The following is a 57,671-nucleotide window of genomic DNA, read 5'->3' on the forward strand; positions in this document are numbered from 1 at the left end:
CCTCAAGGCCCCTTGAACGCCTTGCAGCACAAAAAAGCGACCTTCGGGTCGCTTTTTTCGTTTCTGCGGGCAAGAATTCCCGGCCTTTACCCACATTTACACCAACCTGACAGGTTCTTCACCGACCAGTGGTTCCTGTGCCTGCCTGCTGTGTTGCACAATAGGCACCTTCTCGACATACCCGGAATTCGCAATGACCAGATCTTCCGTCTTTGGTGCGCTCGGGCTGGCCCTGGTGCTGGCGGGCGTGACCGGTTGTTCCTCGAAAAAGGCCGCCATCTACGAGCACGAGAACTTCGACGACTCGGGCACTTTCTCGCGCAGCTTCCCTGTGAGCGATGCCGGCTCTTGCGAGGCCGCGCGGCGTGCCTTGCTTAGCCAGGGGTATATCATCACCAGCAGTGGCGCCAACCAGGTGGTGGGTAACAAGAGCTTCCAGCAGAACAGTGAGAACCACCTGCAAATCAGTTTCAACGTTACCTGTGCACCGGATGTGAGCGACGAGCAGCGTTCGACCATGTTCGCCAACGCCCTGCAGGACCGTTATGCGCTCAAAAAATCCAACACCTCTGCCAGCCTGGGGGTGGGCGTGCTGGGTTCGGTGTCGATGCCGATTGGCTCCAGTGACGACTCAATGGTCAAAGTGGCCAGCGAGACGGTGACGGCAGCGCAGTTCTATGACCGCTATTTCGCGCTGGTGGAGAGTTACCTGCCCAAGCCGAAGAAAGTGAGCAAGGCCAAGGCCGAAGCGCCCAAGGTTGAAAAGCCGGCGGTTGACCTGGGGTTGCCGGAGCAGGCAGCGGCTAACCCTGTGGCCCCGACACCCGCACCGGCGGCTGAAGTTGCGCCCGCACCTGCGGCCGTTGCCCCGGCCAATGAGGCGGTGGCAGCACCCGTGGTGAATGACAGCCAGGGCTCGCAGCCGGTGGCACCGCCGGTGGAGGCTGCGCCGATTCAGGTGCAGCAGGATGCACAGCCTGCCGAGGCTGCGTCACCTTCCCTTTGAATGGTCGCCTGTACCGGCCCTTTCGCAGGTACAGGCCGTGCACATCCCCTGTTACAGACGCACCGCGATAACTTCCTGAACACCTGCTACGTTTACCACTCATAAGCTTGTCATGATTCCTTCATCCAACCTGCTTAGGTTGAAGGTGACACCGACGAATACAAAATGAGTAAAGAGGACGCAGGGCTATGGATGAATATCAGGAAGAACTACTCGAAACCCAGGCTTACGAACTGGACACCCCGGAACCGGCTGACGACGCCACCGAGCTTTAGCCCGCCCGCCGCTGGCTGCGGCGGAACTCCCCCGGTGTTAGGCCCGTCCAGCGCTTGAACGCGCGCTGGAAGGCCTCTGCCGATGCAAACCCCAACAGATAGGCAATCTCGCCAAAGGCCAGCTCCGTATCGCGGATGTAGGTCTCGGCCAGGTCGCGCCGTGTTTCATTGAGCAAGTCGCGAAAGCGTGTGCCTTCCTCGGCCAGCTTGCGGCGCAGTGTCCAGGTTGGCAACTGCAGGTGCAGCGCCACTTCTTCCAGGTCGGGTTCGCGGCCGCCATTGAGCAGTGGTCCCAGCAGATGGGTGATGCGCTCACCCAGGCTGCGCACCCGCGTGCGCTGCTGCATCTCTGCCTCACACAGCTGCAGCAGGTGCTGCCAGGTGCTCGGGCAATGCCTGGGGTTGGCCAGTTGCAGGGTGGCGCGGCTCAGGCGCAGGCGGTTGCCGTCGGCGGCGAACTGCACGGGTGTGCTGCAAAGTGGTTGGTAGCGCGCGGCATACGCGGGTGCGGCAAATTCGATGTCCAGGCGTTCGGCCTGCACCGGGGTGCCTGCAAGGTCGGCTAGCTGGGCTAGCCAACCCGCGAGCAGCGAGTCGACCACAAAGCGGTTGTAGGCGTTATAGGGGCTGATGGAGTAGAAGCGCAGCCAGGCGCCTTGGGCGTCTTCGTGAAAGCTGGAGTGGCCACGGTAGTTGGCCGCGTAAAGCGGTTCGAAATGCAGCAGGGTGCGCGCTGCCTCGCCCAGGGTAGGGGCCTGGGCGGCTGTGACCCCGGCCAGGCCGGCATGAGCCAGGCGGCTCAGGCGCCCCATGTGCAGGCCCAGGGCGGGTTCGCCGCACAGTTCGATGGCGGCGTGGCCAAGGTGCATGTAGCGGGGGATCGACAAGCGCGCGCCGGCTTCAGCCAGGCGCGGCCCATCCAGGCCATAGCGCAGCAGCAGCGGTTCGGGGGCGTGGCCAAGCTCGCGCAGGGCCTCGCTCAGCGGTTGAACAAAGCCAACCGACAGGTCACCCAGGCGCACGCGGGGGCGGGCCATGGTGTTACAGCCACAGGTTCAGCAGGCGGGCACCTGGGCTTGGGGTGCCCACCAGCAACTCACCCGCCTGGTGGGCGAAGCCTTGGCCATCACTGCCTTGCTCCCAGAACTGCCCACGCATGAACACGCTCATGCTGCTGACACTGGCCCCGGCCGCCTCGGTCAGGCGTTGCCAGGCGGTCTGTTCGCTGACTTCGCCACGCTTCAAGGGCAGACCGGCGGCGGCGTGCTGGTGGCGGTTGCCACGCCATGGCGCTTCCCAGCTGCTCTTGCCGCTGAGAAACGCCGGGTTGGCGACCAGTTGTACCGCTTGTTGCGCCAATTGCCGATGGTTTTCCGGGTACCAGCTGTCACTGCCTATCAGCACCCCCAGCCGCCCGGCAGGTGTTTGCACGACCTGCAACGGGTGCTTGCGCCCATTGTGCACATAGCGGCGCATTTCGCTGTCAGGGAACTGCTGGTGTTGGGGCTCGCTCAGTAGCGAGCCGTCGCCAGCAAACACCATGCTGCTATTGAACAGCGGGCCACTACCGGCGTGCAGCACGCCCTGTTTCACGTAAGGTGCAGGCAGCACGATGGAGCCGGCCACCAGGGTAACGCCGAATTCCTTGGCCAGGCCGCCGAACAACTGCTGATAGTCTGCGGCCATTTGCTCAGCCTTCATGCGCAGGTGCGCATCGGCGCGCCAGTCATCGCCGTCGGCGCCGAGCATGGCCAGGCCATAGCGTAGCGGGTTGCTCAGCTCCAGCCATTGCAGGGCCTCGCGGCTCTGGGTCACCTGATACAGTTCGTTTTTCTCACCGCGCGCCCACAGCCAGGTGCCGATGTGCTCCGGCAGCACCACTACCGTGCGCGGGTTTATCAGTCCTTGTGCGCGGGCCTGTTCGAGGTAAGCGGCGAGCTTGCGGTGCAGGCGCTGCAGGTTCTGGTAGTCACCGGGGTACAGCAGCGGCTCGACGCCCAGCAGGTTGCCGTGTTCGCCTGGCACGCCATGGTTCAGTGCCAGCTCGATGCGCAGGTCGGACAGGTAATGGCCTTCCGGGCGCTGTTGGGTCCAGAAGCCATAACCACAGAGGGCGGCGAGGAAGACCAGCGCCAGGGCGCCAGCAAGCAGTTTTCGCATGAAGCAGGGCTGCGCCTTGGTTACGAGGGTTCCTTAGGGTAGTCCCGCTGTATGCCAGGATCAATAACTTGTCAGTTTCGATCATTGAGCCAATTCAAACGGCTGTTTAATGTCGCTGACAGACAAACGACAGGCCCCGCTGACCGGTGAGGTGCCTGCATACCGTGATCACGCCACCAGGGGACCTTTCCATGGCCGCCGACCGCTACCCGCACCTGCTTGCCCCGCTGGACCTGGGCTTCACCACCTTGCGCAACCGCACCCTGATGGGCTCGATGCACACCGGCCTCGAAGAGCGCCCCGGCGGTTTCGAGCGAATGGCTGCGTACTTTGCCGAGCGCGCCCGTGGTGGCGTTGGCCTGATGGTAACGGGCGGCATCGCGCCCAACGATGAAGGCGGGGTGTATTCCGGTGCGGCCAAGCTCAGCACCGAGGAGGAGGCCGACAAGCACCGTATCGTCACCGAAGCGGTACATGCCGCAGGTGGCAAGATCTGCCTGCAGATCCTGCATGCCGGGCGCTATGCCTACAGCCCGCGGCAAGTGGCACCCAGTGCGATCCAGGCGCCGATCAACCCGTTCAAGCCCAAAGAGCTGGACGAGGCGGGCATCGAGAAGCAGATCGCCGACTTCGTCAACTGCGCGGTACTGGCCCAGCGTGCCGGTTACGACGGTGTCGAAATCATGGGTTCAGAAGGCTACTTCATCAACCAGTTCCTCGCGGCCCATACCAACCACCGTACCGACCGTTGGGGCGGTAGTTATGAAAACCGTATGCGCCTGGCGGTGGACATCGTCAGCCGGGTGCGTGGTGCGGTAGGGCCGAACTTCATCATCATCTTCCGCCTTTCGATGCTCGACCTGGTGGAAGGTGGCAGCACCTGGGACGAGATCGAACTATTGGCCAAAGCCATCGAGCAGGCTGGCGCGACCCTGATCAACACCGGCATCGGCTGGCACGAAGCGCGTATCCCGACCATCGCCACCAAGGTGCCGCGTGCAGCCTTCAGCAAGGTCACCGCCAAGCTGCGTGGTGCGGTGAGCATTCCGCTGATCACCACCAACCGTATCAATACCCCGGAGGTGGCCGAGGCCGTATTGGCCGAGGGCGATGCCGACATGGTCTCGATGGCCCGGCCATTCCTCGCCGACCCGGATTTCGTCAACAAGGCGGCAGCCGGGCGTGCCGACGAGATCAACACCTGCATCGGTTGCAACCAGGCCTGCCTGGACCACACCTTTGGTGGCAAGCTGACCAGCTGCCTGGTCAACCCCCGTGCCTGCCACGAAACCGAGCTCAATTACCTGCCTGTACGGGCCGTGAAGCGCATTGCCGTGGTGGGGGCCGGCCCGGCGGGTCTGGCAGCGGCCACCGTGGCGGCTGAGCGTGGCCATTCGGTCACCCTGTTCGACGCTGCCAGCGAGATTGGCGGGCAGTTCAACGTCGCCAAGCGGGTGCCGGGCAAGGAGGAGTTCCATGAAACCCTGCGCTACTTCCGCAACAAGGTGAAAAGCACAGGCGTGGACCTGCGCCTGAATACCCGTGTCGATGTGCAGGCATTGGTGGACGGTGGCTACGACGACATCATCCTGGCCACCGGTATTGCCCCACGCACCCCGGCCATTCCCGGTGTCGAACATGCCAAGGTGCTCAGCTATCTCGACGTACTGCTTGAGCGCAAGCCGGTGGGCCAATCGGTTGCGGTGATTGGCGCGGGTGGCATCGGCTTCGATGTGTCCGAGTACCTGGTGCATCAGGGGGTGGCCACCAGCCAGGACCGTGAGGCGTTCTGGAGGGAATGGGGCATCGATACCCACCTGGAAGCACGCGGTGGTGTGGCCGGGGTCAAGGCCGAGCCGCATGCCCCGGCGCGGCAGGTGTACCTGTTGCAGCGCAAGAAGTCCAAGGTGGGTGATGGCCTGGGCAAGACTACCGGCTGGATTCACCGCACCGGGCTGAAGAACAAGCGGGTGCAGATGCTCAATAGCGTTGAGTACCTGGGTATCGACGATGCCGGCCTGCACATTCGTGTGGCGGATGGCGAGCCGCAGGTGTTGCCGGTGGATAACGTGGTGATCTGCGCCGGACAGGATCCGCTGCGTGAATTGCAGGACGGGTTGGTGGCGGCAGGGCAGTCGGTGCACCTGATTGGCGGCGCCGATGTGGCCGCCGAGCTGGATGCCAAGCGGGCGATCAACCAAGGCTCAAGGTTGGCGGCTGAGCTCTGAAAATCTCCGGGGCCGCACAGCGGCCCCGGGGTTTCACTGGTAAACTCGCAGCATGTTCTTCGACCTCCCCCAAGCCCCTCTGCAACCCCTGAACCTCCCTTGGCTGCAACAAGCTCAGGTCAAAGCCGCCATCCTGCGCCTGGACCTGATCGACCCACTGATCAGCGGTAACAAGTGGTTCAAGCTGCGCCATCACCTGCAGCAAGCCAGAACCAGCAAAGCCCCAGGCCTTATCAGCCTAGGTGGCAACCATTCCAACCACCTGCATGCCCTGGCCGCCGCCGGCAAGCGCTTCGGCTTCGCCACCGCCGGCCTGCTACGGGGTCACGCCCAAGACACACCCACTGTGCGTGACGTGAAGGCATTGGGCATGGAACTGCACTGGTTGGGCTATGGTGGCTACCGCGCGCGCAACGAACCAGACTTCTGGACCCCGTGGCAGGCACGCTACCCCGGCTGGCACTGCATCCCCGAAGGTGGCGGCGGGCTGGCCGGCGCACAAGGTTGTGCCCTGATCATGGAGCAGGCGCGCTCACAAATCACGGTATTGGGCTGGTCGGATTATGACGCCTGGTGGCTGGCTGCTGGCACCGGTACCACGTTGGCCGGCCTGGTGCTGGCGGAGGCGGGCGCACATGCCGTGCATGGCGCGTTGGCCGTACCCCGGGACCACGGTGTACCCGAGACGGTGGCAGCCTTGGCTGGCGGCCACGGCTACCAGCTTCACGATGCCTGCCGTGGCGGCTTCGGCAAGTTCGACGATGACCTGCTGGCCTTTATCGCCGAGTGCGAGCAACACAGCGGCGTACCGTTCGAAGCCCTGTACACCGGCAAGGCCCTGCTGGCCTTGCGTGAGCAGGCGGGTGCCGGGCTGTTCGCGCCCGGCACCCGCCTGATCGTCGTGCACACCGGTGGCCTGCAGGGCCGGCGCGGTTACTTGTAAGGCAGCATGCGCAGCAGCGTGTTGTCGCGCTGCACATAGTGGTGGTAGAGCCCGGCCAGCGCGTGCAGGCCGATCAGCCAGTAACCCCAGCTGCCAACCCGTTCATGCCAGCCCTTGATGAATTTGGCCTGGTCCGGGTCCGGGCCGATCAGGTGGGGCAGCTCCAGGCCGAAGAACGGTACCGGTTTGTCGGCGGCGCTGAGGATCAGCCAGCCGGCCAGCGGCAGGCCGATCATCAGCAAGTACAGCGCCAGGTGCATCAGGTGCGCAAGGCCGGTTTGCCAAGCCTGCGGCTTGGGCACGATCGGCGGGGTTGGGCGGCTCAGGCGCACGGCCAGGCGCAGCCAGACCAGCACGAACACACTGAGCCCGAGCATGAAGTGCAGGTCTTTCATCAGGTTGCGTTCAACGCTGTCTTTAGGGAACAGGCCGCGCAGTTCGATAAGGGCGTAGACAGCGGCCAGCAGCACCAGCATCAGCCAATGCAGGGCGATGGACAGGCGCGCGTAGTGGGTCGTGGGGGTGGATGAAACCATGATCGGTCCTCGTCATCAGGTCGGAATGGCGCTCTTTTTGGCGCTCAGGTATTACTTTAATGGCTACCGGGAACGAATCTTTGCGCTAGGTCTGTGAAAATTGTGTTGCCTGTGTCGGCCCTTTCGCGGGCGACTTCATGCTTCGGGGGAAAATGGCCAACTATCAGCCACCAGAAACACCCGCTCCCTTTCCTGCCAGGCGCCATCAGCATCAGGCTCCAACCTCACCAGCAACTGCGCCGGTGCCTGGCGCTCCAACACATGCAACCAGGCCGCAAACTGCTCCACCGCCCAGCATTCACCTGCCTCCACCCGCGCCGGTGCCAGCCAGGCATGCCGCTGCAATGGCTGCCAATGCTCACCCTCAGCCATGACCCAGTCCCGCCTCCGTATCCAGCGCCCACGCAAGTGCTGCGGGTTGGCGCCCGTCGGTGGCTCGGCATGCCCCGGCCATGGGTAGAACAGATAACCCCCCAGCCATACATGGGCCTGCACCTGCCCAACCCCCAACCCGGTCAACAGCTCGCGGCTGTGGGCCCCGTTCGACATGGGCAACTGATGCCCCGCCAAGTGCGCAAGCTTGCTCCCCAGCCGGTCATGGCACCCAGGCCCCAACCAGGCATGCGGGTCGTGCCCGGCGCCTTCCGGCCCCAGGTACAGCTTGATCGCCAGTTCCAGGTGGTGCACGCCGTCACGGTCGCGCAACACCATATCCAGTTCGCCCAGCGTGCGTCCGGCATCTCGGATCGGCAGGTTTGCTGCCAACAGCTCGATGCCCGGCGCCTGGCCCAGGGCGAATTGCCACAGACGTTCGTAGTAATGCCCCAGCCGCCGGCTGCCCAGCTTCGCCAGCCAGTCTTGCAATGGCCGGTCATCTTCATCCAGCGCCCGCAACCACTGCTCAAGGTGCTGCGGCTGCTGCGCCCACAGGCTACCCGCCAGCGGGTGGCGCTGGGGGCAGGGCGGGGCGCTGAGCAGGGGCGGCGACAGTAGGGCCCAGGCCAAGTCGCGTACCGCAGGGCGGCGCAGGTGCCGGGGCAGGTCATGTAGATGCATGAAAGGCGTCATGCAGCGAGCATAGCCGGTTTGCCGCTACCCGGTGGTTTCGCCCATAATCGGCCCATCGTCACCCGCCGCAGAGCCTCGCAGGAGCCCCATGGAGCAATTTCGCAATATCGGTATCATCGGTCGCCTTGGCAGCTCGCAGGTGCTCGACACCATTCGCCGACTGAAAAAATTCCTCCTCGAGCGCCACCTGCACGTGATCCTCGAGGACACCATCGCCGAAGTGCTGCCCGGCCATGGCCTGCAAACCTCCACCCGCAAGCTGCTGGGCGAAGTCTGCGACCTGGTCATCGTGGTCGGCGGCGACGGCAGCCTGCTGGGCGCTGCCCGCGCCCTGGCCCGTCACAACATTCCGGTGCTGGGCATCAACCGTGGCAACCTGGGTTTCCTCACCGACATCCGCCCCGACGAACTGGAAGAAAAAGTCGCCGAGGTGCTCGACGGCCACTACCTGGTGGAAAACCGCTTTCTGCTGCAGGCCGAAGTGCGCCGCCACCATGAAGCCATCGGCCAGGGCGATGCGCTGAACGACGTGGTGCTGCACCCGGGCAAGTCCACGCGCATGATCGAGTTCGAGATCTACATCGACGGCCAGTTTGTCTGCAGTCAGAAGGCCGACGGCCTGATCGTCGCCACCCCCACCGGCTCCACCGCCTATGCGCTCTCGGCCGGCGGCCCGATCATGCACCCCAAGCTGGACGCCATCGTCATCGTGCCGATGTATCCGCACACCCTGTCGGGCCGGCCGATCGTGGTCGATGGCAACAGCGAGCTGAAGATCGTGGTGTCGAAGGATCTGCAGATCTACCCACAAGTGTCCTGTGACGGCCAGAACCACTTCACCTGCGCCCCAGGCGACACCATCACGGTCAGCAAGAAGCCGCAGAAGCTGCGCCTGATCCACCCGCTGGACCACAACTACTACGAGGTCTGCCGCACCAAGCTCGGTTGGGGCAGCCGCCTGGGGAGCAGGGACGACTGATGTTCGATCCGGCGCGAAGTTTCGACATCATCGGTGACGTGCACGGTTGTGCGCTGACCCTTGAACGCCTGCTCGACGCCCTCGGTTACAAGCGCGTGGCCGGCGTATGGCGCCACCCGCGGCGCATGGCGCTGTTCCTGGGCGATATCGTCGACCGCGGGCCACGCATCCGCGAGGCGCTGCATATCGTCCACGACATGGTCGAGGCCGGCCAGGCGTTGTGCATCATGGGCAACCACGAGTACAACGCCCTGGGTTGGGTTACCCCGGCGCTGCCCGGCAGTGGCAAGGCCTACGTGCGCGAGCACACGCCACGCCACGCCCGGCTGATCGACGAAACCCTGACCCAGTTCGCTCACCACCCCGGCGACTGGCACGACTTCGTCAACTGGTTCTACGAGCTGCCACTGTTCGTCGATGCCGGGCGCTTCCGCCTGGTGCATGCCTGCTGGGACCCGCGACTGATCGAGCCGTTGCGCCAGCAGTACCCCGACGGGCGCATCGATGAACACTTCATCCAGGCTTCGGCGGTGAGCAACAGCTTTGCTGCTACCGTGTGCAACCGCCTGTTGCGCGGCACCGACATGCGCCTGCCGGACGGCCTGACCCTGACGGGCGGTGATGGCCTGACACGCGCCTTCTTCCGCACCAAGTTCTGGGAAGAAGACCCGCAAACCTATGGTGACATCGTGTTCCAGCCCGATGCCCTGCCCGAAGAGGTGGCCAGCACCCCGCTCAGCCACAGCCAGAAGAACGCCTTGTTGCGCTACGACGAAGACGAGCCTCTGCTGTTCGTCGGCCATTACTGGCGTAGCGGCCGCCCGGCGCCGATCCGCGCCAACCTGGCCTGCCTGGACTACAGCGCCGTGCTCTACGGCAAGCTGGTCGCCTACCGGCTGGATGATGAAACCCGCATCGACCCGCACAAGTTCGTCTGGGTCGACGTCGACCGCCCACAGGCCAACCAATGAACATTATCGAAGTGATGCGCCTGCCGCTGTCGGTCGACCTCAGCGGCTTCGTCCACCTATTGCAGCGCCTGCAGGTGCCGCATCGGGTGAGCGAGGAGGGCGATGCCCAGGTGCTCTGGGCCCCCGACACCCTCGCCGAAGACGTGCTGCAACTCTACCAGCGCTACCCTGACGGCAACGCAGACATCCAGGCAACCGACGAACCTGAGGGCGCGGGCTTGTCGGGGCGCCGAACCGCCGCGAATAGCCCCACACAACCCTCCCTGGTAGAACAAGCCAAAGCCTGCAAGGTGACCACCCTCATCCTGCTGCTGTGCTTCATCGTCGCCGGCCTTACCAGCCTGGGGGACAACTTCACCACCATCAGCTGGTTCACCTTCCTCGACTTCCGCGTCCAGGGCGATTACCTGTACTTCAGCCCGCTTGCGCAAACCCTGGACGCAGGCCAATGGTGGCGGCTGGTCTCGCCCATGCTGCTGCACTTCGGTGTGCTGCACCTGGCCATGAACAGCCTGTGGTACTGGGAGCTGGGCAAACGCATCGAATTGCGCCAAGGCCCCTGGATGCTGCTGGGCCTGACCCTGCTGTTCAGCCTGGTGTCCAACCTGGCCCAGCACTACACCAGCGGGCCGAGCCTGTTCGGCGGCCTGTCCGGCGTGCTGTATGGCCTGCTCGGGCACGTGTGGCTGTTCCAGTGGCTGGCGCCCAACCGTTACTTCAACCTGCCCAGGGGCGTGCTGGTGATGATGCTGATCTGGCTGGTGGTATGCCTCACCGGCGTGGTCGGCACCCTGGGCCTTGGCCAGATCGCCAACGCTGCCCACGTGGGCGGGCTGCTCATCGGATGCCTGACCGGGCTCTTGGGCGGGGCGCTGGCCCGGCGTAAACTGTCGGCTTGAATCAGGAGACACTATGTCCACTTTCGCGCAAATGATCGAAAACATTACCCCGGAAATCTACGAGAGCCTGAAACTGGCCGTGGAAATCGGCAAATGGTCGGATGGCCGCAAGCTCACCGCCGAGCAGAAAGAGCTGTCGCTGCAGGCCGTTATCGCCTGGGAGATCAAGAACCTGCCTGAAGACCAGCGCACCGGCTACATGGGCCCGCAGGAGTGTGCGTCGAAGTCCGCGCCGATCCCCAACATTCTGTTCAAGTCGGACTCGGTACATTGATCGAACTCGCTCGTGGCTCGTTGAGCAAAATGGCGGTAAGCCTGCAGGCACCCGTGGTGCAGTACCGCTTGCGCCTTGATGACACGCAGGTCCCGGTCAACCCGCTGATCGGCCAGCGCCTGCGCCTGGAATACCTCGGCGCCATTCATTGCAGCCATTGCGGCAAGCGCACCAAGACCAGCTTCAGCCAAGGTTACTGCTACCCGTGCATGACCAGGCTGGCCCAGTGCGACGTGTGCATCATGGCCCCGGAAAAATGCCACTACGACGCCGGCACCTGCCGTGAGCCTTCGTGGGGCGAACAGTTCTGCATGACCGACCATGTGGTCTACCTGGCCAACTCGTCGGGGATCAAGGTCGGCATCACCCGCGCCACCCAGCTGCCTACCCGTTGGCTCGACCAGGGCGCCAGCCAGGCCCTGCCGATCATGCGCGTGGCCACCCGCCAGCAGTCCGGCCTGGTCGAAGACGTGCTGCGCAGCCAGGTGCCGGACCGCACCAACTGGCGTGCGCTGCTCAAGGGCGATGCAGAAGTGCTCGACCTGCCGGCCATTCGTGAGCAGATTTTCGATGCCTGTGCCGACGGTTTGAGCGCGCTGCAAGCGCGTTTCGGCTTGCAGGCGATTCAGCCGCTGCCCGACGCCGAAGTGGTACAGATGAATTACCCGGTCGAGGCCTACCCGAAAAAGATCGTCAGCTTCAACCTCGACAAAGACCCGGTGGCCGAAGGCACGCTACTGGGTATCAAGGGCCAGTACCTGATCTTCGATACCGGTGTGATCAATATTCGCAAGTACACGGCCTACCAGCTGGCCGTGCTCCAGTAAAAGGACCTCTACATGCGTACCGAACAACCGCAAGTGATCTACCTCAAGGATTACCAGGCGCCCGAGTACCTGATCGACGAGACGCACCTGACCTTCGAGCTGTTCGAGGACCACACCCTGGTTCACGCGCAACTGGTGATGCGCCGCAACCCGGCGCGCGGTGCCGGGCTGCCGCCACTGGTGCTCGATGGCCAGCAACTGGAGTTGCTGCGCGCTTCGCTGGATGACCAGGAACTGCACGCGGCTGACTATCAGCTGGACGTCGACAGCCTGACCGTGCACCCCAAGGCCGAGCGCTTTACCCTCGACACCAGCGTGAAGATCCACCCCGAAAGCAACACTGCGCTGGAGGGCCTGTACAAGTCGGGCAAGATGTTCTGCACCCAGTGCGAGGCCGAGGGCTTCCGCAAGATCACCTACTACCTCGACCGCCCGGACGTCATGAGCACCTTCACCACCACGGTGATCGCCGAGCAGCATCGTTACCCGGTGCTGTTGTCCAACGGTAATCCGATCGGCAGCGGGCCGGCAGAAGATGGCCGCCACTGGGCGACCTGGGAAGACCCGTTCATGAAGCCGGCCTACCTGTTCGCGCTGGTGGCCGGTGACCTGTGGTGCGTCGAGGACACCTTTACCCGCCAGTCTGGCCGGGATGTGACCCTGCGTATCTACGTCGAGCCCGAGAATATCGACAAGTGCGACCACGCCATGGTCAGCCTGAAGAAGCCCATGCGCTGGGACGAAGAAGTCTATGGCCGTGAGTACGACCTGGACATCTTCATGATTGTTGCGGTCAACGACTTCAACATGGGCGCCATGGAAAACAAGGGCCTGAACATTTTCAACTCCAGCTGTGTGCTGGCCCGTGCCGAAACCGCCACCGACGCCGCGCACCAGCGTGTCGAAGGCGTGGTTGCCCACGAGTACTTCCACAACTGGTCGGGCAACCGCGTCACCTGCCGTGACTGGTTCCAGCTGTCGTTGAAGGAAGGCTTCACGGTGTTCCGCGATGCCGAGTTCAGTGCCGACATGAACTCGCGTACGGTCAAGCGTATCGAAGACGTCGCCTACCTGCGTACCCACCAGTTCGCCGAAGACGCCGGCCCCATGGCCCACCCGGTGCGCCCGGACAGCTTCATCGAAATCTCCAACTTCTACACCCTGACCGTGTACGAGAAGGGCGCCGAAGTGGTGCGCATGGTCCGCACCCTGCTGGGCGCCGAAGGCTTCCGCAAGGGCAGCGACCTGTACTTCGAACGCCATGATGGCCAGGCGGTGACCACCGACGACTTCATCAAGGCCATGGAAGACGCCAACGGTGTCGACTTCACCCAGTTCAAGCGCTGGTACAACCAGGCCGGCACCCCGCGCCTGGAGGTCAGCGAAGCCTATGATGCTGCCGCGCAGACCTACAGCCTGACCTTCCGCCAGAGCTGCCCGCAAACGCCGGACAAGGCCGAAAAACTGCCGTTCGTGATCCCGGTGGAACTGGGCCTGCTGGACGCCGAAGGCAATGACCTGCCGCTGCGCCTTGTTGGTGAAGCGGCTGCTGGCGGTACCAGCCGTGTGCTGTCGGTGATTGAGGCTGAGCAAACCTTCACCTTCCAGGGCATTCCGGCCAAGCCGCTGCCCTCGCTGCTGCGTGGCTTTAGCGCCCCGGTGAAGCTGAGCTTTCCGTACGACCGCGACCAGCTGATGTTCCTGATGCAGCACGACAGCGACGGCTTCAACCGCTGGGAAGCGGGGCAGCAATTGTCGGTGCAAGTGTTGCAGGAGCTGATTGGCCAGCACCAGCGCGGCGAGGCGCTCAAACTCGACCAGCGCCTGATCACCGCCCTGGGTACCGTGCTGGGTAACGAAGCGCTGGACCCGGCCATGGTGGCCGAAATGCTTTCGCTGCCGGGTGAGGCCTACCTCACCGAGATCAGCCAGGTGGCCGACGTAGATGCCATCCACGCCGCTCGCGAGTTCGCCCGCCAGCAGATCGCCGAACAGCTGTTCGACGCCCTGTGGGCGCGTTACCAGGCCAACCGTGAAGTGTCGCGCAGCACCGCCTATGTGGCCTCTGCCGAGCACTTCGCCCGCCGTAGCCTGCAGAACATCGCCCTGTCGTACCTGATGCAGAGCGGCAAGCCGCAAGTGCTGGAAGCGACCCTGGAGCAGTTTGACCAGTGCGACAACATGACCGAGCGCCTGACGGCGCTGGCGGTGCTGGTCAACTCGCCGTTCGAGGCTGAACGCGCCAAAGCGCTGGACACCTTTGCCGAGCACTTCAAGGACAATCCGCTGGTCATGGACCAGTGGTTCAGCGTGCAGGCGGCCAGCGCGCTGCCGGGCGGGCTGGCGCGGGTCAAGGCGCTGATGCAGCACCCGGCGTTCACCCTGAAGAACCCGAACAAGGTCCGTGCGCTGGTGGGGGCTTTTGCCGGGCAGAACCTGGTCAACTTCCACGCGGCGGATGGTTCGGGCTATCGCTTCCTGGCGGACCTGGTGATCGAGCTGAATGCGCTGAACCCGCAGATTGCCTCGCGCCAGCTGGCGCCGCTGACCCGCTGGCGCAAGTATGATGACGCGCGTCAGGCCCTGATGAAGGGTGAGCTGGAGCGGATTCTGGCCTCGGGTGAGCTGTCCAGTGATGTGTATGAAGTGGTGAGCAAGAGCCTCGCTTAAGTTTGGTAGAAACTGGGGCCGCTCAGCGGCCCCGGCTTTTTCAGACCGACAACAAAACATAACACCCCGCCCATTGTAATCCCGCAAACATCCCCGCTACGATCCCCTCAAGCTATTGCAGGCCTCTAGACAAGGCTTTTCGCAGGGCCTGCAGTGCATTGACCCACCAAGAAGAACACAACAGGGGGCAGTCATGAGGGAACAGCTACAGGCGCCAGCCAGGCGCGGTGCTTGGCCATGGGCGGCCAGCGCAGTGCTGGCACTGGCATTGGGGGTGTGGGCCGACAGCGCCCAGGCCGCCGCCGCCGACGAATACTCCACTGAATCCGCCAAGGCCAGCCAAAGCCTGTTGATCGGCGCCACCCATGCCGGCAAACGCCTGGTGGTGGTGGGCGATCGGGGTCACATCCTGTTCTCCGACGACCAGGGCAGCACCTGGACTCAGGCTCGCGTGCCCACCCGGCAACTGCTCACCGCCGTGTTCTTCCTCGACGACAAGCGCGGCTGGGCCGTCGGCCACGATTCGCAAATCCTCGCCAGCAACGACGGCGGCGCTACCTGGACCAAGCAGTTCGAAGACCTTGCCCGCGAAGCGCCCCTGCTCGATATCGCCTTCCTCGACGCCCGGCACGGCTTTGCCGTGGGGGCCTACGGCGCCTTGCTGGAAACCACCGACGGCGGCCAGCACTGGCAAGACGTGGCCGAGCGCCTGGACAACCCTGACCAGCTTCACCTGAACGGCATGACTCGAGTGCGTGACGCCGGCCTGTTCATCGTGGGCGAGCAGGGCGGCATGTTCCGCTCCGCCGACAACGGCCAGACCTGGGCCAAGGTCGAAGGCCCGTACGAGGGCTCGTTGTTCGGTGTGATCGGCACTGGCCAACCCCACACCCTGCTGGCCTACGGCCTGCGCGGCAACCTGTTCCGTTCCACCGATTTTGGTGACAGCTGGCAGCCGATCGAACTCAAGGCCGCGCGCGGCAACCTCGAATTCGGCCTGGCAAGCGCTACGCTTCTCGATGATGGCACCTTGGTGCTGGTCGGCAACGGCGGAAGCGTGCTGCGCAGTACCGATGGCGGCCAGACCTTCAGCGTGTACAACCGTGCCGACCGTATCGCCCTGGCCGGCGTCAGCGGCCTGGCCAACGGTGGCCTGCTGCTGGTAGGGCAGGGTGGTGTACACCTGGCGGATGCCCAAGGGGCCGAGGGGGCAAGCCGATGACCAGCAGGGAGAGCATTACCATGCACCCGCACCACCAGGACAAGGCCACGCTGCTCGAACGCCTGATCTTCAACAACCGCCCCGTGGTCATTGCCCTGTGTGTGCTGGTGAGCATTTTCCTGTTCTGGCAGGCCACGCAGATTCGCCCCTCCACCAGCTTCGAGAAGATGATCCCGCTGCAACACCCGTTCATCGAGCAGATGATGGAACACCGCAACGACCTGGCCAACCTCGGCAACACCGTGCGCATCTCGGTCGAGGCAGTGAACGGCGACATCTTCGACAAGGACTACATGGAGACCCTGCGCCAGATCCATGACGAGGTGTTCTACATTCCGGGTGTCGACCGTGCCGGGCTCAAATCGCTGTGGAGCCCCAGCGTGCGCTGGAGTGAGGTCACCGAAGAGGGCTTTTCCGGTGGCGAGGTAATCCCCAACACCTACAACGGTTCGCAGGACAGCCTCGACACCCTGCGCGACAACGTGCTCAAGTCGGGCCAGGTAGGGCGGCTGGTGGGCAACAACTTCAAGTCCAGCATCGTCGATGTGCCGCTGCTGGAGAGCTACCCCGACCCGCAAGACCCGGGCAAGCAGGTGAAGCTGGACTACCAGCAGTTCTCGCACCTGCTGGAAGAAAAGATCCGTGACAAGTTCCAGGCCCAGAACCCCAACGTGAAGGTACACATCGTCGGCTTCGCCAAGAAGGTTGGCGACCTGATCGACGGCCTGGTGATGGTGGCAATGTTCTTCGGTGTTGCTCTGGCGATCACCTGGGTGCTGTTGTACTGGTTCACCTGGTGCATCCGCAGCACCATCGCCGTGCTCATCACTACTCTGGTGGCAGTGGTCTGGCAGCTGGGGCTGATGCATGCGGTGGGCTTTGGCCTGGACCCGTACTCGATGCTGGTGCCGTTCCTGATCTTCGCCATCGGGATTTCCCACGGGGTGCAGAAGATCAATGGCATCGCCTTGCAGTCGAGTGACGCGGATAACGCCCTTACGGCGGCGCGTCGCACCTTCCGCCAGCTGTTCCTGCCGGGGATGATCGCCATCCTCGCCGACGCCGTAGGCTTCATCACCCTGCTGATCATCGACATTGGCGTGATCCGCGAGCTGGCCATCGGCGCCTCCATCGGCGTGGCGGTGATCGTGTTCACCAACCTGATCCTGCTGCCGGTGGCCATTTCCTACGTTGGCATCAGCAAGAAGGCCATCGAGCGCAGCAAGAAGGACGCCACCCGCGAACACCCGTTCTGGCGCCTGCTGTCGAACTTTGCCAGTGCCAAGGTGGCGCCGGTGTCGGTGGTGCTGGCGCTGGTCGCCTTTGCCGGTGGCCTGTGGTACAGCCAGAACCTGAAAATCGGCGACCTCGACCAGGGCGCGCCAGAGCTGCGCCCCGATTCGCGCTACAACCAGGACAACAGCTTCATCATCAGCAACTACTCCACCAGCTCCGACGTGCTGGTGATCATGGTCAAGACCCCACCGGAGCAGTGCTCAATCCACTCGACCATGGCACCGATCGACGAGCTGATGTGGACCATGCAGAACACCCCGGGCGTGCAGTCGGCGATTTCCCTGGTGACCGTGTCCAAGCAGGTGATCAAGGGCATGAACGAGGGCAGCCTGAAATGGGAGACCCTGTCGCGTAACCCGGACATCCTCAACAACTCCATTGCCCGTGCCGATGGCCTGTACAACGGCGACTGCTCGCTGGCGCCGGTGCTGGTGTTCCTCAACGATCACAAGGCCGAGACCCTGGAGCGGGTCACCGCTGTGGCCAAGGCGTTTGCCGACAGCCACAACAAGGAAGGCCTGCAGTTCCTGCTGGCGGCGGGTAACGCCGGGATCGAGGCGGCGACCAACGAAGTGATCAAGTCGGCCGAGCTGACCATCCTGATTCTGGTGTACATCTGCGTGGCGGTGATGTGCCTGATCACCTTCCGCTCGTTCGCCGCCACCCTGTGCATCGTGCTGCCACTGGTGCTGACCTCGGTGCTGGGCAACGCGCTGATGGCCTACATGGGCATCGGGGTGAAGGTGGCGACCTTGCCGGTGGTGGCGCTGGGCGTGGGCATTGGCGTGGACTACGGCATCTACATCTACAGCCGCCTGGAAAGCTTCTTGCGGGCCGGGCTGCCGTTGCAGGAGGCCTATTACCAGACCCTGCGTTCGACCGGTAAAGCCGTGTTGTTCACCGGGTTGTGCCTGGCCATTGGCGTGTGCACCTGGATCTTCTCGGCGATCAAGTTCCAGGCCGACATGGGGCTGATGCTGACCTTCATGTTGTTGTGGAACATGTTTGGTGCGTTGTGGTTGCTGCCGGCGCTGGCGCGGTTCCTGATCAAGCCGGAGAAGATGGTGGGCAAGGAGGGTGGGTCGATTTTCGCCCATTGAATAGTTGGGGGCCGCTTGGCGGCCCCAAGCTATAATGCCGGTTCATTTCAAATTGGTACCCCCATGTCCCCCCTCGCCACCGCCCTGCAAACCTGCGACATGCTCCTGATCGACGGCCTGCACGCCTTCGACTTCACCGCTGATGAGTCCGGCCTCACCGTCGAATGTATGGATGGTCGCCAACTGCGCCGCTGGTCCTTCACTCCCGAGCAAGTCGCCGCCGCCATCGCCACGGGTGATGAATGGCAACTCAACGATGCCGATGGCGAGCATCGTCTAGTCTGTATGAGTGCCTTTCGTGCCCCGGACGACGACCAAGATGAACCGGATCTGGACGAGCCTGCTGACCGCTAGCCTGATGAGCCTGACACTCCATGCCCACGCCGCTACCTTGCTGGTGGGCAGCTACACCGATGGTGCCAGCCAGGGCATCTACCGTTATCAGTTCGACGACAAGGCCGGCCATATCGACCCCACACCCCTGCAAGTGGTGAAAAGCGTCAGCCCTTCGTGGCTGGTGCTGTCGGCTGACCAGCGCCAGCTGTTCGCGGTAAATGAAACCCCGCAGGGGCATGCCAGCAGTTTCAGCATTAGCACCAAAGGCGAAATCAAACCACTTAACCAAGTGGCCAGCCAGGGCGACGAGCCAACCCACGCCAGCCTCAGCCGCGACCAGCGCTTCCTGTTCGTGGCCAATTACGCGGTCAACCCCGACCCCGGGGGCAGCCTGGTGGTGATCCCGGTGGCCAAGGACGGCAAGCTCAAGCCCGTGGTGCAACAGGCCTGGCACAAGCCGAGCGGGGTCAACCCCGAGCGACAGGCCGGTGCCCATGTGCATTCGCTGGTGCTGTCGCCGGACGGCCGGCACCTGTACGCCAGCGACCTGGGTGCCGACAAGGTGTTCATCTACCGCTACGACGGCGCCAGCGCGGACCACCCGCTGACCCCGGCGATACCCGCGTCGGTGGCGTTGCCGCCGGGCAGTGGGCCGCGTCACCTGCTGTTTGACGCCAAGGGCCTGCACGCCTATCTCACCCTGGAAATGAGTGCCGAGGTGGTGGTGTTCGATGTGCAGGATGGCAACCTGGTGGAACGCCAGCGCCTGCCACTGACCGAACGTCACGAGGCAGCAGCGAAGGCGGCGGGTGCTTTGCACTTGTCGGCAGACGGGCGCTTCTTATACGTGAGCAACCGTGGCACGGCCAACGAGGTCGTTGCGTTCAGCGTGGGCAAGCAGGACGGCCAGCTGGCCTTCCTGCAGCGGCGCTCGGTGGAGGGCGATCACCCGCGTGAGTTTGCCCTGGACCCGAGTGACAACTTCCTGCTGGTGGCCAACCAGAAGAGCAACCAGATCGTGGTCATACGCCGCGATCCGCGCAGCGGCAAGCTGCTGGAGACTGTGCAGACACTGAAACAGGCAGCCCCATCGGACCTGAAGTTCATCGAGTGATATCGATCGGCGTGATAATCGATACTGCCGCAATGAATTTTTGCGTTCGGTCTTGGCGGCGTAAGTTTGACCCAAGGCCCAAACGGGCCACCGTCAAACCACCGCCGTCGAGGTCAGCCCAGATGAACTTCAATCTCTTCCCGGTCATTGCCGCATCCGCCATTTCCGCTTCGGTCGTACTGCCGACCCATGCCCATGCCGACATCAGCGGCAAGGCTGCTGCCACCCACAGCTACACCGAGCAGTACCTGCGCCAGAGCGCGAACTTCCATGCGGCCCTTAGCGGCAAGCAGCATCACTGAGTCAAGCCTGACTCGATCCGATCACTTGGCCATTATCGATTTGAAGAGTTCCGAAGCCAACCACCCCTCCAGCCAGCTCCGCACCCGCGGATAAGCCGCCTCGGCGAACCACTGTGGTTCGACCCCGGCAAACTGGCGCATCAGGGGCAGTAACGCAGCATCGGCAAGGCTCGGGTGATCAGCCAGCAGGTAAGGCCGGCCTTCAAGCAGGCCTTCGAGCTCCGCCAGCCAGGCCTCGCCCTGCTGGCGGTAATGCTCGCGGGAATACTCCGGGTAACGCTCGGCATACTTGTACAGGTTCACCTGCGCCTTGAACGTGCTGTCGTTACGCGCAATCAGCCCGTCAGCCACCTGCGCCGCCGCAGGGTCTGCCTGCAAGCGCCAATCCTGCGGGTCGTTTTGCGCCAGCGCCCAGCGCATGATGTCCAGGCTCTCTTCCAGCACCCCGGCACCGGTATCCAGCACCGGCACCGTGCCCTTGGGCGACAAGGCCAGCAGCTCTGCCGGCTTGTTCTTCATCGCCACCTCGCAGATGTCTACCTCACAGCCGGCATAGCGCAGGGCCAGGCGCGCACGCATGGCCCACGGGCAGCGGCGGAACGAGTAGAGGATCACCCGCACACCTCCACGTCGCTCAGGCCATTGCCTTGGCGCCGCACCTGGATCTGTACCGGAATGCGCTCGTGCATTTCCTGCACATGGGAGATCACTGCCACCTTGCGGCCTTGGGCCTGCAGGCCGTCGAGCGCATCCATCGCCAGTTGCAGCGACTCGGGGTCCAGGCTGCCGAAGCCTTCGTCGATGAACAACGACTCGATGCGCAGGGTGCTGGAGGCCATCGATGCCAGGCCCAAGGCCAGGGCCAGCGACACCAGGAAGGTTTCCCCGCCCGACAGCGAATGCACCGAGCGCAGCTCATCGCCCATCTCGGTGTCCAGCACCAGCAGGCCGAGGGCGCTGCCGCCACGCTTGAGGCGGTAACGGCGGGCCAGTTGACGCAGTTGGGCGTTGGCGTGGTGCAGCAGCAAGTCGAGGTTGTAGCCTTGGGCGATCTTGCGGAACACATCGCCCGAGGCCGAACCGATCAACGCGTTCAGGCGGGCCCAGCGTTGCCACTGCTGGTGAGCCTGTTCGATTTCGGCCGCCAGTGCCTGATGGGCCTGCTGGCGACGTTGGTCGTCAGCCTGCTGGGCGCGCAGTTCGGCGCACTGCTGTTCGTGGTTGGCCAGGCGTTCGCGCAGCTCGGTCAGGGCTTGCTCCAGGGCTTCGGCCGAAGTGTCCACGGTCATCTGCGCGGCGTGCTGTTGCAGGCGTTGCTCACGTTCCTGCAGCAGTACGCGGCCTTGTTCGATGGCCTTTTCCGCGCCTTGCAGGCGTTGGCGCAATTCATGGACGTACGCGTCATCCATGGCCAGCAGGCGATCCAGCCCGTCATCATCCAGCTCCGGGTGCTCGCTGCGCCACTGGCTGATCTGGCCCTGTAGCTGCTGGCACTCGGTGTCCAGTGCCTGTTGCTGCTGGATGTTGGCTTTGAGTTCGCTGGCCAGCTGCACGCCCTGGGTGCGCAGCGCTTGCAGGCGTTGGGCGGTGTCGGCGTCGAGGGCGCGGGCCTGTTCCAGCGTGGTGTCCATGTGCTGCTGCCAGGCTTCGGCACTGGTGTGTTCGCCAAGCAGTTCGCCGAGGGCGGCCTTGGCCAGCTGGCGTTGCTCGTCGAGGGCGGCCAGCTTCTGCTGCAACTGCTGCTGGCCTTGTATACGTGCCTGTTGCTGGTCGCGCAGCTTGTCCAGTTGGGCCTGACGGGCTTGCTGTTCCTCCAGTTCGTCCTTGCGTTGTTCCAGGTGTTGCAGGCGCTGGGCGATCTGCTGGTCCAGGGCAAGGAAGGCATTGGCCGGGTCGTCGTTCAAGGCCTTGACGGCTTCTTCGGGCAATACGCCGGCCAGGTCGTCGAGGCCTTGCTGCAGTTGCTGCTCGTCGTTGGCCAGGGCCTGGTGCTGTTGCTCCAGGTGGCGCTGGGCTTGCTGTTGCGCTTCGTGGGCGGCCTGCAGTTGCTGATTGAGGCGGGCTGCATCTTTTTGCAGGGCGAGCAGGGCGCTCTGACGCTTCTCGTCCCGGCCGATTTCTTCGTCCAGGCGTCGCAACTGGCTGTCGAGCCAGGTGCTGCGGGCCTTGTCGTCTTGCGGGGCGAGGGCAGGCCACAGGCTATGTGCCTGCACTTCGGCCACCTGGGCGTGCAGTTGTTCGCCCAGGTGCAGTTGTTGCTGCTGATAGTCTTTGAGCTGGGCGTTGACCACACCCAACTGGGTGCGCAGCTCCACCAGTTTGCTGTTGAGGGTTTCCACCTGCTTCTGCGCGGCGTCTACCTCAGCCTGGTCGTGACGTCCCAGGCTTTGCAGCAGCGCTTCGGGTTGATGAAACGGGTGCTCGGCGCTGCCGCATACCGGGCAGGGTTCGCCATCGCGCAATTGGCCGCGCAATTCTTCAACGCTGGTATTGCGCGCCAGACGCTGGCGCTCCAGCAGCTGACGGGTGAGGTCAAGTGCCTGTTCGGCGGTTTCCAGCTCGGCCTTGGCGGCGGTGCCTTCGGTAATCAGTTGCTGGCGCTGCTGCATGGCTTGCTGTTGCCGCTCGCGCACGGCATCCAGCTGCTGGCGCAGCTCCATTTCGCGGCCATGCAGGCGCGACAGTTGTTCAATGGCGCGTTGCTGCTTGCGGTTGTCCTGCAGCATGCCGCCCAGCAGGTCGATCTGTTCCGCCAGGGCGTGCGGTTCGGCCTTGGCTTCGCGGAACAGCAGGTCGTAGGTGTCGCGTTCGGCCTGCAAGTGCGCATTGGCCTGGCTGGCCAGGGCTTGCAGGCCAGGCAGTTCCTCACGGCCCTTGGCCAGACGGCCGCCAATCAGCATCACCTGCTTCAGTTGCGGCAGGTAGGCATGCCAGGCATCGGCCAGGCCCGCCAAGTGCTGGCTGTCGGCGAGCGCGGTGTCGATCTGGGCCAGTTGCTGCACGCTGCGTTGCTGGTTGTGCTCCAACTGCTGCAACTGTTGCTGGCCGTCGGCGACGTGCTGTGCGGCCTGTTCGCTGCTGCTGCGCTGCGCGGCCAGCTCCTGGTCCAGGCGGGCCAGGTTGTCCTGTGCGGCAAAGGCCTGGCGCAGGCGCGGGGCGTTTTCACCGTGCCGTGCCTGGTTGTCGGCCAGCGCTTGGCGGGCATTGTCCAGTGCCTGTTCAAGTTCACGGGTACGCAGTTGCAACTCAGTTTGTTGCTGTTGCTGTTCAGCGATCGTCGCTGCGATTGGCGCCTGTTGAGCGGTCAGCGTTTGCTGGCGATGGAACTGGTGACGCTGCGGCGCCAAACGCTCCAAGCGAACGAGGTCCAGGCGAGGTTCGGCCAGTTGCTGCCAGTCCTGCTCGGCGGCCTGCAGCGCGGTGCCGGCTTCGGCGTACTGGGCCTGCAGCTGGCGTTGTTCATTCAGCCAGTTGCGTTGCTGTTCCAGTTGGCGCTCGTCGGCCTGGTCGGCCTTGAACTGCTGCTGGGCTTGCGCCAAGCGCTGGTCTAGCTCGGCGCGTGCTTCGGCGGCCATTGGCAGCAGGTGGCTGGCGCGGTCCTTCAGGGCGTTGTGGGCTTCACCGGCTTCACGGGCCTTGCTAAAGGCGCGTTGGCCCAAGCGGGTGTAGATGGCGGTGTTGGTGAGCTTTTCCAGCAGTTCGCTGCGCTCTCTGTCGTCAGCCTTGAGGAAGGCGCCAAACTCGCTCTGGGCCAGCATCACGGCGCGGGTGAACTGCTCGAAGTTCAGGCCGAGGCGGGCTTCGATCAGTTGCTTGTACTCGTTCTTGGCGCTTGCCAGCACTTGCTCGCTGTCGAGGTCATAGAAACTCTGGCGGCTAAGCTGAAGTTTGCCGTTGGCTTTGTCGCGGGCGCGGTTGGCTTCCCAGCGGGCGCGGTAGCGGCGGCCATCGATGCCGACGAAATCGACCTCGGCAAAGCCACTGCCGGTGCCACGGCGCAGCAGGTTGCGCGGGTCAGACGTGGGAATTTCGCCCTCAGCGTCCGGCACCTTGGCCTCGCGGCCGATGTCATTGAGCCGTGGCACGGTGCCGAACAGCGCCAGGCACAGGGCGTCGAGCAGGGTGCTTTTGCCGGCCCCGGTCGGCCCGGTGATGGCGAACAGGCCGGCACTGGCCAAGGGTTCTGCGGTGAAATCGATGTCTATCGGGCCGGCCAGCGATGCCAGGTTTTTCAGGCGGATGGCGAGAATCTTCATGGCTGCTCTTCTTCCTGCTGCACGTCCTGCAACAGCAGGGCAAAGTCGGCCAGGGCCTGTTCGTCGGCGGGGTTGCCGTAGGCCTGTTCCCAGGCTCGGCTGAACAGGTCTTGCGGGGTCATTTGGGCCAGTTCGACAAAGGCCAGGTCATCGTCTTCGGCGTTGGTGCGGCCGGCGTATTCGGCGCTGATGCGGATCAGCCGCACGGCTTTGCCTTCCAGGGCGGTTTCGATCTGCTGGCGCAAGTCGGGTTGCGGCTCGTCCAGTACCACCCGCACCTCCAGCCAGGGCTGACGGTTGGGGTCTTCGAGCAGGTCGACTACCGGCAAGTCAGCGAGTTGCTGCAGCAGTTCGCCCAACGGTGCCGGGCCAACCCGTTGCAGGGCCACGGCGCGCGGTACCGGGCGCGGCTCGACGCTGACCAGGCCGCTGCCGTCCAGCTCCACTTCCAGCACCTGGTGCGGGTAGTTGATTTCAGCGAACGACAGCGGGATCGGCGAGCCGCTGTAGCGGATACGTTCTTCGCGGTTGACCTTCTGCGGCTTGTGCAGGTGGCCCAAGGCAACGTAGCTGATGGCCTTGTCGAACAGCTTGGCCGGCAGCGCCTCGGCGTTGCCGATGATCAGGCTGCGCTCGGAGTCCTCCGACACCGCGCCACCGGCCATGTGCGCATGGCTGATGGCAATCAGCGCCTGGTCTTTCTTGCGCTTTTTTTGCGCGGCGGCGATCAGTTGCTGGTGTACCTGAGTAATGCCTTGCAGGTAGTCGTCACCCAGGTGCGGGCCAGTCACTTCGGCCGGGCGCAGGAAGGGCAGGGCCAGGCACCAGGCGGCGACCTTGCCACGGCCATTGGTCAGCGGTATCAACAGGCGCTCGGTATCCAGCTGGCCTTCGTCCAGCCAATGCACACGGCCCAGCGCATGGGTACGCAGGCGGCGCATCAACGCGGCGGGCAACTCGATGCGCGAGCCCGAGTCGTGGTTGCCGGCGATCATCACGATATCCAGCTTGGGCTGTTGCTCGTGGGCCTGGACGATGAAGTCGTAGAGGCGTTCCTGGGCTTTGACTGGCGGGTTGACCGTGTCGAAGATATCGCCGGCGATCAGCAGCGCATCGGGCTGGCGCAGGCGCAGTTGGCCGAGCAACCAGTCGAGGAAGCAGGCGTGTTCGAAGTCGCGTTCCTGGCCGTGCAGGCTTTGGCCCAGGTGCCAGTCGGAGGTATGAAACAGACGCATGGATGACCTGTTGGTGTCGAGTCGGGCAAGCGGGGAAAGGGCGGTATGGTAACCCAAGCGCGGGGCTGCTGTGGGAACGGGCTTACCCGCGAAGAGGCCGGCTCAGGCAGCCCATTACTTGGGATAAAGCGGCGGCAGCCCACCATTCTCCCCGGCCGGCAACAACACTTGCTCGGCCGGAGGGATGGTGCCGATTGCCCGCCACAATTCCTCACCCTGCCAATACTGGCCACTCTCGCTGTACAGCGCCCCGTTCAACCCGTCCAGCGCATCCGACAACGGCACGAAGCGCGCCGCCATTTCGGCCAATGTCTCCGGCTGCTGCCGGGCCCAGGCGTCCAGCGCCTGACGCGTGGCCTGGGGGTCGTTGGCCTGGCAGGCGCGCTTGAGGTCGTCCAGCAGTGTGCGTGGGCTTGGCCCGTTCTGCGCGGCGCGCAGCACCGCCGGTTGTGAGCGGGCGCGCCACCACAGGGCGAAGCCCAGCACGGTGGTGAGGGCGAACACCAAGGTGGCCAGCTGCCAGGGCCACAGCAGGGTGCTGGCGCTGCTGTTGTCACCTACCGGGGTGTCGGCGCTCAATGCCGGGTTGTCCTGCACGTTCAGGGTGCGCGCTGGCAGGCTGGTGTGCTCCAGGTGGTCTTCGCGGGTGTTCCACCAGGCCACTTCCAGCGCCGGCAGGGCCAGCGTGCCGGCGTGGGTGGGCACCAAGGCTTCGCGCTCTTCGCGGTTGGCGGTCATGCCACGGTCGCTGATTTCGTTGCGTAGCAGCGGCTGGTCGGGGTAGCGGCGCAAACCGGTGATTTCGGTGGCCGGCAGTGGCGGCAGCTGGGTGCTGGACAAACCTTCGGCACGCAAGGTGATGTTGCGGGTCAGCGAGTCGCCAATCTGTACCTGCTGGTTGCCGGGGTCGGGGTTCCAGTGCTCTTCCAGCGTCAGGCTGCGCGCCGGCAACCAAGGTACGCCGGCGGGCCAGGCGGCCGGAATGGGGCGCACGGTCAGGCGCAGCGGCAGTGAACTCACCTGCACCTGGTGGCCGGCGCGCGCCGTGGCATTGGCCTGCGCGCTTTCGTCGCTGCTGGCAGCGGCCGTGGCGGTGAAGGTCAACGGCGGGATGTCGAGGGTGCCGCTTTGCTGGGCATACACGGCATAGCGGGTTTCGATCACGCCGTGGCGTACGCCGTTGATTTCCTTTTCATAGGTGCGCGATTCGCCTAGCGGCTCGACCTTGGCGTTATCCAGTTGCAACGGGCTTAGGCTGCTGTCGTCGTACAGCGCTACCGAGTGGTAGATGCGTAGGGTCAGCATGGCCTGGGCCTGGACATAGACGTCGGTGCTGTCGAGGGTTGCCTCGATGAATACCTGAGAGGCGCTGTCGGGCCGGCTGGCATCAGCCTGCAGCACTTGCAGCTCGATGGCCTGGCTGTGCGACTGGCCCAGTTGAAGCTCAGGAATGCGCAGGCTGCCGCTGCGCCGTGGCAGCAGGGTAATGATCCAGCGGGTGCTGGCGCGGGTTTCGCCATCGAGGGTGTGCAGGCTGTTCAGCTGGCGCGTGCCGCGTACCTCGAAGTCACCTTCCAGGGCGCGCAGGTCGGGTTTGCCGAACTGGGTCACGTCCTGGCTTTCCAGGGTCAGTTCCAGGCTTTCGCCAGCTTCCAGGCGGGTACGGTCGACGCTGGCTTGCAGCAGCGGTTCGGCCTGGGCCAGCACGGCCCACAGCAGGGTGAGAAGCAAGACGCCGAAGCGACTCATCGTGGGGTTTCCTGATGCAATTGCTGTTCATACCAGAATTTGCGCCGCTGCAGCTCCGCCGGGTTGTCGGGGATCTCCCGCAGCCATTGTTCCAGGGCCTGGCGTTGCTCGGCATCGAGATTTGTCGATACCGGGCGCTGGGGCGGCTGGATCACGCTGTCGTCACTGCCCGCCTGGTTACCGGGCGTGGCCTGGCTGTTGTTGCTGCCTTCGCCGGGTTGTTCGGCGCTGGCTTGTTCGTTGTTGCCGGGCGTGCCCTGGGCCGGGCTGCTGGCCGAGCTGCTGTTGCCCTCGGTTTCGCTGCCAGGTGTGCCTTGGGCGTCGCTGCTGGCCGGTTGTTCCTCGGCTTTGGCCTCGCGCTGTTGCAACAGTTGTTGCACCAGCGCCTGGTTGTTCAGCGCCGCTTGCAGGTCGGGCTGGCGCTCCAGGGCTTGCTCGTAGGCGTCCAGGGCGGCCTCCAGTTCACCGCTGCGGGCCAGGGCATTGCCTCGATTGTAGTGGGCAGCTGCCGTGTCGCCCTGGGAAAACGCTTCGGCGGCACCGGCATAGTCGCCGGCCTGGTACAGCGCCATGCCGCGCCACTGTGGGTCCTGGAAGTGACGCGCGGCGCTGGCCGGGCGGTTTTGTTCCAGCAGGCGCTGGCCTTGCTGGTCGGGGCGCAGCCACAGGTCGTTGAACTCGAAGGCCTGGCTGGGCTGCGGCAAGGCCAGCAGCAGCGGCAGGCAGAACAGCCAGCCCCGCCGGCCGGCGCAGGCGGCCAGCACCAACAGCGGGATCAGCAGCCAGTAGCCTTGGTCTGCCCAGCTGTCCAGTTGCAGGGTCTGGCCGTCATTGCGCGCGGTACGCGGGTTGTCGAACAGGCCCAGGCCGCGCAGGTCGAGGTCGTCGATGCGGGCATGCCGGTAGCGCCCGCCGGTACCGCTGATGAAACCCTTGAGACTGGCGCTTTCCAGACGTGGCAAGAGGATGCCACCTTGGTTGTCTTTCAGGAATTCGCCGTTGGCTTGGCGCACCGGGGCACCTTCGCGGCTGCCGATGCCCAGCATCAACAGGCTGGGGCCTTGGCGGCCGAGGGCCTGGCTGATGCCCTGGCGCTCCGGCGCACTGAGCGACGAGCCGATCAGCAGCAGACGGCCTTGGCCCAAACCACTCTGGGCGAGCAGCGCCAGGCCCTTTTGCACGGCCAGGTCGGCGCGTTGGCCCGCTTGCGGCATGATCGACGGGTCGATGGCCTCCAGCAGGTTGCGGGTGGTGGCCAGGTCATCGGACAGCGGCACCAGCGTGTGTGCCGAACCGGCATACACCACCAGCGCCGTCTGGCTGTCGCGCCGGTGTTCGAGCAGGTCGAGGATTTTGCGCCGAGCCTGCTCCAGGCGGTTGGGCGGGCTGTCTTCGGCAAGCATCTGCGGGGTCAGCTCCAGCAGGATCACCAGCGGGTCGGCCGGGCGTTGGCGGTTTTCTTCGACGCGTTGCCAGCTGGGCCCGAGCAGGGCCAGGATCACCAGCGCCCAGGCCAGGCCCAGCGCCACCCATGGCAGTTTGCTGGTGCTGCCGCTACCTCCGCCCAGCAAGACGCCATGGAACGCCGGCGGCAGAATCATCTGCCAGCGCCCGGCGCGTTTGCGCCGGTGCCACAGCTTGTACAACAGCCAGCCGAGCAGGGGCACGGCCAGCAGCCAGAGCGGCCGTAGCCATTGGGGCCACAGGTCGATCATCGCCGCCTCCTTAAACGCAGGCGCTTCAGGCGCTGGCGCCATTCCGGGTGCGGTTGCAGAAAGCGCGGCTTGCGCAGCAGGCGTTGCAGCAGGTTGTCGGGCCATTGCACGGCCACCACCAGCAGCACGCTAAGCAGTAGCGCCAGCGCCAGGGGCCAGGCGTAAAGGGCCTGGGCCGTGCGTGCCTGGGTCGGTTGCTGGGCCACCGGTTCCAGCTGGTCGAGGGTGTCGCCGATGGCGACCAGTTCGGCGCCGTCATGGGCGCGGAAGTAGGCGCCGTGAGTGATGTCGGCAATCTCCTTGAGCGCGGCTTCGTCCAGGTCCAGGCTCGGGTTGAGGCCCAGCAGGCCAGGGGTGCCACTGGCTTCGGGATTGGCGCCAATGCCGATGGTGTAGATGCGCACGCCTTCCTGGGCCGCCAGGCGGGCTGCGGTCAGTGGGTGGATCTGCCCACCGTTGTTGGCGCCGTCGGTGATCAGCACCAGCACCCGGCTTTGTGCCGGGCGCTGGCGCAGGCGTTTGACCGCCAGGCCAATGGCGTCGCCGATGGCGGTGTTTTTACCAGCGATGCCGATTTGTGCTTCGTCGAGGAAGGTGCGCACGGTGCGCCGGTCGAAGGTGAGCGGCGCCTGCAGGTAGGCCTGGCTGCCGAACAGGATCAGGCCCACGCGGTCGCCTTCGCGGTCCTGCAGAAAGTCGCCCATCAGCGCCTTGACCAGGTCGAGGCGGCTGATGTCTTCGTTCTTCCACTGCATGTCGGGGAAGTCCATCGACCCGGACACGTCAACCGCCACCAGCAGGTCGCGGCCGCTGGCGGCCACCGGCACCGGATCGCCCAGCCACTGCGGGCGGGCAGCCGCGCACAGCAGCAACAGCCAGATGACCACGAACGGTGCCTGCTGGCGCCAGGTCGGCAGGTTGAGCCGCGCGCGGCGCCCGGCCAGGCCTTCCAGTTCGTTGAGGAAGCCCACCTTGAGCACCGGCTCGCCGCTGTCGGCTGCAGGCAGCAGCAGGCGTGCCAGCCATGGCAGCGGTAACAGGGCGAAGACCCACGGCCAGGCCAGTTCAAACATGCTTGCGGATCCAGGTTTCCACGGCCTGGCTGAGCCCGGCGATGGCTTTGTCGTCGAGCTTGCACTCGGGTTTGTAGGCGCCTTCGACCAGCACCATCCAGCGGGTCAGGCCGGCGGCCGGGCAGCGGTTGTCGAGAAACGCCAGCCATTGGCGGCCGTTGAGGGTGTGGCTGTTGGCACCGGGGTAGTGGTTGCGGCACAGGCGCTTGAGCAGGGCGTTGATCTGTTGCAGCCAGGCGCCGGCCGGTGCGCCATCGTAGGGGCGTGGCAGGAGGGCCAGCTCGGCCAGGGCGGCCACGCGCACCGGGTCGAGCGGTTGCTCGGCACGCACGATGCGGCGTTTGCCCGGGCGCCAGCGGCGCAGCCGCCACAGGCCCCAGCCCAGCAGCGGCAGTAGCGCCAGCAACAGCCACCAACCCGGTGCCGGTGGCCATAAACCGATGGGTGCCGGGTCGATCAGCGGGTGCAACTGGTCGAGAGGGTTCATGACGCGCTCCGTGGCCGCTGAGCGTTCAGGTACTCGCGCAGTTGCTCGATCATTTCGCTTTGCGTGCTCAGTGGCATCAGGACCACGCGCAGCTTCTGTGCCATCAGTTCCCAGCGCTCGATGCGGGCTTCGGCCTGCTGGCGGTAGGCCTGGCGGAGGTTGGCATCGAGGGTGTCGAGCTCCAGCTGGGCGCTGCGCTGGGCGAAGCGCAGCAGGCCGGCGGCCGGCAGGGCATGGTCGAGTGGATCGGACACCGGTAGCAACAGCAGGTCGCAATGGCGAGAAAGCATGGCCAGGTGCTGTTCCACCTGGGCGCTAAGCGAGCGTTCATCGCAAATCACGATGGCCAGGCTGCCGGGGCGCAGCACTTCGCGGGCGCGGCGCAGGGCCAGGCCTAGGCTGTCGGCCCCGGGCGTGGCTTCGGTGTGCAGTGCCTGGTTGACCTTGGCCAGGCGGTTGAGCAGTTGCAGCAGGCTTTGCTTGCTGCGCCGAGGTTTGATTTCGTGGTGTTCGTTGTCGCCGAACACCAAACCACCAATGCGGTCGTTGTGGCCGAGCGCGGCCCAACCGAACAGGGCAGCGGCCTGGGCTGCCAACACCGACTTGAACATCAGCCCCGAGCCGAAAAACAGCCGCTGGCTTTGCTCGACGAGGATGAAGATCGGCCGCTCGCGCTCTTCGTGGAACAGCTTGGTGTGTGGCTCCTGGGTGCGCGCGGTCACCCGCCAGTCGATATTGCGCACATCGTCGCCGGCCTGGTACACGCGCACCTGGTCGAAGTCCACCCCGCGCCCGCGCAGCTTGGAATGGTGCAGGCCCACCAGCGGGCTGCGCTGGCCGGGCTTGGAAAACAGCTGGATTTCGCGCACGCGGTGACGCATGTCGATCAGCTCGGCAAGGCCGATGCGGATGCCGGGCTCGGCCAGCTGCGCGGTGGGCATGGGCTCAGGCAACGGCGACGACGTCGAGGATGCGCTGGACCACGCGGTCCTGATCGATCCCCGCCGCCTCGGCCTCGAACGAGAGGATGATGCGGTGGCGCAGCACGTCGAACAGCACCGCCTGGATGTCTTCAGGGCTGACGAAGTCGCGCCCGGCCAGCCAGGCGTGGGCACGCGCGCAGCGGTCCAGCGAGATGGAACCGCGCGGGCTGGCGCCGTAGGCGATCCAGTCGGCCAGCTCAGCATCGAACTTGGCCGGGGTGCGGGTGGCCATGACCAGTTGCACCAGGTATTCCTCCACCGCGTCGGCCATGTACAGGCCAAGGATTTCCTTGCGCGCGGCGAAGATGGCCTGCTGGCTGACCCGGCGCTCGGGCTTGGTCTCGCCGCCCAGGGCTTCGCCACGGGCTTGCGCCAGGATGCGCCGCTCCACCGCCGCGTCGGGGAAGCCGATTTTTACATGCATCAGGAACCGGTCGAGCTGGGCTTCGGGTAGCGGGTAGGTGCCTTCCTGCTCGATGGGGTTCTGCGTGGCCATGACCAGGAACAGCGGTGACAGGTCGTAGGTGCTGCGGCCCACGCTGACCTGGCGCTCGGCCATGGCTTCGAGCAGTGCCGATTGCACCTTGGCCGGGGCGCGGTTGATTTCGTCGGCCAGCACCAGGTTGTGGAAGATCGGCCCCTGCTGGAACACGAAGCTGCCGGTTTCCGGGCGATAGATTTCGGTGCCGGTGATGTCGGCCGGGAGCAGGTCGGGGGTGAACTGGATGCGATGGAACTGCGCTTCGATGCCTTCGGCGAGTTCTTTGATGGCCTTGGTCTTGGCCAGGCCCGGTGCGCCTTCCACCAGCATGTGGCCGTCGGCCAGCAGCACGATCAACAGCCGCTCGACCAGCTTCTCCTGGCCTAGGATCTGGGAAGAAAGAAAGGTGCGCAGCGCGATCAGCGCTTCACGGTGTTCCATCGGCGACGGTTCCTGGTGTGGGGCCTGAGGCGGCTGACGGTAGCGGCCCTGGCAAGGGCTGATACTTTAATCTATCCGGGGGGGCGGCGACCAATGGCGGCGGGTAAATTTATCGTTACGGGGGGCTCGCCGGTACAGAAATGTCCCGGGTAAGGCTGGCCATTGTCTGATGGTCGGTGAAGGCGTGCTGGCGCCTGCTTGTGCTTTTCAGGCAAGCAGAAGGCACGATGATGAAAATGAGCAGCGGTAGCACGCCAATCCCCACACCCGCCACCCTGCGTTTTGGCGTGTTTTTCGATGGCACCGGTAACAACCTGCACAATGCCATGGCCGTGGATGAACCGCGCGGCAGCTATGGCAATGCCCTGAGCAATGTGGCCCTGTTGCATGCCCTGTATCCGGCGGGTGAGGCTGATGCCGATGGCACCCTGGTGTTTCTGAAACGCTACGTGGAAGGCGTGGGTACCCTGGCAGGTGAGGCGGACCATGCCTATGCCGCAGCCACCGGTCGTGGGCGCACGGGGGTTGAGGCGCGGGTTGCCGAGGCTTTGCAGGGGATGGCCGAACAACTGCGGGGCTGGTGCCGGGCGCATCCGCAGGCAGCCGTGGAGCGGGTCGAGTTCGACCTGTTCGGTTTCAGCCGCGGGGCGGCGGCGGCACGGCACCTGGCCAACCTGATACAGGATGGCGCGGGCGGGTTGTTGCCGATAGCGTGCGACACTTCCATCAACTTTATCGGCCTGTTCGACACCGTGGCAGCGATCATCGCGCCGTTGCAGGGCGACTTCGATCCCGCCGATAGCCGCCAGGGCGGTCTGCGCCTGGGCCTCAGGGCAGGCATTGCCCGGCAGGTGGTGCAGCTGGTGGCGAGGGATGAGCAGCGGCATAACTTTCCGCTGGTGGGCAGTGGTCACGACATTGTGTTGCCGGGGGTGCATTCGAATATCGGGGGCGGTTACCCGGAAATCATGCTGGAGCAGGTGCTGCTGTGCAAGCCGCAGTCCCAGCGTGTACCGGTGGGCATGCGTGCCGAGCAAAGCCGTGTGCATGCCACGGTAAGCGCCTTGTTGGCGTCGGCGTATGCCGACAGGCGCGAGCCCAGGCCGCAGGTCGTGAGCTGGGAGGCGCCCCTTGCCGGTGGCCGGCCAAATGAAGCACAAAAGCAGGTGTATGCGGCGTTGTACCGTGAACGGGAAGTGGCGGGGCAGTTGTCCCGGGTGTACTTGAGCGTGATGCGAGCGCTGGCGGTGCGGGCTGGCGTGCCATTTGCGCCGTTGGGCGAGCAGCCTGAACACAGGCTGCCGGAGGATTTGCTGGAGATCAGCCGCAAGTTGCATGCGTTTGCCTTGGGGGAAACGGACCAGCCGGGGTTGAGCGAGGCTGAACAGCGGCTGCTGTGCGAGAAGTACGTGCATGCCTCGGCAAACTGGAATGCGCTGAAGGGCTTGCGTAACAGTGTGCTGGATGTGCTGTTCGTCAATCGGCCGGGCGCAGGCGGGCGCGTGGTACATGCCAACCCGGCATCCTGAACGACCCAAATGACAGGCCAAGGTCGCACCTATACGGCGCGCGCCAGTCGTTCAGCGTTGCGGGCCCTGGCCAGGTACGCCTCTTGCGCCAGGGTCAGCAGCACCGTCAGCGCCATGAACACGACCGATGCAACGAAAATCCCGTTTGGCAGGCGCTGGTCGAGCATCCAGCCAAACGCCACCGGGCCGATGGCGCCACCGATATTGAACCCGGTCGACACCAGCCCGAACGTTTTGCCCTCGGCGCCTTTTGGTGCAGCCGCCTTGACCAGCATGTCCCGCGACGGGGCGATGATCCCGGTCAGCAGGCCGATGGCACCCAGCACTACCACCAGTGCCCAGCCTTGCAGCAGCCCCAGGGCCACCAGCGCGGTCAGCGCGGCCGCCAACGCGAAAGCCAGTGCAGCCACCAGGCCATGGCGCCGGGTACGGTCGGCCAAGGCACCACCGCACAGCACGCCCGCTGCGCTGCACAGCAGGAAGGCGGTGAGCGCGGTGTTGGCCCAGGCCAGGGTCAGACCTTGGCCTTGTACGAGTGCGGCGACGGAAAACTTTTCAATGGCGCTGGTGCTCAGGTTGAGCAGGATGAACAACACCGTCAGCACGCCGATCATGGGTGTGAACAAACGCACGCGGCCTGTCGCTGCGACCGGGCCAGCGCCCGCTTGGTTGCCAGGCCCTGCCACCCGGTACACGCCACTGCCTGGTATCGAGATCAGCAGCAATGCCGCTACCCCGACTAGCGCGCCCGCCGTCAGGGCAGCCCGCGTGCCGAATACAGCGGCGATACCGAGGAACACGGCCGGCGTGACCGCCGAGCCAAGAAACCCGGCAAAAGTATGAATCGAGAACGACCGCCCCAGGCGTGCGGGCTCGATGCCGTTGGCCAGCAGTGCGTAGTCGGCCGGGTGGTACACACCATTGGCCAGGCCAGCCATGGCCATCGCCACCAGCAATACCGCATACCCCGGGCTGGCCGCCAGCAGCAGGAAACTGAGGCTGCCCAGCAACAGCCCGGCCTTGAGCACTTTACGCGCCCCATAGTGGTCGACGGCGTAACCCAGCGGGGCCTGCACCAGGGCGCAGACGATGTTGAATACTGCCAAGGCAACGCCGAGCTCGACGAAGCCCACCCCCAGCAGGCCGGGAAGCACGGGCAATAACGCCGGGATCAGCATGATGTGCACATGGCTGACGAAGTGCACGGCAGCCACTTGGGTAAGCAACTTGGGGCCAGTTTGGGGCATGTCGATACCTGTTGTACGGCGTGCGCCGCTGGCGCACGGCAAGGTGAAGGGGAGCCCGCTCAGCGGGAGTTGCCGTTGAAAGCGGGGAGGCGGCCGTTCAGCGCAGCATGGGCCAGCAGGCCAATGACCAGGCCCCAGAAGGCCCCGCCAATGCCGAACAGGCTGATGTTGGCGGCTGCCGCCAGAAAGGTGATCAATGCCGACTCGCGGGCACGGGCATCGGCCATTGCACTGGCCAGGCTGGCACCGATGGTGCCCAGTAAGGCAAGGCCGGCCAGGGTGGTGATGAACGTGCCTGGGAGGGCCATGAACACACTCGCCAGGGTGACCCCGAACACCCCCACGAGGATGTAGCAGATACCGGCGGCGATCCCTGCTACCCAGCGTTTGCCCGGGTCTTCATGGGCTTCCTTGCCGGTGCAGATGGCTGCGGTGATGGCGGCGATGTTGAAGGCATGCGAACCGAACGGCGCCATCAGCAATGACCCCAGGCCCGTGACCGCGACGATCGGGTTGGCGCTGGTCGTGAAGCCATCGTTGCGCAGTACCAGCATGCCAGGCATGTACTGGCCAGTGAGGGTGATCAGGAACAATGGCAGGGCCACGCTGAGGGCAGCGTTGAGGGAGAAGGTGGGCGCGGTGAATACCGGAGAGGCGAATTCCAGCTTGAGCGTGGTCAGGCCCACTTGCCCTTGCAGCAGTAAGTAGCCGAGGCCCAGTAGCAGAATGCCGACCACGGCGTAGCGGGCAGTAAAACGCTTGAATGCCACGTAGGCCGCAATCAGCAGCCCGGCCAGGGCCGGGTCCACCGATAGGCTGGCAAAGGCACCAATACCGAACTGCAACAGGATGCCGGCCAGAAGCCCGGCAGCAATACCGCCAGGGACGACCCGCACCAGGCGCTCGAAGCACCCGGTAATCCCCAGCACCACGAAGCCGACGGCCGACAGCAGGTAAGCACCAATGGCTTCACTGTAGGGCACGTTGGCCAGGGCGGTGACCAGGAACGCAGCGGCTGGCGTGGACCAGGCCGTAATCACCGGCGCGCGGCTGTACCAGGACAGCGCCAGGCCGCTGAGGCCGACGCCTATCGACACGGCCCAGACCCACGACGACGTCAGCTCGGGGCTCAGCCCGGCAACCTTGGCTGCCTGGAACACCAGGATGAAGGTGCCACCGTAGTTGACGATGACCGATACGATTCCTGCCACAACGGGGTGAAGGATGTCTGCCAGCCGAAACGGAGTTGAAGAGCTTTGTACAGGCGCGTCCATGGTTGCCTCTGGTAAAGATCAGGTAGAGCAGCGCAAGGCTGCTTCTATAGAAATGCGCTGCCCGCCAGCGACAGGCTGACGGGCAGGTTTCAGGGTCAGCTGGCCAGCGCTACCAGCAGGTTTTTCAGGTAAGCGCTGCCTTGTGCATCCAGCGGCTGCAGGGGCAGGCGCGGGGCGCCGACATCCTGGCCGAGCAGTTTCAAACCGGCCTTGATGGTGGTGGGCAGGCCTCGGCGGGTGATGTACTCCAGCAGCTCGTACTGGCGGTAGAACAGCGTGCGGGCTTCGGCCAGCTGGCCTTGCTGCACGGCGTCCCACAGCGCCAGGTTCAGTGCCGGGATCAGGTTGGGGGCGGCGGTACACCAGCCGGTAGCGCCGGCCACCAGGGCTTCCAGGGTCAGCGGGTTGCAACCGTTATAGAACGCAACTTGGCCATCGGTAGCGGTGAACAGGCGGTGCATGCGCTGAATGTCACCGGTGCTTTCCTTGACCATGGTCACATTGGGTACTTCACCCAGGATGCGCAGGATCAGCTCCACCGACAGGTCGGTGCCGCTGGTGCCCGGGTTGTTATAAAGCATGATCGGGATGTCGATGGCGGCGCCGACCGCCTTGTAGTGGGCGACCACTTCGGCTTCGGTGAGCTTCCAGTAAGAGATGGGCAGCACCATCACTGCCGTTGCGCCGCAGGCCTGTGCCAGGCGGGCACGCTGCACGGTGCGGGCAGTGGTCAGGTCAGAGACGCTGACCACGCTGGGCACACGCCCGGCGATGCGTGCCTGGCTGAAGCGCACCACGGTTTCCCATTCGCTGTCGGACAGGTAGGCCCCTTCGCCGGTGCTGCCCAGCGGTGCGATGGCGTGCACACCGCCTGCAATCAAGCTGTCGATGGACGTGCCCAACGCATCCAGGTCGAGCGTGCCGTCTGCCGTGAAGGGAGTGATGGTGTAGCCGATAACGCCGCGAATTACAGGTGTAGACATGACCAGGCACCTTTGCCGTTGTTGAGGAAAGAGTACAGCTTCGATCAGCCCAGGCAGTCGCCATGGGCACGCAAGGCACGGCGTGCGTAGTAGCTGAACGCGGCGCCATGACGTTTGGGGGTGGAGATCCAGTCGTGGGCCTCTTTGCCCAGTGCTTCGGGGATAGGGCGTATGTCACCGGCGCCCATGGCCAGCAGTTGCATCTTTGCCGCGCGCTCGAACAGCAGGGCGAGCACGCAGGCTTCTTCAATCGAGCCACCGGCGATCAGCAGGCCGTGGTGGGAAAGCAGGATGGCGCGTTTGTCGCCAATTGCCTTCGCGATGATTTCGCCTTCTTCGTTGCCCACCGGCACGCCGGGCCATTCCTTGAGGAAGGCGCAGTCGTCGAACAGTGGGCACAGGTCCATGTGCGAGATGGCCAGCGGCACTTCCAGCATTGACAGCGCGGCGCTGTGCAGCGGGTGGGTGTGGATGATGCAGTTGACGTCGGGGCGGGCGCGGTACAGCCAGCTGTGGAAGCGGTTGGCCGGGTTAGCCATGCCGCGGCCTTGCAGCACGGTGAGGTCCTCGTCTACCACCAGCAGGTTGGAGGCGGCGATTTCGTCGAAGCCCAGGCCCAGTTGTTGGGTGTAATAAGTGCCGGGCTCCTGCGCGCGGGCGGTGATCTGCCCGGCCAGGCCGGAATCGTGGCCGCCGTCAAACAGGATGCGGCAGGTGAGGGCGAGTTTTTGCCGGGGGGTGTAGGTGTTGTCGGCCAGCGCCGTCAGCATCTGCTGCTGAGCGAGTTTGACCAGCTGGTCCTTGGGGGCCTGCATGGTGGTCGTCATGGGCGGTACCTGCATGGGAAAGGGCAATGGGTTGCTGATGGACAGGTGGCTGTCATCAGGACACAGCGCGATATTAATGACACAAGGTGTCATATGCAAGCGATGTGTCATGCCCTGGCTTCTTTACAGGATCTGAAAGTGGCGCGGTGACTGTGGGAGCGGGTATGCCCGCGAATCAGGCGATGCGGCGGATGGCACGGGCTTCGCCCGTGTTCGCGGGCGCGCCCGCTCCCACGGTGATCGTGCCCAGCATTCAAGGGTTACTCGAGAAAGTCGCTCGCACAGGGTGGTGGTGCCAACGCCCTTGATGCATCACGGCATCAGGTGCCTACGCATAGTTTGTCCACTCCGGTTTTCACTTCCTTTGGCATGTGTTGCCGGAAAGCACCAGAAATTGCTGTGATCAGTTGCGCATCCCTGACTGGGTCCAACCCTGGAAAACGCTTGCCGTTGTAGTCGCCGTCATGGGTAAGCACGGCTTCTACACTGGCGTCATTGGCCTGGTACACCTGCCTGATCGCCTGGGCTTCGAGGTCCTTGGTTTCTTTGCCATGCAGGGCGTGATGCAGGGCCAGCGCCACACCCAACGCAAGCCCGGGGGTCTGAATACCATGCTTGTGGGCCAGCTCGATGCTGCTGAAAATGCGTTCGTTGCGCTGAAGCTTGCGCAACGGGTCGCGCCCCACCCGGGCACAAGGGTCTTTGAACGAGGTTTTGCAGCGCTCCAGGAAGGTATCGGCAAAACGGCTGACCACTTCCGCCATCTGTGGGTACTCCGCCACCAGCGCGGGGCCGACTTCCTGGTGAATCAGGCGCTCGGCCAGTTCGCTCACCTGTGCATCGCCCATACCTTGGCCTACCGAGTCATGGCCCAGCAGGCTGGCGTACCAGGCAACGATGGCATGCGGGCCATTCCACAAGCGGTTCTTGATGACCTGGATCTGGGTGATGTCAGGCACCGTCTTCACCTGGCGCAGGCGTTCGAGCAGGTCGCTGCCATGCTCTACATACAGCGGCATGTCGGGTTCGCTGTTGAACAGGATCAGGTGCAACTGGCTCATCGCACTGCTGGGCTGGGCAAAGGGCCTGAAGCGCCCGATCAGTCGTTCGTATTCAGGCACTGGCGTCGATGCCTTTGTGGCGACTACCGGCTCGTCTTCCAGGCTGTTCTGGAACATCTGCGACTTGATGCGCAGTTGCCGTACCAGTGCGTCGTTGCTGAGCTTGGAGACGATGCGGCTGACCACCGTTTCGGCGAAGTGGGTCTTTTCCAGCACTTGCTCGCCGATTGCTGGCGGGCACAGCAATGCCAGCTCCGCTTGCACATGGCGGCGCACAAACGCAGCGCCGCCCACCTTGTTCAGCACGATCAGCAACGTCAGCTCACGGCCACGGCGTTCGAAGCGCTTCAACAGGCCTTTGGCAATCACCTGCGCCTGGTTGCGGATGGCCTGCTCGGGCAGGCTGAGGCCGACAATTTCGGCAGCGGTGTACATGTGGACCAGTGCATCATCATCGTCCATGTCGATCATGCGCACATTGTCGATGGTCTGGTCGAACGAAGTGGCCCCGTAGCGCACACTGTAACGGCCGAAGGCATTGACGCTTTCACGCAGCATGCGCGAGCGGGTCGCGGCAATGATCTCACAAGGCCGGGTGTAGCCATCCCAATGGGAAAAGACCTGCGTCAGGTAGCCACCCCCGATGGCGCCGAAACCATGAATGCCCACGCGGAACTGGTTCATGGAGGCCGGGAAGGTTTCGTTCAATTCGGGCATGCCCAGGTCGGGAACGCACTCGCTCAAATCGGCCAGGAACTCGGTCATGCTGCGGTAGGCCTTGAGCGCGCCTGCCTTGATCTCGGGGGCTGGCGGTTTGATATCTTCGATAAGGATCGCCTGCCCCTGAGCGCGCATTGCCGAGAGCATGCCGTTCTCCGAGTCCTCGACCATGAAGCATTGGCCCGGCTCGCAATTGAGCGCGCGGGCGGCTTTCAGGAAAATCTCGGGGTGGGGTTTACCCTGGCTGACTTCATCGCCGCACACGGTGATATCGAAGTACTTCAGCACATTGGCGTTGATCAGGTATTCCTCGGCGATGGCACGGCGGCTGGACGTGGCTACCGCCATGGTCAGGCCCGACTTGCGCAGGCGCTCCAGCACTTCCAGCAGGCCGGCCTTGATCGGTACGCCGTGATTGCGTACGTACTCCAGCTCAAGTTCATCCGCGCGTTTGCGGATTTCAGCATAAGGGAAGTCTTCACCGTTGTGCGCCTTGGCGAGGGCTTCGGCTTTTTTTGCGCTCAGGCCCAGTGAGCCGATCAGTGTGTGCTCGCCCAGCGCCTTGCCGAAGATTTCCAGTGAGGCTTGCTTGAGCGTTCTGAAGCGCAAGCGCTCGGTGTCGAAGAGGGTGCCATCCATGTCGAAGATGGCGCTATGAATCTGTTTGCCTTGAAATAAAAGCATTGAGTGTTGCCCCTGTAAGTGCGTCAGACATCCCGCCTGTAGCAAGCGAGAACGGCGTTGTGCGCTGCAGCGTTGGCAGTCAGGTCGGGGGCAGGCGTTTGGCAGGTGCACGCTCGGGCGTGACACAGAGGTAAGGCGGGGCAGAGCGGGGCGTGCAGAGCAGTGTTGCGAGTTTGGAGGCGAGGCGGATGACGCGTTTGCCTTTGAGGTCACGCCCACTGGCTGCAGTCCGGTTTGCAGGCAGTGGGCGCAAGTAGCGATGGATACGTGTGATTCCTGGCATGAGGTGCTTTGCTTCCTTTTTCGTTGCGGGTGATCCTTTTTCAGCCTTGCACGTATGCGCGCCGCCATGCAAGGCTTGGGCTTCCGTTACCAGGTGAACCGCAATGACCCAAGCTACCGATCAGGCCTTTTACGACCGCGCCGATGCACACATCGACCTGGCCAACCAGCAGATCGAAAAATTCGAAGACCTGGGCAAGGTCAGCGCCTCGCTCACCTTCGGCGCGACCCGTTTCAGTGCCTGGATGAGCGCCCGCAGCTTCAAGAGCGGCGCGGAGCTGGCAGCCGCCCGGGAAGAGATTCTGAAGTACTTCTGCGAGCAGTACCGGATGATGCTCGAAGACAACCTGGACGAGCACATCGAGCACTTTGACCGCTTTGTGCTGGGCAAAGGCGACTGACACGCGTGCGGCTAGCGGGCCTTCTTTTCGAGAATCCGCGCCCCGCTACCTTCCTTGGCCAGCACATCCTCGGGGTTGCGCAACGGGCAATCCTCCAGCGACAGGCAACCGCAACCAATGCAGTTGTCCAGGCTGTCGCGCAGGGCCTCCAGCGTGCGGATGCGGGCGTTCAGGTCTTCGCGCCAGGCCGTGGACATCTCGCCCCATTGCGCCGCCGTGAGCTTGCTGTTGGGTGCATAACGGCTGAAGGCCTGTTTGATTTCCTCCAGCGCAATACCGGTGCGCTGCGCCACCTTGATGATCGCCAGCGTACGCAGCACCAGCGCGGGAAAGCGGCGCTGATTGCCGGCGGTGCGGACACTGGCGATCAGCCCCTTGGACTCGTAGAAGTGCAGCGCAGACACCGCCACGCCGCTGCGCCTGGACACTTCGCCTACCGTGAGCATCCGCGTGTTGTCCGCTGCCATGCCTGTTGACCTCAAGTTAAGTTGAGCTCTTATAGTCCTGCCCGATCTTCCCCGCAACCGCTTTCCTGATTGATCGGAGCACTGCATGAACAAAAGGACGTTACTGGCCTGTGCCGGCGTTGTGGCAGGTGTGCTGGCGGGCGCCTATGCGCTGGTGGGCAACAGCTCGATGCAACCCTCTGCTGCCGCATGGCCGGCAACCAAGGTGGCGCTGGCCACGGCCGAGCAGGTGCAGGTGGCGCGGCAGAACTTTGCCTCGGGGGAGCTGGAGGCGGTCAACCAGGTGCAGGTGGCGGCCGAGGTGGCGGGGCGCATTACCCGTATCGCGTTCGAGTCTGGGCAGACCGTCACCGCCGGGCAGGTACTGGTGCAGCTCAATGACGGCCCGGAGCAGGCCCAGCGCCAGCAGTTGCGGGCCAAACTGCGTAACGCCGAAGTGGTGTTGCAGCGCAGCCGCAAACTGTTAGCTATGCGTGCTGTATCGCAAGAACTGTTCGATAACGCCGCCACTGCCGTGGAAGTGGCCAGTGGCGAGTTGCAGCACGTCGAGGCGTTGATCGCGCAGAAGGCCATCCGTGCACCGTTCGCCGGCAAGCTGGGTATTCGCCGTGTACATCAGGGCCAATACCTGGGCGCTGGCGAGACTATCGTCAGCCTGGCAGATACCCGCCAGTTGCACGTCAACTTCTCCTTGGGCGAGCAGGCTGCGCCCGACGTGCAGGTGGGGCAGGTGCTGGTACTGGATGTGGATGCCGTGCGCGGCCGAGGCTTAAAGGCCCAGGTAGTGGCGGTCGACCCGGTTGTCAGCAAGGCGCGCCTGGTGCAGGTGCAGGCCGCCTTGGTGAACCCGGACGGGCAGTTGCAGCCGGGCATGTACGCCAGCGTACGCCTGGACGCGGCACAGCCGTCGACGGTGCTGGCCGTACCAGAAACCGCAATTACCTACACCGCCTATGGGCAGACGGTGTTCGTCGCCACCCGGGACGCGGAGCATGGCACCCGTGTGAAACGGGTGCAGGTCACCACCGGTGAGCGCTGGCAGGGGCGGGTGGAAGTGACCTCTGGCCTTGCGCCGGGTGATCAGGTGGTGGTCTCTGGCCAGCTGAAACTGAACGATGGCATGTCTGTCGAGCCGGTGACCCAGGACAGCCTGCAGGCCAGCCAGGGAGGGCGGCAATCGTGAAGTTCACTGACGTCTTCGTGCGCCGCCCGGTGTTGGCGCTGGTGGTCAGCAGCCTGATCATCCTGCTGGGGCTGTTTGCCATGGGCAAACTGCCGATCCGCCAGTACCCGTTGCTGGAAAGCTCGACCATCACTATCAGCACCGAGTACCCCGGGGCCTCTGCCGAGCTGATGCAAGGCTTCGTGACCCAACCGATTACCCAGGCGGTGTCATCGGTGGAGGGCATCGACTACCTGTCCTCGTCATCGCAGCAGGGGCGCAGCCTGATTACCCTGCGCATGGTGCTGAACCGCGACTCGACCCAGGCACTGGCCGAGACCATGGCGAAGGTCAACCAGGTGCGCTATCGCCTGCCGGAAAAAGCCTACGACCCGGTGGTGGAGCTGTCGGCAGGTGACTCTACTGCCGTGGCCTACGTAGGCTTTGCCAGTGATACCTTGTCGATACCCGAGCTGAGCGATTACCTGTCGCGGGTGGTGGAACCGCAGTTCTCCGGCATCGACGGCGTGGCCAAGGTGCAGTCGTTCGGCGGGCAACGCCTGGCGATGCGCCTGTGGCTGAACAGCGAGCGAATGGCCGGGCGCGGGGTGACGGCAGCCGATGTGGCGCAGGCAGTGCGTGCCAACAACTACCAGGCGACGCCCGGCCAGGTGCGCGGCCAGTACGTGCTGGCCGATATCCAGGTGGACACCGACCTCACCCGGGTCGAGGACTTTCGCGAACTGATCATCCGTAACGCGGGCACCGACCTGGTACGCCTGCGCGATGTCGGCACCGTCGAGCTGAGTGCGGCGGCAACCCAGACCAGTGCCACCATGGATGGCAAACCGGCCGTGCACCTGGGCTTGTTCCCCACGCCAACCGGCAACCCGCTGGTGATTGTCGAGGGCATTCGCCAGCTGCTGCCGCAGATTCAGCAGACCCTGCCACCGGGCGTGCATGTGGCGTTGGCCTACGAGACCGCACGCTTCATCGACGCCTCGATCCACGAGGTGCTGCGTACCCTGATAGAAGCGATGCTGATCGTGGTGCTGGTGATCTGGCTGTGCCTGGGTTCGCTGCGCAGTGTGTTGATTGCGGTGGTGGCCATCCCGTTGTCGATGCTCGGGGCTGCGGGCCTGATGCTGTTGTTCGGTTTCAGCCTCAACTTGCTGACCTTGCTGGCGATGGTATTGGCCATCGGCCTGGTGGTGGACGATGCCATCGTGGTGGTGGAGAACGTGCACCGCCATATCGAGGAGGGCAAGTCGCCGGTCGCCGCAGCCTTGGCCGGGGCACGGGAAATTGCCGGGCCGGTGATTGCCATGACCCTCACGCTGGCGGCGGTGTATGCACCAATCGGGCTGATGGGCGGGCTGACCGGCACGCTGTTCCGCGAGTTCGCCTTGACCCTGGCGGGGGCGGTGATCGTGTCTGGCGTGGTGGCGCTTACCTTGTCGCCGGTGATGAGCTCGCTGCTGCTGCAACCCGGTCAGCAGCACGGCGCAATGGCCAACCTGGCGGACCGGTTGTTCGGGGCGCTGACCGGGGCTTATGGGAGGGTGCTGGCTTACACCCTGTCTCATCGCTGGATCAGTGGCGGCGTGGCACTGCTGGTGTGCCTGAGCCTGCCCTGGCTGTACCTGCTGCCACAGCGCGAACTGGCACCCCCCGAGGACCAGGCGGCGGTGCTCACGGCTATCAAATCGCCGCAGCATGCCAGCCTGGACTATGCGGAACGCTTTGCGCTGAAGCTCGACCAGGTGATGAAGTCCATTGCTGAAACCACCGACACCTGGATCATCAACGGCACCGACGGCCCGGCCGCCAGTTTCGGCGGCATCAACCTCAGTGCCTGGCAGGCTCGCGAGCGCTCTGCTGCGCAGGTGCAGGCGCAGCTTCAACAGGCGGTAGCGGACATCGAAGGCAGCAGCATTTTCGCCTTCCAGGTGGCCTCGCTACCGGGTTCCAGCGGAGGCTTGCCGGTGCAGATGGTGCTGCGCAGTGCCCATGACTACCCCGAGCTGTACCAGACCATGGAAGCCCTCAAGCAGCGTGCCCGCGACAGTGGTTTGTTCGCCGTGGTGGACAGTGACCTGGACTACAACAACCCGGTGGTGAAGGTGCGCATCGACCGGGCCAAGGCAGCCAGCCTGGGCATCAGCATGCAGGCCATCGGCGAGTCGCTGGGTGTGCTGGTGGGCGAGCAGTACCTCAACCGTTTCGCCCTGTTCGGACGCTCCTACGACGTGATTCCGCAGAGCATTCAGGACCAGCGCCTGACGCCTGCAGCGTTGAACCGCCAATATGTGCGCGCCGAGGACGACAGCCTGGTGCCGCTGGCCACGGTGGTGCACCTGGATATCGAGGTTGCGCCTAATCGCTTGCTGCAATTCGATCAGCAAAATGCCAGCACCTTGCAGGCGATACCGGCGCCGGGTGTGTCGATGGGCAATGCCGTGGCATTTCTTGAGCAGCTGGCCAGTGAGTTGCCGCCTGGCTTCAGCCACGACTGGCAATCGGAATCACGGCAGTACGTGCAGGAGGGCTTTGCCCTGATGTGGGCGTTTCTTGCCGCATTGGTGGTGATCTACCTGGTGCTGGCGGCGCAGTACGAAAGCCTGGTGGATCCGCTGATCATTCTGGTGACCGTGCCGCTGTCGATCTGCGGTGCGCTGCTGCCGCTGGCGCTGGGCTGGGCCACGTTGAACATCTACACGCAGATCGGACTGGTGACGTTGATTGGCCTGATCAGCAAGCACGGCATCCTGATGGTGGCGTTCGCCAACGAGATCCAGGTGCGCGACAACCTTGATCGGGCGGCGGCTATCGTCCGCGCTGCGCAGATACGTTTACGGCCTGTGCTGATGACCACGGCGGCGATGACCTTTGGCGTGCTGCCGTTGCTGTTCGCCAGTGGTGCCGGGGCCAACAGCCGCTTCGGGCTGGGGGTGGTGATTGTGTGCGGGATGCTGGTGGGCACCTTGTTCACGTTGTTCGTGCTGCCGACGGTGTATGGGTGGCTGGCGCGGGATCATCGGGTGGTGTCGGTGCGCAGCAAGCAATTGATCGAGGCCGAGCAGCAATTGCGGCCCCTCTAGGAGCGGCCTTGCGTGCCTGGGATCAGACAGGCGAGCGATCCCGGCGCATCTGGGTGACCAGGGTAAAGCGGTCATCCGGATGCACCGTCTCTGAAACCGCCATCAAATCGCCGTTTTCCTCGCGATAATGGCGAATGATCTTCAGCCCCGGTGAGCCCGCCTCGGCTTTCAGCGCGCAGGCCATTTCTGCGCTCAGTAACACCGCCCGCACCTGCTGGTCGACCACCGCGATCGCCCGGCCATAGTGCTGTTCGATCAACCCGGCAATCAGCTGGTCGGGGTGCTCGCGGGCGAGTTCGATGACCTGGGCATAGTCGCGCTGCGCATACACGTCGGTCCAGCACAGCGGTGCGGCACTGTGCAGGCGGTCGATGCGGATGCTGGACACGCAGAAGTAATGCTCCCCCGGTACCAACCCTAACCGTGTCGCCTCGCTCAGGTCGGCGACGAAGTGCCTCACATCCTGGATTTCCCGCTGCTGGGTTTCGGCCAGGTGTGCAAGGTCGGCCACGCTGGCCAGCGACTGTGAATAGCCACCGAGCGGGCTGCTGGCCTCCACCCGGGTGCCCACGCGTTTGCGCCGCGAAACCAGCCCTTGTCCGAGCAGTTGGTCGATGGCCGCACGCACCGTGTGCCGGCTTACGCCGTACAGGTCGCACAGCTCGAACTCGGTCGGCAGCAGGCTGCCCACCGGATAGCGGCCGCTGGCGATGCCTTGCATCAAGTCCTTTGCCACGATGGCGTAGCGCGTCGGGTTCATACGGTTGGTCTGTCGGGCACAGTGTGTGGAGGCACAGTGTACCAGCCCCCTCACGCGGCCCGCTGGGCGCGCAGCATGGAGAACACCGCCGAAGCTGAGCCGGGCTCGCGCTTGTCCAGCCCGGCCACCGCCAGCACCGACAACGCCACCATGATGAACGGCTGGCCAATGCCACGCACCACCGTGGACGGGATGATCACGTTGTCGGCACTGTCGGCGCTCAGGCTCGCCCCCAGCGGGTAAAGGGAGGATTAGTGAGTCTAGATCGCGTGTTTGGCATTAATTAAGAAACATAATTCTGGGTGTTCAGGGCTTTTCTTGTTTTTCTTATTGTTCGACGTAATTGATACGGCGCTCGATTTCGAAGGCGCTGCATATCTTACGGCAAGCACCTGGTGACCCATTGCCATGCGTGCGTCTCAATCACTCCCTATGGGCAAGCTCATGCGCAGCAACGGAAATGGCCGGCCTTCGCCATCCAGGGGGGACGGCCTGTCTGGATGAAACCGTAATGCTGGTAGAAGCCCACAGCCTGCGGGTATTGCTCGTTGACGTCGACACTCATTGAATGGCGCGATTGGCGGCCGAAGTCCAGCAGCGCGCGGCCAATGCTTTGCCCATGAAGCGTCGCGCGAACGGCGCGCAGCCAGATGTCGAGCAGCTGCGGGTAGTCGGTCGCGATGCCTTGGCGAATGATCATGAGGTCATCCTGAATGTATTGATGGCGGGTGGGCACGCCGGGGATTGGCGGCCATGCAAGGGTCGGCATCATGAATGACTGCTTCGCGAATCAACGCCTGGGCGGTGCACGGCAGGGGAAGCCGGAAGGGAAGAGTGGAAAGGGTACCCGGATTGGGTTGTCTGGGGCAACGCAGCCTGATTCGGGCTTTGGAAAGTAGGTTGCCAGCACTGGCGATACAAGTCTGCACCTTTGACTGGGTCAGGATTACTGTCAATGCTGCAATTGACCCGCAAAACAAGCATGGCCCCGGGAGCGCCAATGAACCGAAACGAACTGCGCAAAGCCGATATCAACCTGATGGTGGTGTTCGAAGCCCTGATGCAGGAGCGCAACCTCACCCGTGCGGCAGAAAAACTGTTCATCGCCCAGCCCACGGTCAGCGCCGCGCTGGCCAGGTTACGGGCGATGTTCAACGACCCGTTGCTGATCCGTGTGGGCAACCGCATGGAACCGTCGGTCAGGGCCGAAGAGGTGATCAAGTACCTCACCCCGGCGCTGGATGCGATGTCCATCGCCCTCAGCCTGTCCCATGACTTTGACCCGGCGACCAGCAACATGACGTTCCGAATCGGTTTGTCCGATGACGTGGAGTCGGGCTTGCTGCCGCCACTGCTGCGGGCCCTGCGGGTGGAGGCGCCGAACGTGGTGGTGGTTGTGCAGCATGTGGATTACTGGCGCATACCGGATTTGCTGGCAGCAGGCGATGTGACGGTTGGCATCAGCCAGACCAGAGGGCTGCCAGCCAATGCCAAGCGCAAGGTGCTGCGCACCCTGCAGGGCAGGGTGGTGCGGGCCGACAAGTCAGCCTGCAAAGATCCTGCTGTTTCGCCACCCTCAGGCCCGCGGCGGCTCCACCACCTGCAGGCCATCCCCCGGCTGCACCAGGCAGCTGGGCAGTACACCGATCAGGTTTGTATCGCCGGTGGCTCAGGGCGCTCACAAAACTCACGCCAGACGTATAGCGTCAACTCGGCGCCGTCAGTTTGCGGTTGCACGCTATCGGTCCAGCCGAATGCCTGCAGCGCCCGGTATCGCTCGTCCGCCCAGAACAGCGCTTCGACCCAAGGATAAACAGGGCCTCAGAACGCCCCTTGCAACGTCACCATGAAGTTACGCGGTTCGCCATAGAAGTTGCCCCAGCCCGGCGCGCCGATAGTGGCGTAGTACTTTTTGTCGAACAGGTTGTTGCCGTTGAGGGCGACGGTCCAGTTCTGGTCAAGCCGGTACTGCACGCGGCCGTTCCACACGGTGTAGCCAGGCTGCTCGACGCGGGTCTTGCCGGTGGTACGGAAGTTCTCGCTCTGGCTGTTGAAACCGGTACCCAAGGTCCAGCGCTCCAAGGCGCCGCCCAGTTGGTAGTCACCCCACACCTTGAGCATGTGCCGCGGGATGAAGCTGGAGGTGAAGGTCAGCTCGGTGGGGTCGGTGTCCTCGATGGTCTTCAGGTACTTGGTCTGGGTGTAGGTGTAGCCTGCCAACAGTTGCAGGCGCTCGATGGGCGAGCCGCTGATCTCGGCTTCGAAGCCCTGCGCACGCACCTTGCCGCTGTCGGTGTAGCAATAGCCGTCGCCTGACGGACAGGTCTCGATGTAGTCGCTTTCTGCGCGGTGATTCTCGACGGTGCGGAACAGGTTGAACGAAGTATTCAGGGCACCCTCAAGCAGCTCGCCCTTGATGCCAATCTCGTAGTTGGCACCGGTCTTGGGCTGGAGTGACTGCCGCTCGGCGTCCACTTTGTCGCTTTGCGGCTGGAAGATGTCGGCGTAGCTGGCGTAGGCGGTCCACTGGTTGTTCAGGTCGTACAGCACGGCGGCGAACGGCGTGACCTGGCCGTTTTCTTCGCTGCGGTTATTCACCCAGTAATCATAGTACTGGGTATAGGAGTCGCTCTTGTTGCGGTACCAGCTGACCCGTGCCCCCAGCACCAGGGTCAGCGGCTCTGCCAGCTTCAAGCGCAGGTTGGCATAAGTGCCGTACTGGGTGGTGGTGGAATCGGTTGGCACGCTACCACCGCGGGTCGGGTTGACCAGGTAATCGGACTTGGACGGGTGTGGGAAATGTGCAGACGGGTCGAATGGGTTCTGCTTGCCGTCCAGCAGCATCAGCGCGAAGTAGTCATGGGTTTTCTGCCGGCTGGCGTTGGCGCCGATGATCAGCTCGTGCTGCAGGCCGAACGCCTCGAATTTGCCATCGACATAGGTATCGAAGCCATAGTCGTCCTGGTCGTAGTCGAAACGACCGGCTCGCACGCTCATGCTGCCGGTGCTGGCGCCGACCGGTACCGTGCCTTCGGAGTAGGCGTATTCGATGTTCTGGTTGTTGTGGGTGTAGATCGAGGCAAAGTTCAGCGTCCAGTCATCGTTGAAGTGGTGCTTGAGGTCGGCAAAGCCGGTAATGCGCTGGCTTTGCAGGTCGTTCCAGCTGACCCCCAGGCAGGTGGAACGCGACAGCTTCAGGTCACTGCCATCGGCGTAGCGTGGCACACCGGCATAGCACGGTGTGGCATCGACATCCTCATAGGCCAGGCCAAAGCCCAGCGTAGTGTCGGGGCTGACATCCCAGTCGATGGCGCCGTACAGAATCTGGTCCTGGCGCTTGGCAATGTCATAGAAGTACTGACGGTCCTGCAGCGCCGCCACGGCCCGGCCACGCACCGTGCCGGATTCGTTGAGCGGGCCGCCCACATCGACCTGGCCGCGGTAGTTGTCCCAGCTACCGGCAGACAGGGTGACGGTGGTAGCGGCTTTTTCCTGGCCGCGTTTGCGCACGAAGTTGACGCCACCGGCGGAGGAACCGGAGCCCTTCATCATGCCAGCCGCACCCTTGAGAATTTCGACGCGGTCATAGAAGGCCATGTCGCTGGAAAAGCTGTTGGCCTGCACGTAGTTGCCACCCACATCCAGCGGCACGCCGTCGTACTGGTACTGGCCGTCCAGGTTGAAACCGCGGGAATAGAAATACTTGCCGCCCATGGGCGAGTCGTACACGGTGATGCCCGGGGTCTTGTCCAGCACCTGTTCCAGGGTGTTGAGGTTCTGGTCGTCGAGCATCTTGCGGGTCATGACGGTGACCGACTGCGGGGTTTCCTTCAGCGTGTGCACACCCTTGCCGATGGTCACGGCGCGGGCGGTGTAAGACTGAGTGCCTTCGCTGGTCGCATCCAGCCGATTGGCATCGATGTTCAGTGGCCCCAACTCCATTGCCGAGCCGTTGTCTGACGGCACCAACACGTAACCGCCATTGCCCTGGCGCTGTGCCTGAAAACCACTGTTGCCCAGTAGGCGCACCAACCCTTCTTCAATGCTGTAGCTGCCCTCCAGGCCTGCGCTGTTCAGGTTGCGGGTTTGTTCGGTGTCGAACGAAATGGTGACGCCCGCCTGCACGCCAAACTGGGTGATGGCGTTGCCCAGTGGGCCTGCTGCAACATGGTAGGCGGTCTGACTCTGGGCCATTGCCTGGGCAGGCATCAGCAGCAAGGCTGGCGCGCTGGCCAGGGACATGCCGAACAGCACCAGGCGCACGGCCTGGCTCAGCGTGGTAGGGGTGGGGTGCAGGTGAGGCATTGGGTGATCCTTCCGAGTTATGGCAGAAAGTCGCTGTCGTCGCGGCTTGTGTCAGGGACGGACGAGAATCAAAATCAGCAAGATTTGAGCGAAAGTTTTTTCACCAGCCGTTCAGGCGGGTTCCACATTCACCCAGTAGCGGCTGAGGTAGCGCACCTTTACAGGCAGGGTTTTCGGCAGGTTGGCCAGCGCAATATCGGTATCGTCGATACGGAATGCGCCGGAAATGCTCATGGCCTGGATTGATGAGGCGCAGCGCAGCACGCCCGGCCGATAGCGGCCCAGCTCTTCGATGAAGTCGCCCAGGCGCCAGTCGTTCACGCTCAGCATGCCCTGTAGCCAGGCCGTGGAGTCGGCGGGCAGGGCATGGGCAAGGGTGAAGTCTTGCTGGTCAAAGCGCGTTTGCTGCCCGGCCTGCACGTTCAGCACCCGGTCAGGATGGCGCTGCGGGCGTACATCGACGCTGGCCTGCAACACGCCTACGCGTGTCTGTTGTGCCAGTTTGCGAACGCTGAACTCGGTACTGCGGGCCAGCACGCTGCCGTCGTCGGTGTGCACGATGAACGGGCGCTGCTGAATGTCGCTGGCCGGGCGCACGAGGATCTCCCCCTGGTACAGCTGGATTGCCCGCACTTTCCTGTCAAAGCGCACATCCAGCGCGGTACCCACGTTCAGTTCCAGCTGCGAGCCATCCGGCAGCTCTACAGCGCGCCGCTCGCCGGTACCGGTACGTTGTTGCGCCATCAAGGCGCGATAGGGCACCTGCTCGGCTGCCAGCCAGCCGCCGCCGCCCATGGCCAGCAGCAGGCTCAGCACTTTCAGCACATCGCGCCGCTGCGTCTGCGCCGCGCCCAGGCTGGACAGCGCCGCGTGTGGCGGCACCATGGCCCATTGTTGCTGAAGCTTTTCAACGCGCGCCCAGGCAGCGGCATGCTGAGGGCTGGCCTGCAGCCACTGGCGCCAGGCGTGGGTGCGGGCTTCATTGCTGTCGCCATCGTTGAGCTGCACGTACCAGGTGGCAGCGGCTTCCAGGGTTTTGACGTCCATACCGTTCAGCCTTCGACTGCCAGCAGGCAGCGGGTCATGGCCTTGATCAGGTGATTCTTCACCGTGGTGACTGACACGCCGAAGCGCTCGGCCGCAGCACCGTAGGTCAGGCCTTCCAGTTGCACGGCGAGAAAGATGGCACGGGTCTTGGGGCCGAGTTCGTCGAGCAGGCTGTCCACGGCCATCAGCATTTCGATGATCGACAGGCGAACCTCTGGTGATACCTCCAGCGGCGCCGGTCGTAGGGCCAGGGCTTGCAGGTAGGCTTTTTCGATGGCGCGGCGGCGCACTTTGTCGATCAGCAGGGAGCGGGCGATGGCGCTGAGGTAGCTGCGCGGTTCGCGAATGGGTAGCTGGCTGCGGGCCGTCATGACCCGCAGGAACGTATCGTGCGCCAGGTCGGAGGCATCGGCTGCGTTTCCCAGGCGGGCGCGCAGCCAGCCTTTCAGCCAGCTGTTGTTTTCGTTGTATAGCTGGTGAAGGGCCTGGTGATCGAGCGTCGACATGGCGTCAAATTCGCAATATGAATAGGAATTGATCGCATTGTCGCGATGAGCCAAGGTGATTGCAAGGAGGGTTTGTCCTGGGGCTGCGATGCAGCCCCAAGCACTGAGATTAGAACCCCGCCTCCAGGCCCAGCAGGTCCTGCACGGTCTGCCGCCGGCGAATCATGCGCAGCGCCCCTTCCTCGATCAGGAACTCCGGCAGCAACGGCCGGCTGTTGTAGTTCGACGACATCGACGCCCCATAGGCCCCGGCATCGTGAATCACCAGCAAATCGCCCACCTGCGCCTGGGGCAGGTCCTGTGGGGTCAGTTCCTGGTCATCCTGGGTGAACACATCCCCCGACTCGCACAGCGGCCCGGCCACCACGGTCGGCTGGCGCGGGCGGTCCACTGGCTGGCCGTTGGCATCGAGCAGGGTCATGCCGTGGTACGCACCGTACATCGCCGGGCGCATCAGGTCGTTGAAGCCGGCGTCGATCATCACGAAGGTATTGCGCCCCACTTGCTTCACAGCGCGCACTTCGGCCACCAGGTAGCCTGACTCCGCCACCAGGAAGCGCCCAGGCTCGATCTCCATGCGCACCTGGTGGCCGAGCATCGCTTCGATTTCCTTGCGTGCCACCGCCCAGGTCTGGGCGTAGCGCTGCAGGTCGACCGGCTTGTCGGTGCTGCGGTACGGGGTGGAGAGCCCGCCGCCGATGGAAAACGCTTCGATGTTCACGCCCAGGCGGCCAATCAGCTCGATCATCGAGCGAGCCACCTGCTCCAGGTGCTGGTAGTCCACACCGGAACCAATGTGCATGTGCACGCCCACCAGGTGCAGGCCATGGGCCTTGATGCAGACCAGTGCCTCCTCCAGCTCTCCGTGCCAGATGCCGTGCTTGCTGTTCTCGCCGCCGGTGTTTGTCTTGCGGCTGTGGCCATGGCCAAAGCCCGGGTTGATGCGGATCCACACGCGGTGGCCGGGCGAGCGTTCACCCAGCTGGCGCAGCATGTCGATGGAGCCCGCGTTCACTTCGATCTTCGAGGCCACCACGCGCTCCAGGGTCGGCCGGTCCAGCGCGTCGCAGGTCAGCACCACGCCGGCAGGGTCGCCGTCCACGCGGGCACCCGCTGCGAAGGCCCGTTCCATCTCACCCAGCGATACGGCATCCAGCACCAGGCCATGGGCGCGCATCAGGCGCAGCACATGCAGGTTAGGGTTGGCTTTCTGGGCGAAGCGTACGGTGTCGAACACCTTCAACTGCTCGACACGTTCGGCGATGGTGCTGGCGTCGTACGCCCACAGCGGCGAGCCGTGCTGGCGGACAGCTTCGGCCAGGAGGGAGAAAGGTGCGGTCATGGTGGCGCTACTCATATAAGGATGACCACGAGGATGAGCCAAACCGGGAATTCAGAAAAATAGCTATTTTTCTGCCGGTCATTCATATCTGATATACCCATTGCTGACTTTGCCTGGTACTGCTGTGAAACTCTCTGTCCGCCATATCGAAGTGTTCCGCGCCATCATGGCCGCTGGCAGTGTGACCGGGGCGGCGCGCCTGCTGTTTACCTCGCAGCCCACTGTCAGCCGCGAGCTGGCGCGGCTGGAGCAGTTAACCGGGCTGAACCTGTTCGAGCGCGAGGGTGGGCGCCTGGTGGCGACCGCCCAGGCGTTGCTGTTGATCGAAGAGGTCGAGCGCGCCTACGTCGGGCTGGAGCGGATTGACCGTTTTGCTCAGGCCATTCGCAATTTCGAGCAGGGGAGGCTGGCCATCACTTGCCTGCCGCTGTTCTCCCAGACGTTGCTGCCCAAGGCTTGCCAGCGTTTCCACCAACAGCATCGAGGCGTAAGCGTGAGTATCCTGGCGCAGGAATCGCCATTGCTGGAAGAGTCTCTGGTGGCCCAGCAGCACGACCTTGGCCTGACCGAGGTCGAGCAGATTCCGCGCGGTGCCTATGGCGAGCTGCTGTTCAGCGCCAACATGGTGTGCGTGCTGCCCGCGCATCACTCGCTACAGGCAAAAGCCGAGCTGGAACTTGCCGACTTTCATGAGGTGGACTTCATCAACCTGGCCAGCCTGGACACTTACCGCCAGCGCCTGGACCAGCACTTTCGCGCGGCGGGGGTAAACCGCCGCACGGTGATCGAGACCACCAGTGCCGCCTCGGTGTGTGCCATGGTCAGGCAAGGGTTGGGGGTGGCGATCATCAACCCGTTGAGCGGGCTGGAGGCGGCGCAGGGCGGGTTGCCGATCCGCAGGTTGCGGGTGTCGGTGCCGTACCAGGTGATGCTGATACGGCCAGACCATAGGCCGGCATCGGCGGCGGTGGAGCCGTTTTGCGAGGCGCTGCGGGTGCAGGCGCAAGAGATGCAGGCAGCGTTGCAGTAAAGGCGGGCTCACAACTCGCAGACGAAGGTCCCGGTCCCGGCCAGGATGTTCTCCAGGGTTTCTTTCACTTCGTCCAGGTCACTCAGGTCGCTGGTCAGGTTGATCTCCAGCACCTCATCCCCCTTCAGCGCATCGCGGTCGCCGGCTGCCACTTCAATCAGCAGGCGCTTGGCGCTCAGGGTCACTTTCAGCCCGTCCAGCGTCGATGGCTCGTCATCCAGGGTCAGGTCGACGGTGTCTTCGTCCGGGTAGCGGGTAAGCAGAAACATCTGGCCCTTGTCGCTGTGGCAGCACAGGGTCGCCATGTTGTCTTCCTCGTCATCGCAAGGGGTGGCGAAGAGCAGGGCGGTGTTGATTTGCATGAGCGGGCTCGGATCAAAGTGAATGGAAGGGAATTCTGACAGTCTTGCGTACAGGCATAAACGTAAAGTTACCGCCCCTTGACCGAAATTGTCGCAGCGCTGCAAGCGTTGATGACCGATCAGTCGTTAAGCTTCGGCGAGCCCTGGGCGTGCCCGCGCACGTTCAACGTCTGGTTTTACCGTCCGCCTTGCTACGGGTTGGCTATCGTTGATCCGTACACGGCGCACGCAGCGACGCTTCAACTATTACAAAGCCCAAGCGGAGTACCACAGATGGCGTTCTTCACCGCAGCCAGCAAAGCCGACTTTCAGCATCAACTGCAAGCGGCCCTGGCGCAGCACATCAGCGAACAGTCCCTGCCACAAGTGGCGCTGTTCGCCGAGCAGTTCTTCGGCATCATCTCTCTGGACGAACTCACTCAGCGCAGGCTTTCCGACCTGGCCGGCTGCACCCTGTCAGCCTGGCGCATCATCGAACGTTTCGACCCCGAATACCCGCAAGTGCGGGTGTACAACCCTGATTACGAGCGCAACGGCTGGCAATCGACCCATACTGTGGTCGAGGTGCTGCACCACGACCTGCCGTTTTTGGTCGACTCGGTGCGCACCGAGCTCAACCGCCGTGGCTATAGCATTCACACCCTGCAAACCACCGTGCTCAGCGTGCGCCGTGGCGCCAAGGGTGAGTTGTTGGAGCTGCTGCCCAAGGGTACCCAGGGCGAGGGCGTGCGCCACGAGTCGCTGATGTACCTGGAGATCGACCGCTGCGCCAATGCCGCAGAGCTGACCGTGCTGGCCCGCGAGATCGAGCAGGTGCTGGCCGAGGTGCGGGTGGCAGTTGCCGATTTCGAGCCGATGAAGGCCAAGCTGCGTGACGTGGTGGCCGAGGTGGAACAGACCGCCTTCGGCCCGGCGCAACACGAAAAGGGCGAGGTCAAGGCCTTCCTCGAGTGGCTGCTGGACAACCACTTCACCTTCCTGGGCTATGAAGAATTCACCGTCAAGGGCGACGCCGATGGCGGCCAGATGGTTTACGACGAGCAGTCGTTCCTCGGCCTGCCGCGCCGCCTGCGCGTGGGCCTGACGGCCGAAGAGCTGCGCATCGAAGACTACGCCGTGGCCTACCTCAACGAACCGCTGCTGCTGTCGTTCGCCAAGGCCGCGCTGCCCAGCCGCGTGCACCGCCCGGCCTACCCGGACTACGTGTCGATCCGCCAGCTGGACGCCGATGGCAAGGTCATCAAGGAACACCGCTTCATGGGCCTGTACACCTCGTCGGTGTATGGCGAAAGCGTGCATGCCATCCCTTACATCCGCGTCAAGGTAGCCGAAGTCGAGCGCCGCTCGGGCTTCGACCCCAAGGCCCACCTCGGCAAGGAACTGGCCCAGGTGCTGGAGGTGCTGCCGCGCGACGACCTGTTCCAGACGCCGATCGACGAGCTGTTCACCACCGTCATGGCGATCGTGCAGATCCAGGAGCGCAACAAGATCCGCGTGTTCCTGCGCAAGGACCCGTACGGCCGCTTCTGCTACTGCCTGGCGTACGTGCCGCGGGAGATCTACTCCACCGAAGTGCGACAGAAAATCCAGCAAGTACTGATGGAGCGCCTGAAGGCCAGCGACTGCGAGTTCTGGACCTTCTTCTCCGAATCGGTGCTGGCCCGTGTGCAACTGATTCTGCGGGTAGACCCGAAAAACCGCATCGACATCGACCCGCAGCAGCTGGAGCGCGAAGTCATCCAGGCCTGCCGCTCGTGGCATGACGATTATTCGACGCTGGTAGTGGAGAACTTCGGCGAAGCCCAAGGCACCAACATCCTCGCCGATTTCCCCAAGGGCTTCCCGGCCGGCTACCGCGAACGCTTTGCCGCGCACTCGGCCGTTGTCGACCTGCAGCATGTGCTGAACCTGTCGGAAAGCAAGCCGCTGGCCATGAGCTTCTACCAGCCGCTGAC

General features: G+C 64.0%; 45 protein-coding genes and 4 pseudogenes (1 of these 49 running past the window's edge). 21 read left to right on the top strand and 28 right to left on the bottom strand.

The features are described from left to right. The first annotated feature begins 193 nt into the window (after positions 1-193). Positions 194-1,006: a DUF2242 domain-containing protein gene (locus PM2_RS16225; RefSeq protein WP_016714800.1), complete on the top strand. Its 813-nt coding sequence runs from the start codon at positions 194-196 to the stop codon at positions 1,004-1,006. Positions 1,007-1,277: 271 nt separating this feature from the next. Here the strand turns inward: PM2_RS16225 and PM2_RS16230 are convergent, their stop codons facing one another. Then, positions 1,278-2,318 (bottom strand): AraC family transcriptional regulator, encoded by a 1,041-nt coding sequence (locus tag PM2_RS16230; protein WP_016714802.1) that lies wholly within the window; start codon positions 2,316-2,318, stop codon positions 1,278-1,280. Positions 2,319-2,322: 4 nt separating this feature from the next. After that, entirely contained in the window at positions 2,323-3,441 is a 1,119-nt protein-coding gene (locus PM2_RS16235; RefSeq protein WP_016714803.1) for a carbon-nitrogen hydrolase family protein, read from the bottom strand. A gap of 191 nt (positions 3,442-3,632) precedes the next feature. Here PM2_RS16235 and PM2_RS16240 point away from each other — a divergent pair, with 191 nt between their 5' ends. Then, positions 3,633-5,669, top strand: a complete 2,037-nt coding sequence (locus PM2_RS16240) for an NADPH-dependent 2,4-dienoyl-CoA reductase (protein WP_016714804.1) — start codon at positions 3,633-3,635, stop codon at positions 5,667-5,669. Between the two features lie 52 nt (positions 5,670-5,721). Beyond that, positions 5,722-6,612 carry a 1-aminocyclopropane-1-carboxylate deaminase/D-cysteine desulfhydrase gene (locus PM2_RS16245; protein ID WP_016714805.1) on the top strand — a complete coding sequence of 297 codons (891 nt, stop codon included), beginning with the start codon at positions 5,722-5,724 and terminating at the stop codon, positions 6,610-6,612. Here the strand turns inward: PM2_RS16245 and PM2_RS16250 are convergent. Both PM2_RS16250 and PM2_RS16255 read right to left on the bottom strand, forming a co-directional pair. After that, the gene (locus PM2_RS16250) at positions 6,603-7,148 is read right to left on the bottom strand and encodes a cytochrome b (RefSeq protein WP_016714806.1); all 546 of its coding nucleotides are present in this window, start codon (positions 7,146-7,148) and stop codon (positions 6,603-6,605) included. The two genes, PM2_RS16245 and PM2_RS16250, sit on opposite strands and share 10 nt — an antisense overlap. 135 nt (positions 7,149-7,283) lie before the next feature. Then, positions 7,284-8,216 (bottom strand): DUF1853 family protein, encoded by a 933-nt coding sequence (locus PM2_RS16255; protein ID WP_028699289.1) that lies wholly within the window; start codon positions 8,214-8,216, stop codon positions 7,284-7,286. Positions 8,217-8,304: 88 nt separating this feature from the next. Between PM2_RS16255 and PM2_RS16260 the strand changes: the two genes are divergently transcribed. The 11 genes from PM2_RS16260 (at position 8,305) to PM2_RS16310 (ending at position 20,206) form a co-directional block, all read left to right on the top strand. Beyond that, positions 8,305-9,195 carry an NAD(+) kinase gene (locus PM2_RS16260; protein ID WP_008090067.1) on the top strand — a complete coding sequence of 297 codons (891 nt, stop codon included), beginning with the start codon at positions 8,305-8,307 and terminating at the stop codon, positions 9,193-9,195. After that, the gene (locus tag PM2_RS16265) at positions 9,195-10,166 is read left to right on the top strand and encodes a metallophosphoesterase (RefSeq protein ID WP_016714807.1); all 972 of its coding nucleotides are present in this window, start codon (positions 9,195-9,197) and stop codon (positions 10,164-10,166) included. The genes PM2_RS16260 and PM2_RS16265 overlap by 1 nt, the downstream gene beginning before the upstream one ends. Beyond that, positions 10,163-11,065: a rhomboid family intramembrane serine protease gene (locus tag PM2_RS16270; RefSeq protein WP_016714808.1), complete on the top strand. Its 903-nt coding sequence runs from the start codon at positions 10,163-10,165 to the stop codon at positions 11,063-11,065. Before PM2_RS16265 ends, PM2_RS16270 begins: the two co-directional genes overlap by 4 nt. Positions 11,066-11,078: 13 nt before the next feature. Beyond that, a complete protein-coding gene (locus PM2_RS16275) occupies positions 11,079-11,339 on the top strand; it encodes a YeaC family protein (RefSeq protein WP_016714809.1) in 261 nt (86 codons plus the stop codon). Beyond that, the gene (locus PM2_RS16280; RefSeq protein ID WP_028699288.1) at positions 11,336-12,166 is read left to right on the top strand and encodes a DUF2797 domain-containing protein; all 831 of its coding nucleotides are present in this window, start codon (positions 11,336-11,338) and stop codon (positions 12,164-12,166) included. The genes PM2_RS16275 and PM2_RS16280 overlap by 4 nt, the downstream gene beginning before the upstream one ends. A gap of 12 nt (positions 12,167-12,178) precedes the next feature. Continuing rightward, entirely contained in the window at positions 12,179-14,836 is a 2,658-nt protein-coding gene (pepN, locus tag PM2_RS16285) for an aminopeptidase N (RefSeq protein ID WP_028699287.1), read from the top strand. 193 nt (positions 14,837-15,029) lie between these two features. Then, entirely contained in the window at positions 15,030-16,058 is a 1,029-nt protein-coding gene (locus PM2_RS16290; RefSeq protein WP_028699286.1) for a WD40/YVTN/BNR-like repeat-containing protein, read from the top strand. Between the two features lie 20 nt (positions 16,059-16,078). Next, the gene (locus tag PM2_RS16295; RefSeq protein WP_033724164.1) at positions 16,079-18,454 is read left to right on the top strand and encodes an efflux RND transporter permease subunit; all 2,376 of its coding nucleotides are present in this window, start codon (positions 16,079-16,081) and stop codon (positions 18,452-18,454) included. 63 nt (positions 18,455-18,517) lie between these two features. Then, entirely contained in the window at positions 18,518-18,808 is a 291-nt protein-coding gene (locus PM2_RS16300; protein ID WP_016714876.1) for a DUF5629 family protein, read from the top strand. Beyond that, positions 18,774-19,904 (top strand): lactonase family protein, encoded by a 1,131-nt coding sequence (locus tag PM2_RS16305; RefSeq protein ID WP_028699285.1) that lies wholly within the window; start codon positions 18,774-18,776, stop codon positions 19,902-19,904. The genes PM2_RS16300 and PM2_RS16305 overlap by 35 nt, the downstream gene beginning before the upstream one ends. Positions 19,905-20,026: 122 nt before the next feature. Next, the gene (locus PM2_RS16310; protein WP_016714815.1) at positions 20,027-20,206 is read left to right on the top strand and encodes a hypothetical protein; all 180 of its coding nucleotides are present in this window, start codon (positions 20,027-20,029) and stop codon (positions 20,204-20,206) included. 21 nt (positions 20,207-20,227) lie between these two features. Here the strand turns inward: PM2_RS16310 and PM2_RS16315 are convergent, their stop codons facing one another. The 9 genes from PM2_RS16315 to PM2_RS16355 form a co-directional block, all read right to left on the bottom strand. After that, a complete protein-coding gene (locus PM2_RS16315) occupies positions 20,228-20,821 on the bottom strand; it encodes a glutathione S-transferase (protein WP_016714816.1) in 594 nt (197 codons plus the stop codon). After that, the gene (locus PM2_RS16320) at positions 20,818-24,462 is read right to left on the bottom strand and encodes an AAA family ATPase (RefSeq protein WP_028699284.1); all 3,645 of its coding nucleotides are present in this window, start codon (positions 24,460-24,462) and stop codon (positions 20,818-20,820) included. Before PM2_RS16320 ends, PM2_RS16315 begins: the two co-directional genes overlap by 4 nt. Further along, positions 24,459-25,697: an exonuclease SbcCD subunit D C-terminal domain-containing protein gene (locus tag PM2_RS16325; protein ID WP_028699283.1), complete on the bottom strand. Its 1,239-nt coding sequence runs from the start codon at positions 25,695-25,697 to the stop codon at positions 24,459-24,461. The genes PM2_RS16320 and PM2_RS16325 overlap by 4 nt, the downstream gene beginning before the upstream one ends. Positions 25,698-25,811: 114 nt before the next feature. Then, positions 25,812-27,446 carry a BatD family protein gene (locus PM2_RS16330; protein ID WP_016714819.1) on the bottom strand — a complete coding sequence of 545 codons (1,635 nt, stop codon included), beginning with the start codon at positions 27,444-27,446 and terminating at the stop codon, positions 25,812-25,814. Next, a complete protein-coding gene (locus PM2_RS16335; protein WP_028699282.1) occupies positions 27,443-29,161 on the bottom strand; it encodes a tetratricopeptide repeat protein in 1,719 nt (572 codons plus the stop codon). Before PM2_RS16335 ends, PM2_RS16330 begins: the two co-directional genes overlap by 4 nt. Next, entirely contained in the window at positions 29,158-30,234 is a 1,077-nt protein-coding gene (locus PM2_RS16340; protein WP_016714821.1) for a vWA domain-containing protein, read from the bottom strand. The genes PM2_RS16335 and PM2_RS16340 overlap by 4 nt, the downstream gene beginning before the upstream one ends. Then, complete coding sequence (locus tag PM2_RS16345) at positions 30,227-30,721, bottom strand: DUF4381 domain-containing protein (RefSeq protein WP_016714822.1); 495 nt, start codon at positions 30,719-30,721, stop codon at positions 30,227-30,229. The genes PM2_RS16340 and PM2_RS16345 overlap by 8 nt, the downstream gene beginning before the upstream one ends. After that, positions 30,718-31,662, bottom strand: a complete 945-nt coding sequence (locus PM2_RS16350; protein WP_016714823.1) for a DUF58 domain-containing protein — start codon at positions 31,660-31,662, stop codon at positions 30,718-30,720. The genes PM2_RS16345 and PM2_RS16350 overlap by 4 nt, the downstream gene beginning before the upstream one ends. Before the next feature lie 4 nt (positions 31,663-31,666). Next, positions 31,667-32,626, bottom strand: coding sequence for an AAA family ATPase (locus tag PM2_RS16355; RefSeq protein WP_016714824.1), 960 nt, complete (start codon positions 32,624-32,626; stop codon positions 31,667-31,669). A gap of 227 nt (positions 32,627-32,853) precedes the next feature. On the opposite strand from PM2_RS16355, the gene PM2_RS16360 reads away from it, so the two are divergent. Next, positions 32,854-34,155, top strand: coding sequence for a phospholipase effector Tle1 domain-containing protein (locus tag PM2_RS16360; protein ID WP_028699281.1), 1,302 nt, complete (start codon positions 32,854-32,856; stop codon positions 34,153-34,155). 29 nt (positions 34,156-34,184) lie between these two features. Here the strand turns inward: PM2_RS16360 and PM2_RS16365 are convergent, their stop codons facing one another. From PM2_RS16365 to mtlD, 5 genes are all read right to left on the bottom strand, one after another. Continuing rightward, entirely contained in the window at positions 34,185-35,402 is a 1,218-nt protein-coding gene (locus PM2_RS16365) for an MFS transporter (protein WP_028699280.1), read from the bottom strand. A 59-nt stretch (positions 35,403-35,461) separates the two neighbouring features. Beyond that, the gene (locus PM2_RS16370) at positions 35,462-36,676 is read right to left on the bottom strand and encodes a benzoate/H(+) symporter BenE family transporter (protein WP_028699279.1); all 1,215 of its coding nucleotides are present in this window, start codon (positions 36,674-36,676) and stop codon (positions 35,462-35,464) included. Positions 36,677-36,771: 95 nt separating this feature from the next. Then, complete coding sequence (locus PM2_RS16375) at positions 36,772-37,659, bottom strand: dihydrodipicolinate synthase family protein (RefSeq protein WP_019097009.1); 888 nt, start codon at positions 37,657-37,659, stop codon at positions 36,772-36,774. A gap of 44 nt (positions 37,660-37,703) precedes the next feature. Then, entirely contained in the window at positions 37,704-38,486 is a 783-nt protein-coding gene (locus PM2_RS16380; protein WP_028699278.1) for an aldolase, read from the bottom strand. A 320-nt stretch (positions 38,487-38,806) separates the two neighbouring features. Beyond that, positions 38,807-40,951, bottom strand: a complete 2,145-nt coding sequence (mtlD, locus tag PM2_RS16385) for a bifunctional mannitol-1-phosphate dehydrogenase/phosphatase (protein ID WP_028699277.1) — start codon at positions 40,949-40,951, stop codon at positions 38,807-38,809. A 386-nt stretch (positions 40,952-41,337) separates the two neighbouring features. On the opposite strand from mtlD, the gene PM2_RS16390 reads away from it, so the two are divergent. Continuing rightward, positions 41,338-41,634, top strand: coding sequence for a DUF3144 domain-containing protein (locus PM2_RS16390; protein ID WP_016714831.1), 297 nt, complete (start codon positions 41,338-41,340; stop codon positions 41,632-41,634). A gap of 11 nt (positions 41,635-41,645) precedes the next feature. Here PM2_RS16390 and soxR read toward each other — a convergent pair whose 3' ends face one another. Further along, entirely contained in the window at positions 41,646-42,101 is a 456-nt protein-coding gene (gene soxR / locus PM2_RS16395) for a redox-sensitive transcriptional activator SoxR (RefSeq protein ID WP_016714832.1), read from the bottom strand. An 85-nt stretch (positions 42,102-42,186) separates the two neighbouring features. Between soxR and PM2_RS16400 the strand changes: the two genes are divergently transcribed. Both PM2_RS16400 and PM2_RS16405 read left to right on the top strand, forming a co-directional pair. Further along, positions 42,187-43,284, top strand: coding sequence for an efflux RND transporter periplasmic adaptor subunit (locus PM2_RS16400; protein WP_028699276.1), 1,098 nt, complete (start codon positions 42,187-42,189; stop codon positions 43,282-43,284). Then, the gene (locus tag PM2_RS16405) at positions 43,281-46,364 is read left to right on the top strand and encodes a MexW/MexI family multidrug efflux RND transporter permease subunit (protein WP_028699275.1); all 3,084 of its coding nucleotides are present in this window, start codon (positions 43,281-43,283) and stop codon (positions 46,362-46,364) included. The genes PM2_RS16400 and PM2_RS16405 overlap by 4 nt, the downstream gene beginning before the upstream one ends. 22 nt (positions 46,365-46,386) lie before the next feature. Here PM2_RS16405 and PM2_RS16410 read toward each other — a convergent pair whose 3' ends face one another. The 3 genes and pseudogenes from PM2_RS16410 to PM2_RS16415 all read right to left on the bottom strand — a co-directional run bounded on the left by PM2_RS16410 (position 46,387) and on the right by PM2_RS16415 (position 47,824). Continuing rightward, on the bottom strand, positions 46,387-47,124 hold the full coding sequence (locus PM2_RS16410; protein ID WP_027609526.1) for a GntR family transcriptional regulator: 738 nt from the start codon (positions 47,122-47,124) through the stop codon (positions 46,387-46,389). A 68-nt stretch (positions 47,125-47,192) separates the two neighbouring features. Continuing rightward, positions 47,193-47,360, bottom strand: a pseudogene (locus PM2_RS30990) (EmrB/QacA family drug resistance transporter); the annotation flags it as partial. A 183-nt stretch (positions 47,361-47,543) separates the two neighbouring features. Continuing rightward, a pseudogene (locus tag PM2_RS16415) lies at positions 47,544-47,824 on the bottom strand (GNAT family N-acetyltransferase). 300 nt (positions 47,825-48,124) lie between these two features. On the opposite strand from PM2_RS16415, the pseudogene PM2_RS16420 reads away from it, so the two are divergent. Next, a pseudogene (locus tag PM2_RS16420) lies at positions 48,125-48,670 on the top strand (LysR family transcriptional regulator); the annotation flags it as partial. 101 nt (positions 48,671-48,771) lie between these two features. On the opposite strand, the pseudogene PM2_RS31910 reads toward PM2_RS16420, so the two are convergent. From PM2_RS31910 to lysA, 5 genes and pseudogenes are all read right to left on the bottom strand, one after another. Next, positions 48,772-48,942, bottom strand: a pseudogene (locus PM2_RS31910) (HIT family protein); the annotation flags it as partial. 3 nt (positions 48,943-48,945) lie between these two features. Next, positions 48,946-51,429 (bottom strand): TonB-dependent siderophore receptor, encoded by a 2,484-nt coding sequence (locus PM2_RS16425; RefSeq protein ID WP_028699274.1) that lies wholly within the window; start codon positions 51,427-51,429, stop codon positions 48,946-48,948. Positions 51,430-51,540: 111 nt separating this feature from the next. Continuing rightward, entirely contained in the window at positions 51,541-52,476 is a 936-nt protein-coding gene (locus tag PM2_RS16430; protein ID WP_028699273.1) for a FecR domain-containing protein, read from the bottom strand. 5 nt (positions 52,477-52,481) lie between these two features. Next, complete coding sequence (locus PM2_RS16435) at positions 52,482-52,982, bottom strand: sigma-70 family RNA polymerase sigma factor (RefSeq protein WP_028699272.1); 501 nt, start codon at positions 52,980-52,982, stop codon at positions 52,482-52,484. A gap of 109 nt (positions 52,983-53,091) precedes the next feature. Continuing rightward, positions 53,092-54,324: a diaminopimelate decarboxylase gene (gene lysA / locus PM2_RS16440; RefSeq protein ID WP_028699271.1), complete on the bottom strand. Its 1,233-nt coding sequence runs from the start codon at positions 54,322-54,324 to the stop codon at positions 53,092-53,094. A gap of 124 nt (positions 54,325-54,448) precedes the next feature. Here lysA and PM2_RS16445 point away from each other — a divergent pair, with 124 nt between their 5' ends. Beyond that, positions 54,449-55,354, top strand: a complete 906-nt coding sequence (locus PM2_RS16445) for a LysR family transcriptional regulator (protein ID WP_020371282.1) — start codon at positions 54,449-54,451, stop codon at positions 55,352-55,354. Between the two features lie 8 nt (positions 55,355-55,362). Here PM2_RS16445 and PM2_RS16450 read toward each other — a convergent pair whose 3' ends face one another. After that, positions 55,363-55,716 carry a hypothetical protein gene (locus PM2_RS16450; protein ID WP_009684028.1) on the bottom strand — a complete coding sequence of 118 codons (354 nt, stop codon included), beginning with the start codon at positions 55,714-55,716 and terminating at the stop codon, positions 55,363-55,365. Positions 55,717-55,989: 273 nt separating this feature from the next. Between PM2_RS16450 and PM2_RS16455 the strand changes: the two genes are divergently transcribed. Next, positions 55,990-57,671: the 5' end (the start) of an NAD-glutamate dehydrogenase gene (locus PM2_RS16455; protein ID WP_016714843.1), read on the top strand. It continues 3,184 nt past the right edge of the window; 1,682 of the gene's 4,866 nt are visible here — the first part of the coding sequence; it begins with the start codon at positions 55,990-55,992; the stop codon falls past the right edge of the window.

Source organism: Pseudomonas monteilii NBRC 103158 = DSM 14164 (genome assembly GCF_000730605.1).
GTDB lineage: Bacteria > Pseudomonadota > Gammaproteobacteria > Pseudomonadales > Pseudomonadaceae > Aquipseudomonas > Aquipseudomonas monteilii.

What these genes read in the sequence shown, in the direction of transcription:
- PM2_RS16235 (WP_016714803.1), bottom strand. Translation starts at nt 3,441, where the DNA reads ATGCGAAAACTGCTTGCTGGCGCCCTGGCGCTGGTCTTCCTCGCCGCC.
- PM2_RS16430 (WP_028699273.1), bottom strand. Translation starts at nt 52,476, where the DNA reads ATGGACGTCAAAACCCTGGAAGCCGCTGCCACCTGGTACGTGCAGCTC.
- PM2_RS16275 (WP_016714809.1), top strand. Translation starts at nt 11,079, where the DNA reads ATGTCCACTTTCGCGCAAATGATCGAAAACATTACCCCGGAAATCTAC.
- lysA (WP_028699271.1), bottom strand. Translation starts at nt 54,324, where the DNA reads ATGACCGCACCTTTCTCCCTCCTGGCCGAAGCTGTCCGCCAGCACGGC.
- PM2_RS16325 (WP_028699283.1), bottom strand. Translation starts at nt 25,697, where the DNA reads ATGCGTCTGTTTCATACCTCCGACTGGCACCTGGGCCAAAGCCTGCAC.
- PM2_RS16450 (WP_009684028.1), bottom strand. Translation starts at nt 55,716, where the DNA reads ATGCAAATCAACACCGCCCTGCTCTTCGCCACCCCTTGCGATGACGAG.
- PM2_RS16335 (WP_028699282.1), bottom strand. Translation starts at nt 29,161, where the DNA reads ATGATCGACCTGTGGCCCCAATGGCTACGGCCGCTCTGGCTGCTGGCC.
- PM2_RS16425 (WP_028699274.1), bottom strand. Translation starts at nt 51,429, where the DNA reads ATGCCTCACCTGCACCCCACCCCTACCACGCTGAGCCAGGCCGTGCGC.
- PM2_RS16365 (WP_028699280.1), bottom strand. Translation starts at nt 35,402, where the DNA reads ATGCCCCAAACTGGCCCCAAGTTGCTTACCCAAGTGGCTGCCGTGCAC.
- PM2_RS16435 (WP_028699272.1), bottom strand. Translation starts at nt 52,982, where the DNA reads ATGTCGACGCTCGATCACCAGGCCCTTCACCAGCTATACAACGAAAAC.
- PM2_RS16400 (WP_028699276.1), top strand. Translation starts at nt 42,187, where the DNA reads ATGAACAAAAGGACGTTACTGGCCTGTGCCGGCGTTGTGGCAGGTGTG.
- PM2_RS16360 (WP_028699281.1), top strand. Translation starts at nt 32,854, where the DNA reads ATGATGAAAATGAGCAGCGGTAGCACGCCAATCCCCACACCCGCCACC.
- PM2_RS16330 (WP_016714819.1), bottom strand. Translation starts at nt 27,446, where the DNA reads ATGAGTCGCTTCGGCGTCTTGCTTCTCACCCTGCTGTGGGCCGTGCTG.
- PM2_RS16355 (WP_016714824.1), bottom strand. Translation starts at nt 32,626, where the DNA reads ATGGAACACCGTGAAGCGCTGATCGCGCTGCGCACCTTTCTTTCTTCC.
- PM2_RS16230 (WP_016714802.1), bottom strand. Translation starts at nt 2,318, where the DNA reads ATGGCCCGCCCCCGCGTGCGCCTGGGTGACCTGTCGGTTGGCTTTGTT.
- PM2_RS16265 (WP_016714807.1), top strand. Translation starts at nt 9,195, where the DNA reads ATGTTCGATCCGGCGCGAAGTTTCGACATCATCGGTGACGTGCACGGT.
- mtlD (WP_028699277.1), bottom strand. Translation starts at nt 40,951, where the DNA reads ATGCTTTTATTTCAAGGCAAACAGATTCATAGCGCCATCTTCGACATG.
- PM2_RS16245 (WP_016714805.1), top strand. Translation starts at nt 5,722, where the DNA reads ATGTTCTTCGACCTCCCCCAAGCCCCTCTGCAACCCCTGAACCTCCCT.
- PM2_RS16250 (WP_016714806.1), bottom strand. Translation starts at nt 7,148, where the DNA reads ATGGTTTCATCCACCCCCACGACCCACTACGCGCGCCTGTCCATCGCC.
- PM2_RS16295 (WP_033724164.1), top strand. Translation starts at nt 16,079, where the DNA reads ATGCACCCGCACCACCAGGACAAGGCCACGCTGCTCGAACGCCTGATC.
- PM2_RS16305 (WP_028699285.1), top strand. Translation starts at nt 18,774, where the DNA reads ATGAACCGGATCTGGACGAGCCTGCTGACCGCTAGCCTGATGAGCCTG.
- PM2_RS16320 (WP_028699284.1), bottom strand. Translation starts at nt 24,462, where the DNA reads ATGAAGATTCTCGCCATCCGCCTGAAAAACCTGGCATCGCTGGCCGGC.
- PM2_RS16300 (WP_016714876.1), top strand. Translation starts at nt 18,518, where the DNA reads ATGTCCCCCCTCGCCACCGCCCTGCAAACCTGCGACATGCTCCTGATC.
- PM2_RS16255 (WP_028699289.1), bottom strand. Translation starts at nt 8,216, where the DNA reads ATGACGCCTTTCATGCATCTACATGACCTGCCCCGGCACCTGCGCCGC.
- PM2_RS16345 (WP_016714822.1), bottom strand. Translation starts at nt 30,721, where the DNA reads ATGAACCCTCTCGACCAGTTGCACCCGCTGATCGACCCGGCACCCATC.
- PM2_RS16225 (WP_016714800.1), top strand. Translation starts at nt 194, where the DNA reads ATGACCAGATCTTCCGTCTTTGGTGCGCTCGGGCTGGCCCTGGTGCTG.
- PM2_RS16375 (WP_019097009.1), bottom strand. Translation starts at nt 37,659, where the DNA reads ATGTCTACACCTGTAATTCGCGGCGTTATCGGCTACACCATCACTCCC.
- soxR (WP_016714832.1), bottom strand. Translation starts at nt 42,101, where the DNA reads ATGGCAGCGGACAACACGCGGATGCTCACGGTAGGCGAAGTGTCCAGG.
- PM2_RS16240 (WP_016714804.1), top strand. Translation starts at nt 3,633, where the DNA reads ATGGCCGCCGACCGCTACCCGCACCTGCTTGCCCCGCTGGACCTGGGC.
- PM2_RS16390 (WP_016714831.1), top strand. Translation starts at nt 41,338, where the DNA reads ATGACCCAAGCTACCGATCAGGCCTTTTACGACCGCGCCGATGCACAC.
- PM2_RS16310 (WP_016714815.1), top strand. Translation starts at nt 20,027, where the DNA reads ATGAACTTCAATCTCTTCCCGGTCATTGCCGCATCCGCCATTTCCGCT.
- PM2_RS16270 (WP_016714808.1), top strand. Translation starts at nt 10,163, where the DNA reads ATGAACATTATCGAAGTGATGCGCCTGCCGCTGTCGGTCGACCTCAGC.
- PM2_RS16260 (WP_008090067.1), top strand. Translation starts at nt 8,305, where the DNA reads ATGGAGCAATTTCGCAATATCGGTATCATCGGTCGCCTTGGCAGCTCG.
- PM2_RS16410 (WP_027609526.1), bottom strand. Translation starts at nt 47,124, where the DNA reads ATGAACCCGACGCGCTACGCCATCGTGGCAAAGGACTTGATGCAAGGC.
- PM2_RS16290 (WP_028699286.1), top strand. Translation starts at nt 15,030, where the DNA reads ATGAGGGAACAGCTACAGGCGCCAGCCAGGCGCGGTGCTTGGCCATGG.
- PM2_RS16340 (WP_016714821.1), bottom strand. Translation starts at nt 30,234, where the DNA reads ATGTTTGAACTGGCCTGGCCGTGGGTCTTCGCCCTGTTACCGCTGCCA.
- PM2_RS16380 (WP_028699278.1), bottom strand. Translation starts at nt 38,486, where the DNA reads ATGACGACCACCATGCAGGCCCCCAAGGACCAGCTGGTCAAACTCGCT.
- PM2_RS16370 (WP_028699279.1), bottom strand. Translation starts at nt 36,676, where the DNA reads ATGGACGCGCCTGTACAAAGCTCTTCAACTCCGTTTCGGCTGGCAGAC.
- PM2_RS16350 (WP_016714823.1), bottom strand. Translation starts at nt 31,662, where the DNA reads ATGCCCACCGCGCAGCTGGCCGAGCCCGGCATCCGCATCGGCCTTGCC.
- pepN (WP_028699287.1), top strand. Translation starts at nt 12,179, where the DNA reads ATGCGTACCGAACAACCGCAAGTGATCTACCTCAAGGATTACCAGGCG.